The organism is Actinoplanes sp. CA-015351 (genome assembly GCF_050955685.1).
Taxonomy (GTDB): Bacteria; Actinomycetota; Actinomycetes; order Mycobacteriales; family Micromonosporaceae; genus Actinoplanes.
In genome coordinates, this window is sequence record NZ_CP192102.1 from 681954 (window position 1) to 738871 (window position 56918).

Here is a 56918-nt window from a genome sequence, read left to right on the forward strand (position 1 = left end):
AGACGACAGAGATCTCCTTGTTCTCGTCGATGCCCGGGAGGTCGGGCAGGTCGGTGGGCAGGCCCGGCAAATCGGTGGGCAGGCCCGGCAGTTCGGTCGGCAGGCCCGGCAGTTCGGTGGGGAGATCCGTCGGCAGGCCGGTCGGCGCCTGAGGCAGCGTCGGGTTGGCGATCGGCTCGACGACCTCTTTCGCCTTGTCCGTGACGCTGCGCACGATCAGCACACCTGACGTCACCACGCCACCGCAGAGCAGCAGGGAAATGGCCACGACCAGCGCGATCAGCGGCGCTTTGCTCTTACGGGGCGGGGGCGGCGGACCGTACCCAGGCATGGGCTCGCCGTAAGGCGGGTGAGGAGGCGGCGGATAGCCGCCCTGGGTGTAGTCAGGCGCGTAACCCGGCGCCGGGGCATATCCCGGCGGCGCGTAGTTGACCTGCTCGTATCCGACCGGCGGGAACGCGGACGTCGGATCGTAGGGAGGAGGAGGCTCCGGTGGCGTCGCCATGCCCGGGGCGAACTGCGGCGGCCGGGGCGGTTGGCGCGGCTCGCTTGGATCGCTCATGGGTTCCCTCCCGGTGAGGCGCTGCCGTGAACGACGGTACGCCAGCGGCGCACTCGGCGTGTCACCCACCCGTACGGGGTGTTCACCTGTCGTCCGGCAAATCGCGCTTGTGCAGTACACGGGCCCTTCGCCTATAGTTCCGATCACGTACGATGCTCGAAAGTGCCTTTCCCGAGCATGACGTTTGAGCGAAGTTCGGCTACGCTGCCCGTCATGTGTGGGATCGTGGGTTACGTAGGCAATCGTCCGGCGTTGAGCATCGTTCTCGATGGACTCCGCCGCCTGGAGTACCGCGGATATGACTCCGCCGGCATCGCCGTCATCGACGAAGACGTGGTGCAGACCGAGAAGCGGGCCGGCAAGCTCGCCAACCTGGAGAAGGCCCTCGCCGAGCGCAGCGGTGACCGGATCGCCGCCGGCACCACCGGCATCGGCCACACCCGCTGGGCCACCCACGGCGGTCCGACCGACCGCAACGCCCACCCCCACCTCTCCGCGGACGGCCGCGTCGCGGTCATCCACAACGGCATCATCGAGAACTTCGCGCGCCTCCGCGCCGAGCTCGAGGCCGACGGCATCGAGTTCCGCAGCGACACCGACACCGAGTGCGCGGCCCACCTGCTCGCCGCCGAGGTGCGCGCGCTGCGTGCGACAGGTGCCCTGGAGGGTCCGGCCCTGCTGGCCGAGGCCATGCGCCGCACGGTCCGGCGGCTCGAGGGCGCCTTCACGCTGCTCGCCGTCGACGTCGAGGTGCCTGACGCGGTGGTCGCCGCCCGGCGCAACTCGCCGCTCGTGGTCGGCCGCGGCAATGGGGAAAACTTCCTGGCCAGCGACGTCTCGGCGTTCATCGAGCACACCCGGGAGGCGATCGAGCTGGGTCAGGACCAGGTCGTCCTGATCACCCCGTCGGGTATCGAGATCACCGACTTCGACGGCGCCACGGCGACCGGGCAGGAGTTCCACGTCGACTGGGACCTGTCCGCCGCCGAAAAGGGTGGCTATGAGTACTTCATGCTCAAGGAGATCGCCGAGCAGCCGCAGGCCATCGCGGACACCCTGCTCGGCCGCCTGAGCGACCGCGGCGAGATCATCCTGGACGAGGTACGCCTCACCGACCAGGACCTGCGCGACGTCGACAAGGTCTTCATCGTGGCCTGCGGCACGTCGTACCACGCCGGCATGGTCGCGAAGTACGCCATCGAGCACTGGGTGCGCATCCCGTGCGAGGTCGAGCTGGCCAGCGAGTTCCGTTACCGCGACCCGATCCTGGACCGCTCCACCCTGGTGATCGTGATCAGCCAGTCCGGCGAGACGATGGACACGCTGATGGCGCTGCGGCACGCCAAGGAGCAGAAGGCCCGGGTGCTGGCCATCTGCAACACCAACGGCTCCACCATCCCGCGCGAGTCGGACGCCGTCCTCTACACCCACGGTGGCCCGGAGATCGCTGTTGCCTCCACCAAGGCGTTCCTTACCCAGCTGGTCGCCTGTTACCTGATCGGCCTGCACCTGGCCCAGATCCGCGGCGTGATGTACGCCGACGAGGTCGCCGCCGTGGTCGAGAAGCTCCAGGCCACCCCGGACAGCCTGCGTACGCTGCTGGCCGGCATGGAAGACGTCCGTGCACTGGCCCGTGACCTGAAGACCGCGTCGACGATCCTGTTCATCGGCCGGCACGTCGGCTTCCCGGTGGCTCTCGAAGGCGCGCTCAAGCTAAAGGAACTCGCGTACATGCACGCCGAGGGCTTCGCGGCCGGTGAGCTGAAGCACGGGCCGATCTCGCTGATCGACGAGGGAACCCCGGTCGTCTGCGTGGTGCCGTCGCCGGCCGGCCGTGGCGTGATGCGCGACAAGGTCGTCTCCAACATCCAGGAGGTGCGTGCCCGGGGCGCCCGCACCATCGTGATCGCCGAGGAGGGTGACGACAGCGTCAAGGCGTTCGCCGATCACCTGATCGTGGTTCCGCGTACGCCGACCCTGCTCGCCCCGCTGATGACCACGGTTCCGCTGCAGATCCTCGCCTGCGAGATCGCCGCTGCCCGGGGCCACGACGTCGACCAGCCGCGCAACCTGGCGAAGTCCGTCACGGTCGAGTGATCGGGTCCTGACCGAAAGTGACCGGTTTTTGACCGACGGTGATCCGGGCCAGTGCGTCGAGCGCGGGCCGGCCCGGATCCCAGTACCCGAGGTGACCGGCGTCCTCCTGACTGGCGAAGACCTGGGCGCCGAAACCCGGATCGCTCGGGTTCCGGCCGAACCAGAGATCCCGTTCGGGCACGCCGAAGGCCAGCACCGGCCCGATCCCCGGCAGCACGCCCGCGACCGGCAGGTCCTGCAGCAGGCTCTTCGGTGACACCGACGCGTACTGGATCACGTCGGTCCGCGACGTCGACGCCCACACCCGATCGGCCGGGACGCTGAACCGGTCCGCCGAGTCCACGCCTGTCCCGGGCGAGCCGACGAGCACCATGTCGTCGGCAGCGAGCGGCCCGGCAGCGGCGAGGCCAGTCACCAGCGAGCCGTAACTGTGGCCGAGCACGGTCTGATGCGCCGGCTCCCCGTCGTGGGTGGCCCGCAGATCCTCCTGGAATCGGCGCAGCTCAGCCGCACCCTCCCGGGCCTGCCGGGAGGAGTTCGCCTCGTGCAGGAAGTCCGGCGCGTCGTAATCCAGCCATAGCACCGCGCTTGTCGCCTGGTCCGGCGCCAGCTCGGCGGCTCGCTGCGCGACCCGGCCGGCCCGGGTCAGCTCACTGCCGAGCGACTCCAGATCGCTGGTCATGCCGGGAACGTGGGTGAGCACATGCGAGGCCCGATCCGGGTCACCCAGAGCGACAACGGCACGGCCGTCCCCTCCAAGATCAACGCCCATGAGGTACGCCCTGAGCCCGCTGTCGTCGTCGAGACGTGCCGTCAACTCGTCCAGTCCGTCGCGCAGCCCGCGGAGCTGATTTCGCACAGCGGCGTCGGTGGCCCGGTCGAGCCGGTGGTCCAGTGCGGCTCGGTGGTCGTCGAGGAGCAGGCGGTTGGCGACGTCCCGGTCAGCGGCGGGAATGCCACGGGTCGAAGCGAGCGCGGCCGGATCGGTGGCGAGCAGCCAGTTCCGTTCCGCCTGGGTGAGGCCGTCCCACCAGCTTTTGACCTGGATCGGGCCGGTGGTGCAGTCGGGCTGGACCGCTCGGCCGGCTTCGTTCGCGCCGGGTCCTCGGCCGGCTTCGTTCGCGCCGAGTCCTGTGGCGGCTGAGATCGCGGTCAGCCGGGATGCTGCCTGTGCGTCGGCTCGGGCTGCGATCTCCAGCGCCGCGGAAAGGTCGGCCGTGACCTCGGTCATCGTGGCATGGGCGTTGTTTCGGGGGCTGTGGACCGTACCCGAGGAATCAATCACCAAGCCGGCGCTTGTCGCACGGCCTTGCGCCCGGCGGAGTAGCTCGCGCGCTCGCGCGAGTGACGCCGCTAGCTCGCTCAATGCCTGGTCGGCGCGCCAGCAGAGCACCCGGAACAGCGCGATCCGGCGCCGGAACCCAGCGAAGGCAGCCGATGCGGCGGCGACGGCCGTCCCGGACCAGGAGGACCGCAGGCGCGTGGTCAGCGGGCCGAACTCGGCGGCGAGCGCACCGGCGAGCGCTGCCCACCGTCGCCAGGCGGAGGCGGCGGCCAGCCAGCGATCCGGATCGGTCACGCGTAGCCGGGCATAGGTGCTCGTGGGGGACGGGACGTTCCAGGTGGTCATCGGGAGAGCCGGAAGCGGGTTGCCGCGCGGGCGTCGGCCTCCTGATAGGCCGCGGCGGCCGCTGAGATCAGCCGGGCGGTCTCCGACACGTCGCCGCCGAGCTGGTGCAGCTGCAGGCGCAGGGCGTCGGCGGCCAGGGCCGTAGCGGTCGTGGTGGCCCAGCGGGGCGACGGGTGGGGGTGCGGGGCGGCGTCGGCCGTGCCGTTCAGCCGGGCCGCGATGTCGTCGGCGGCCGCGGCCTGCCGAAGCAGTTCGTCGGCGTCGACCTGGAAATCGGGGTTCATCGGCTGCCTCCAGTGAGCGGCGGAACGGGATGCGTCGACGTTAGGGCGGCCGGGCGGTTGGCGGGCCGGGCTGTGGACGAGCAGGTGGGGGAGCAGGGGGTGGTTGTCCACAGGGCTTGCGGCCGATCGGCGGGGTTGTTAGAGGGCGGCGCGTGGTGGTTGTCGTACGTGGGTACGGGGTCGGGGGCACCACTAAGGTGACCGGTGTGATCGTGTCTGTCGGCATCGACGTCGTCCTGGTGGATCGTTTCGCCCGTGCGCTGGAGCGGACACCGCTCCTCGGGGACCGTCTTTTCACCGAGCCGGAACGGCTGACCGGTACCGGGAATCCGCGGTCGGCGGAGTCGCTGGCGGCCCGGTTCGCGGCCAAGGAAGCCGTTGCCAAAGCTCTCGGCGCTCCGGCCGGACTGCGCTGGCACGACTGCGAGATCGTCACCGACCCGGACGGGCGGCCGTGGTTGACCGTTTCCGGTACGGTCGCCGCCGCGGCGTCCGAGAGGGGCATCCATCGATGGCACCTGTCGCTGTCGCACGACGGCGGCATCGCTTCCGCGATGGTGGTCGCCGAGACCGCTGAGTGACGGGAGATCGAGATGCGGCAGGCATGGCGGGTGGCGGGTGTCAGGGCGGCCGAGAAATCGCTGATGGCGACGCTGCCGGATGGCACGCTGATGCAGCGGGCCGCGGCCGGTCTGGCCCGGCGGTGCGCGCTTCTTCTAGAGAACAACGTGTATGGCGCCCGGGTCGTGCTCCTCGTCGGCAGCGGTGACAACGGCGGTGACACGCTCTATGCCGGCGCTGCTCTGGCCCGCCGGGGCGCACAGGTCCGCGCGCTGCTGCTCACCCCGGAACGCGTTCATCTGGCCGGCCTCGCCGCGCTGCGCGCCTCCGGCGGATTCACCACCTCGCACCTTCCGGACCGCGCCGACCTGGTCCTCGACGGAATCGTCGGCATCGGCGCCAGCGGAGGGCTCCGGCCGCCTGCCGCGGCCATCGTGCGCCGGCTCGGCTCACTTCGCGGGCGTACGGGTGACCGCCCGGTGATCGTCGCCGTCGACGTGCCGAGCGGAGTGGCAGTGGACACCGGGGACGTTCCCGGCGAGGCGGTCGACGCGGACGTCACTGTCACGTTCGGGTGCTTGAAACCGGCACACGTGATCGGCCCGGCGGCGGTCCGCTGCGGTGAGGTCGAGCTGATCGACATCGGTCTCGGCCCGGCGCTGATCACGAGCCCGGCGGCGCGGGTGCCCGAGCTTTCCGACATCGCCGAGTGGTGGCCCAGGGCGGGCGCGACCTCGGACAAGTACACCCGCGGTGTGGTCGGCCTGGCGACCGGCTCGGCGGGTTACCCCGGCGCGGCCCTGCTGGGATGCACCGGCGCGCTGGCCGGGCCGTCCGGAATGGTCCGGTACGCGGGCAGTGCACACGCCGAGGTGGTCCGTGCCCATCCGTCGGTGGTGGTGGCGCGCAAGGTTGCCGAGGCGGGGCGGGTGCAGGCCTGGGTCTGCGGTTCCGGGCTGGGAACGGGGGCGGATGCGCGTACCGAATTGCGCAGTGTCCTCGCCACGTCCCTGCCGGTGCTGCTCGACGCTGACGCCATCACGCTGCTGGTCGGCGGTGAGCACGCGGAAGACCTGCGCCGGGACGCTCCGGTGGTGCTGACCCCGCACGACGGTGAGTTCAAGCGGCTGGCCGGTGAGTCTCCGGGCGCCGACCGGGCCGGTGCGGCCGCCCGGCTCGCGGCGTGGACCAACGCTGTCGTGCTGCTCAAGGGTGACCGGACGATCGTGGCCACTCCGGCGGGTGAGATCTGGGTCAATCCGACAGGCAGCCCGGCGCTCGCCACGGCCGGTTCCGGCGATGTGCTGGCCGGTCTGCTCGGCTCGCTGCTGGCGGCCGGTCTTCCAGCGGCCAGGGCCGCCGTTGCCGCGGCTTTCGTGCACGGCCTGGCCGGGCGGCACGCGGCGCTGGACGGCCCGGTGACCGCGCCGGACGTGGCCGCCGCGATCCGGCCGGTGCTCGGCCGGATCCTCCAATGATCTTGCGGGGTGACCAGAACTGTCATACGCCTCAGTAGGGTTAGAGGCATGTGGCAGGCCGAAGTCCGCGTCGATCTGGACGCGATCCGGGACAACGTCGCGGCGTTGAGGGCACGCACCTCCGCCGAGGTGCTTGTCGCCGTCAAGGCGGATGGTTATGGGCACGGCATGGTTCCGGCCGGCCGGGCGGCGATCGCCGGCGGGGCGACCTGGCTCGGTGTCGCCACCCTCGACGAGGCGCTCACCCTGCGCCGGGCCGGCATCGAGTCGCGGGTGCTGGCCTGGCTGCTCAGCCCGGGTCTGCCGCTGCACGAGGGTGTGGCCGCCGGCATCGACCTGAGCGCCGCCACGCCGGAGCTGGTCGACGAGCTGGTCGCCGCGGCCAGGCAGGCCGGCCGCACCGCCCAGGTGCATCTCAAACTCGACACCGGCCTGGCCCGTGGCGGCGCGGCGCAGTCGGACTGGCCGGCGCTGTTCGAGGCCGCTGCCAAGGCGCAGGCCGGCGGCGACGTCGAGGTGGTCGGTGTGTGGAGCCACTTCGCCTGCGCCGACGACCCCGGCCACGAGTCGGTCGACCGCCAGCTGGCCGCTTTCGGAGAGGGCCTGGAGCTGGCCGGGCGTTACGGGATCAGCCCCCAATTCCGCCACATCGCGAACTCGGCGGCCACCCTGAGCCGGCCCGATTCACACTTCGACCTGGTCCGGGTCGGCATCGCGGCTTACGGTCTGTCACCGATCGCGGACCAGGCATACGGTCTGCGGCCGGCGATGACCGCCCGGGCCCGGGTGACCCTTGCGAAACGGGTTCCGGCCGGTCAGGGCGTCTCCTACGGCCTGACCTACACCACCGATCGGGAGACCACCCTCGCTGTCGTGCCGTTCGGTTACGGCGACGGCGTTCCCCGGCACGCCTCCAGCACCGGCCCGGTGCGCATCGGCGGCGCGGTGTCCCGGATCGCCGGGCGCGTCTGCATGGACCAGTTCGTGGTCGACGTCGGCGACGAGCCGGTGGTGGCCGGCGACGTGGCGACCCTTTTCGGACCGGGTGACGACGGCGAGCCCACCGCCGACGACTGGGCCGCCGCCACCGGGACGATCAATTACGAGATCGTCACCCGGTTCGGGAGCAGCCGGGTGCCAAGGCACTACGACGGGGAGGTCCAGCCGTGAAAAGGGCTGCCAGGACCGCCGGCATATTCGGGGCCGCGGTCGGTGTCGCGGCGGCCGGCCTGGCAACCGCGTTCGCCGTGGAGCGGGTGCTGGTGCGGCGGTCGGTCAACGCGCCAGGCGACCCTTACGTCGAGGAGCCGTTCGGCGACCAGCAGTTCGACTCGGAGCGGACGGTCACCGCGGCCGACGGCACCGACCTGCACGTCGAGATCGTCGAGCCGGACGAGCCGAACGACCGGCCCACAATCGTTTTTGTGCACGGCTTCGCGCTCGACATGGGCACGTTCTACTTCCAGCGCAAGGAGCTCGCCGAGCGCGGCGATTACCGGATGGTCTTCTACGACCAGCCCGGCCACGGCCGGTCCGGCAAGCTCCAGTCGGGGACGTACGACATCGCGGCGCTGGGCCGCTCGCTCGCCGCGGTGCTGGAGTCGACAGTGCCGGACGGCCACATCATTCTGGTCGGCCACTCGATGGGCGGCATGACGATAATGGCGTTCGCCGAGCAATATCCGGAGTGGTTCGGCAACCGGGTCACCGGCGTGGTCCTGATGTCCACGTCGGCCGGGCTCATCGACAAGGCCCAGCTCGGCGTGACGAACCTGGTGGCCCGGGCCAGCGCCCCTTTCTTCCCGCTGTGGGACAAGGCGGCGCACCTGGGCGGCGGCACCATCGACCGGGCCCGGGTCGCCTCTTCCGATCTGGCCTGGCTGCTCACCCGGCGTTACGGGTTCGGCGAGGCGAAACCAAGCGCCACCCTTGTCACGTTCGTGGAGAGCATGAATTCCAAGACGTCGGTGGAGACACTGACGAAATACCTGCACACGCTCTACACCCACAACCGGTTCCCGGCGCTGTCGGCGCTGCGTGGCGTGCCGGTTCTGGTGGTCGTCGGCGACCGTGACTATCTGACTCCGGTCACCCACTCCGAGGAGATCCTGAAGCATCTGCCCGAGGCCGAGCTGCTGAAGATAGAGAACAGCGGACACGTGGTGATGCTGGAGAAATCCGAGCAGGTAAACGCGGTCCTGATCCCCTTCCTGGAGAAGATCACGTGAAGTTCGCGACCGTCGAGGACACTCAGAACTTCGGCCGCCGCTTGGCGGGCATCCTCCGGGCCGGCGATCTGCTGCTGCTCACCGGCCCGCTCGGCGCCGGCAAGACCGCGCTGGTCCAGGGCATCGGCGCCGGTCTGGGCGTGCAGGGGCCGATCACCTCGCCGACCTTCGTGATCGCCCGGGTGCACAAGGGACCGCTGCCGATGGTGCACGCGGACGCGTACCGGCTGGGTGAGCGACCCGATCCGCGCGCCGAGATCGACGACCTTGACCTGGACGCCTCGGCCGACGACGCGGTGACCGTCGTCGAGTGGGGTGCCGGCCTGGTCGAGCAGCTCAACGACGAATACCTGCGGGTCCGCATCGACCGGCTGGACGACGACACCCGAGTGATCGACCTGGTGCCGCACGGCGGCGACTGGGCACACCGACTGGAGAGCCTGTGAACCTGACCGAACTGCTGCCCGCGCAGTGGCGTGCCGAGCTCACCCCGTTCCTCGACGCGGACGCCACCGCGAAACTGGGCGAGTTCGTCGCCGCCGAATACTCGAGCGAGACCGTGTACCCGCCGGTGGAGGACCTGTTCGCGGCGTACCGGCTGTGCCTGCCGGAGCAGACCCGGGTGCTGATCCTGGGCCAAGATCCCTACCACGGTCCGGGGCAGGCGCACGGCCTGAGCTTCAGCGTGCGCGAGGGTGTGCGTAAGCCTCCGTCGCTGGGCAACGTCTTCAAGGAGCTCGCCGAGGACGTCAACATCGCCAAGCCGGCGAGCGGCGATCTGACCGGCTGGGCGCGGCAGGGTGTGCTGCTGCTCAACGCGGTGCTCACGGTCCGCGCGGGCAAGGCCGGCTCGCACGGCAACAAGGGCTGGGAGGCGTTCACCGATGCCACGATCCGGGCGCTGAACGAGCGCGACGAGCGGATCGTCTTCATGCTCTGGGGCAGTTACGCCAAGAAGAAGGCAGCGCTGATCACCAACCCGGCGCACGCGGTTCTGGAGGCCGGGCACCCGAGCCCGCTCAACCGGGCAGGCTTCCTCGGCAGCCGGCCGTTCAGCGCGGCCAACAAGGCCCTCGCCGACGGCGGCCGCCCGCTGATCAACTGGGACCCGCGCTAGGCGCGGGCGGCGGGTGGCGGCTGGGCGGATCGGACCCGCGCTAGGGTCAGGTGTGCTCGTTTTAGCTCTGGACACCGCCACACCCGCCTCCACGGCGGCGCTCGTCGAGGTGACCGCGGACGGTCTTTTCGGCGTCGCGGAAAGCCGCACTGTCGACCCTCGGGCGCACGGGGAGAAACTCGCCCCGGAGATCGCCGCGGTGCTGACCGAGGCGGGTTACCGCCCGCGTGACCTGACGGCGATCGTGGCGGGTCTTGGTCCGGGGCCATACACCGGTTTGCGGGTCGGCCTTGCCACCGCGGCGAGCATGGGCCAGGCGCTGGGCATCCCGACGTACGGTGTCTGCTCGCTCGACGGTCTGGGCCGCGCCGCCGGGCCGGGACGGGTGCTGATCGCGACGGATGCCCGCCGCCGCGAGGTATATTTCGCGACATATCAGGACGGCGAGCGCCTGACCGGCCCCGATGTCGCCAAACCGGCAGACGTGGCGGTCGGCGAGGTCGACCGGGCTGCCGGCGAGGGTGCTCTGAAATACGGTGACCTTTTCGGCGTACCCGTGGAAGAGCATCTCCTCTATCCGCCGGGAGCCGCTCTCGTGGCGCTCGCCGCGGCGAAGATCCGCGGCGAAGCGCCGGGTGAGGTGCTGACGCCCCTTTATCTGCGGCGGCCCGACGCGGTGGAGCCGGCCGCGCGCAAGCCGGTGCTGACCTGATGCGGATCGAGCGTTTCCGCTGGTGGCACATCGGTCAGGTGCTGCCGGTCGAGGAGGACCTGTTCGGTCCGGAGAAGTGGTCCGCCGCGATGTTCTGGAACGAGCTGGCGCAGGGCCATCACTACCTGGTCGCGGTCGAGGACGAGAAGGTGCTCGGTTACGCCGGGCTCTCGGTCGTCGACCCGGAGGAGTCCTGGGTGCAGAACATCGCGGTACGCCGGGACGCGCAACGCCGCGGCCTCGGACGCCAGCTGCTCGAGGCGCTGCTGGCCGAGGCGGCCGCACGCGGGGTACGCAAGACCCTGCTGGAGGTCGCCGTCGACAACGCGCCGGCGCAGGCGCTGTACGCGAGTTACGACTTCGAGCCGGTCGGAATCCGGCGCGGTTACTACCAACCCAGCAACACGGACGCCCTGGTGATGATGCGCGATGCGTGACGAACCCCTGGTTCTCGGGATCGAGACCTCCTGCGACGAGACCGGCATCGGCATCGTGCGCGGGCACACCCTGCTCGCCGACGCGCTGGCATCCAGTGTGGACCAGCATGCCCGGTTCGGCGGGGTGGTGCCCGAGGTGGCCAGCCGCGCGCACCTGGAAGCGATGGTGCCGACCATGCAGCGCGCCCTCGACGAGGCCGGTGTGACCCTGGCCGACATCGACGCGATCGCGGTGACCAGCGGTCCCGGCCTGGCCGGCGCCCTGCTGGTCGGTGTGGCGGCGGCGAAAGGGTACGCGCTGGCCGCCGAGAAACCGATCTACGGCGTGAACCATCTGGCTGCGCACGTGGCGGTGGACACTTTGGAGCACGGACCGCTGCCCGAGCCGGCGATCGCGATGCTGGTCTCTGGCGGCCACTCGTCGTTGCTGCTCGTCGACGACCTGACGGCCGGTGTCACGCCGCTCGGCGCGACAATCGACGACGCGGCCGGCGAGGCGTTCGACAAGGTGGCGCGGCTGCTCGGGCTGGGTTTCCCGGGTGGGCCGATCATCGACCGGACGGCCGTCTCCGGCGATCGCCAGAAGATCGCGTTTCCGCGCGGGCTGACCGCGCCGAAGGACCAGGCCGCGCACCGATTCGACTTCAGCTTCTCCGGCTTGAAGACGGCGGTGGCCCGCTGGGTGGAGGCCCGGGAGCGTGCCGGTGAGCCGGTGCCGGTGGCCGACGTGTCGGCGAGTTTCCAGGAGGCGGTCTGCGACGTGCTGACCGCGAAAGCGATCGACGCCTGCCTTACCAACGGCGTGCAGACGCTTGTCATCGGCGGTGGGGTGGCGGCCAACTCACGGCTGCGGGTGCTCGCCGAACAGCGTGCGGCAAAACACGGGATTCTGGTACGCGTACCCAGGCCTGGCCTTTGCACCGACAACGGCGCGATGGTCGCGGCACTCGGCTCGCATCTGGTCGCGGCAGGCGTCGCCCCGAGCCGTCTTGATCTTCCGGCTGACTCGGCCATGAGTTTGACCGAGGTCAGTGTGGCGGGGTAGGAAGCGAGCATGATCGCGCGGATGTGGGAGGTGCGGGCCTCGCGCAGCGGCTTCGACGAGCTGCTGAGCTGGGTCTGTGACACGGCGGTGCCCTCGTTGGAGGTGCTGCCACAACATGTGTCGAGTGACGTCTATTCGTCCACGGATCAACGCATCGTCGTCATCACCAAATGGCGTAACACCCCGGAGAGCATGCCTACCCCGCCGGAGAAGCTGGTAGCACGCACTCCGCACGTCTGGGATTTCACACCCGTCGATCGCTGACCGGTCGCAGTCAGGGCACCCGGCATTTACCGTCGGGTCCTGATGCGAAGATTGCCTGAGCATGAACCTGGCCTGCCCGACTCCCGGTCCGCTGCCCGATATCTGTTCTGGTTGGTCCGGCGTTCCCGGCTGACGGTCGTCGTCGCGGCCATCCTCGCGATCATCTGGATGGGCTGCCAGTCGCTGGCGCCCGCGATGGTCGGTAAGGCCGTCGACGCGGCTGTCACCTATGACAGCCGGGAACTCGCCCGTTGGACGCTGCTGCTGCTCGGTGTCGGCACCGTGCAAGCGATCGCCGGCATCATGCGGCACCGGTTCGCGGTCACCAACTGGCTGGGCGCCGCGTTCCGGACCGTCCAGGTGGTGGTCCGCCAGGCGAACCGGCTCGGTGCCACGCTGCCGCGACGCCTCGACGCCGGCGAGGTGGTGGCGATCGGCACCTCGGACATCAGCCACATCGGCAGCGCGGTCGACCTGGTCTCGCGGGGGATCGGCTCGCTGCTGGCGGTCGGCATGGTCACCGTGCTGCTGCTGCGGATCTCGGTACCACTCGGGATGATCGTGCTGATCGGCGTACCGATCATGATGGTTGTGGTGGGCCTGTTGATCGGTCCGCTGCATCGCCGCCAGCGGGCGTACCGCACGCTTCAGGGCCGGCTGACCGGCCAGGCCGCCGACCTGGTGTCCGGGCTGCGGGTGCTGCGCGGCGTGGGTGGTGAGCCAATCATCGCGGCGCGCTATCGCGCCGCGTCTCAGGCGCTGCGCGCGGCGGGGGTACGCACAGCGAAGGTCGAAGCACTTCTCGAGGCGGCCCAGGTGCTGCTGCCCGGAGTCTTCCTGGTCCTGCTGACGTGGCTGGGCGCGCGATCCGCCTGGAAAGGCGAGATCACTGTCGGTCAGCTGGTGTCGTTCTACGCGTACGCGGCGTTCCTGGTGGCACCGTTGCGGCAGCTCACCGAGGCGGTCGACAAGATCACCCGAGGGCACGTGTCGAGTCGCCGGGTGGTGGCGATGCTGACCGTGGAACCGGAGCTGACCGAACCGGACGATCCGGTGCCGCTGCCGGCCGGTGAGCTTCGTGACCAGGAATCCGGAGTGTGTGTGCCGGCCGGGCTGATGACCGCGATCGTCGCGGCCCTCCCATCCGACGCGGCCCGGATCGCCGACCGCCTGGGACGGTATGCGGACGGCTCCACTCTCGGCGGCGTGCCGCTTGCCACCGGGGATCTCGCCGAGGTCCGGGAGCGGATCCTGGTGGCCGACAACGACGCGCGCCTGTTCGCCGGCCGGCTGATGTCCGATCTGGACCCGTACGCGACCGGCGCCCTCCCAGAGGCGCTGGAGGTGGCGGCCGCGACCGGCATCGTCGACGGCCTGCCGGACGGGGTGGCCAGCGTCGTCGCCGAACGCGGCCAGTCCTTCTCCGGCGGTCAGCAGCAGCGGCTGCGCCTGGCCCGCGCGCTGATCGTGAACCCCGAGGTGCTGATCCTTGTCGAGCCGACGAACGCTGTCGACGCGCACACCGAGGCGCTGATCGCCGACCGGCTGCGGGCGGCCCGGTCCGGGCGTACCACTGTCGTCTGCACGTCCAGCCCGCTGCTGCTGAGCCGCGCCGACCAGGTCTGCTACGTCGAGAATGGACAGCTGGTGGCGGCCGGCCCGCATCAGGACCTGCTCCGCTCCACACCCGGGTACGCACGGATGGTGCTGCGCGAGGATCAGCCATGACCCGCCCGCTTCCGGTGGCGAGCACGTCGCAGGCTCGCCGGTACGCCCGTGACCTGGTCCGCCTCGACCCGGGGATGTTCCGTGCCGCGGTCGGGCTGAACGTCGCCGCGGCGCTCGCAGCCCTGGCCGGCCCGCGGCTGCTCGGCGACCTGGTCGAGGCGATCGAGAAGCACGAGCCGATGGACGACCTGAACCGGCTGGTCCTCGCGCTCGCCGGATTCGTGCTGGCGCAGGCGATCCTGACCCGGTTCGCGCATCTGGCCTCGGCCCGGCTGGGCGAGCGGGTACTGGCCCGGCTCCGCGAGGAGTTCGTCGCCCGGGTCGTCACCCTGCCGCTGTCCACGGTGGAGGCCGCGGGCAGCGGTGACTTGCTGACCCGGGCCACCCGGGACGTCGACGCGCTCTCCAAGTGCGTCCGGTTCGCGGTGCCGGAGACGATGATCGCACTGATCACGCTGGTCCTGTTCGTGGTGGCACTGGTGCTGGTCAGTCCGCTGTTCGCGGTGCCGCTGCTGATCGGGGTGCCGATCCTGGTGGTCGGGACCCGGTGGTACCTGCGGCGGGCGCCGGAGGGTTATCTGGAGCAGAACGCGGCGTACTCCGACGTGACCGAGGGGCTCACCGAGACGGTGGAGGGCGCGCGGACCGTCGAGGCGCTGCGCCGGGGGCGGCAGCGGGTTGCGCGTACCGACGTGGACCTCGCGCGGGCCTGGAAGGCCGAGCGGCACACGCTCTTCCTGCGGACCGTCTGGTGGCCGATCATCGAGACGAGTTACGTCCTGCCGGTCGTGGTCACCCTGCTCACCGGCGGCTGGCTCTATCTGCGCGGCGTGGTGACGCTGGGTCAGCTGACCGCTGCGGTGATCTACGTGCAGCAGCTCGTCGACCCGCTCGACCGGCTTTCCGCCTGGCTCGACGAGCTGGAGGTCGGCGCCGCCTCGCTGGCCCGGCTGCTCGGCGTCACGGCCGAGGCGTCGCCGGCGGCCATCGGGCCGGAACCGTCCGGTAGCCGGATCGAGCTGCGTGGAGTGCGGTTCGCGTACCGGCCGGACCGGGAGGTGCTGCACGGTATCGATCTCACCCTGGAGCCGGGCGAGCGGCTTGCCGTGGTCGGTGTCTCCGGCGCCGGCAAGTCCACCCTCGGCCGTCTGCTCGCCGGCGTGCACCAGCCGACCGCCGGCAGCATCACGGTGGGTGAGGTGCCACTGGCGGCGCTGCCGCCGGAGCGGCTGCGCGCCGAGGTCGCTCTGGTCAGCCAGGAACACCACATCTTCATCGGCACGCTGCGCGAGAACGTCGCCCTGGTGCGTCCCGGCGTCGCGGACACCGAGGTACGCGGGGCGCTCTCCGCCGTGCACGCCCTGGACTGGGTGGACGACCTGCCGGACGGCCTGGCGACCGTGGTCGGCGCCGGAGGTCTGCCCCTTACTCCGGCGCAGGCTCAGCAGGTGGCTCTCGCCCGGCTGATCCTGGCCGACCCGCACACGCTGGTGCTCGACGAGGCGACCGCTCTGCTCGACCCGCGGGCGGCCCGGGACCTGGAGCAGAGCCTCGCGGCCGTGGTCCGCGGGCGCACCGTCGTGGCGATCGCCCACCGGCTCTTCTCGGCACACGACGCCGACCGGGTCGCGGTGGTGGAGGACGGCCGGATCGCCGAGATCGGGTCACATGACGAGCTGCTGGCGGCCGACGGGGCGTACGCGGCTCTGTGGCGTTCCTGGCAGGGGACCTCGGAAAAGCAGGAAGGGCGCGCCGATGGCGCGCCCTTCCATGTTCGTTGACTTCTTAGAAGCCGGGGCCGTGCTGGTGGCCGTGGCCACCGTGGCTGTGCCCGCCACCGGCGGCCGGAGCCGCCTCGGCCGGCTTCTCGACCACGAGGCTCTCGGTGGTCAGCAGCAGGGCGGCGATCGAGACGGCGTTGGAGACCGCGTTGCGGGTCACCTTCACCGGGTCGATGATGCCGGCCGCGGCCAGGTCGACGTACTCGTCGGTGGCCGCGTTGAGGCCCTGGCCCCAGCCCAGCTCGGCGACCTTGCCCACCACGACGTAACCGTCGTGGCCGGCGTTCTGCGCGATCCAGCGCAGCGGCTCCACCAGCGCCTTGCGGACGATGGCGACACCGATGGCCTCTTCGCCGGTGAGACCGAGGTTGCCCTCGAGCTCCTTGGAGACCTGCGCGAGCGCGGCGCCGCCACCGGGGACGGTGCCTTCCTCGACCGCTGCCTTGGTCGCCGCGATGGCGTCCTCGATGCGGTGCTTGCGCTCCTTCATCTCGACCTCGGTGGCCGCGCCGACCTTGATCACCGCGATGCCGCCGGAGAGCTTCGCGAGCCGCTCCTGGAGCTTCTCACGGTCCCAGTCGGAGTCGGACGCCTCGATCTCCTTGCGGATCTGCGAGACCCGGTCGGCCACGTCGGCGCTGTTGCCGCCGCCGTCGATGATCGTGGTGTTCTCCTTGTCGACGACGATCCGCCGGGCGCTGCCCAGCGACTCGATGCCGACCTGGTCGAGCTTGTAACCGAGCTCGGGGGCGATCAGCTCGCCACCGGTCGCGATCGCCAGGTCCTGGAGGATCGCCTTGCGGCGGTCACCGAAACCGGGCGCCTTCACCGCGGCGACCTTGATGGTCTTGCGGAGCGCGTTCACCACGAGGGTGGAGAGGGCCTGGCCCTCGACGTCCTCGGCGATGATCAGCAGCGGCTTGCCGCCCTGGAGCACCTTCTCCAGCAGCGGGAGGAGCTCCTCGATGCTGGAGATCTTCTGCGTGGTGATCAGGATGTAGGCGTCCTCGAGGACGACCTCCTGAGACTCCGCGTCGGTCACGAAGTTCGGCGAGATGAAGCCCTTGTCGAACTGCAGACCCTCGGTCACGTCGAGCTCGGTCAGCATGGCCGAGCCCTCCTCGACCGTGATGACACCGTCGCGGCCGACCCGGTCCATCGCCTCGGCGATCAGCTCGCCGATGGTGGCGTCCTGGGCCGAGATGGTGGCCACGTTCGCGATCGCCTTGTGGTCGGCGACCTCGACGGCCTTGGCCAGCAGAGCCTTGGAGACGGCCTCGGAGGCCAGGTCCATGCCGCGCTTGAGGCCGATCGGGTTGGCGCCCGCGGTCACGTTACGCAGGCCCTCACGGACCAGCGCCTGCGCGAGCACGGTCGCGGTGGTGGTCCCGTCACCGGCGACGTCGTTGGTCTTGGTCGCCACCTCCTTGACGAGCTGCGCGCCAAGGTTTTCGTACGGGTCGGAGAGCTCGATCTCCTTGGCGATGGTCACACCATCGTTGGTGATCGTGGGCGCACCGAACTTCTTGTCCAGGACGACGTTGCGACCGCGCGGTCCGAGGGTGACCTTGACCGTGTCGGCGAGCGTGTTGACGCCGTGCTCCAGCAGGTGCCGGGCGTCGTCAGAGAAACTGAGAATCTTCGCCATTTATGGTCCCTTCACGCACCAGCGCCCTGCCCCGAGCTATCGGAACAGGGCGCAGGCGCAATCAGTTAGGTCTTACTTCTCGATGACCGCGAGGACGTCGCGGGCGGAGAGCACCAGGTACTCCTCGCCGGCGTACTTGACCTCGGTGCCGCCGTACTTCGAATAGAGCACCACGTCGCCGACCTGAACGTCGAGCGGAACGCGGTTGCCCTTGTCGTCGATCCGGCCGGGACCGACAGCAAGGACGGTGCCCTCCTGCGGCTTCTCCTTGGCGGTGTCGGGGATCACGATGCCGGAAGCGGTCGTGGTCTCAGCCTCGTTCGCCTGGACCACGATGCGGTCCTCGAGCGGCTTGATCGCAACCTTTGTCGCGGTAGTCACGGGCATACCCTCCTGGGTACAGGTTTCGCCGGCCATGAACCAGGCCGGTCTCATGCCTCATGCCACCGGGCGGGGCCGTCGTCGCGGGTGCCGGTCCGCCTGGTGCCTGACCGCACGGGCGGGCCGCACGGCTGGCACCCTCATGTTGAGAGTGCTAATCGGAGACTATTCCGGAACTAGCACTCCGTCAACCAGAGTGCCAGCCTGTCATGCCAGGGAGAATGCCTGTCGTGACACCTGAGCTGCTCTCTGCATTACGTACCCCGGAAGGGGTCGAAGCCCTGGCCGTGGCGGCTGAGGTGGCTGACGCCGAGCCTCTCGCCGCCGCCTCGGCCGTCCGGGCCCGGGGCATCGGCGCGGAACTCGCGGCAGCCGCCTTGACCCAGGCTAGTTTGCGCGGCCGCGCGGCGATGAAGTTCGGGCCGGACGCGGCGCGGATGTTCTTCACCCGCCCGGGGCTGGAACAGGCCACCCGAGCGGGTGTCGCGGCTCGCCGGGCGGAGCGGCTCGCCGCCGCGGATGTGCGCTCGCTCACCGACCTGGGCTGTGGTCTCGGCACCGACGCCTTCGCCGCGGCCCGCCGCGGCATCCGGGTGTACGCGGTCGACGCCGACCCGCTGACCGCCGCTGTCGCAGCCGCCAACGTCGAGGCGCTCGGCCTGACCGACCTGATCACGGTGGAGTGCGCGGACGCCACCACGGTCGCGGTGGAGGCGTACGACGCGGTTTTCGCGGACCCGGCACGCCGTCAGGCCGGGCGGGGGCGGGTGTTCGACCCGAAGTCGTACTCGCCGCCGTGGGACTTCGTGGCGGCGCTGCCGCAGCGGGTACCGCGGACCGTGCTGAAACTCGCGCCCGGCATCGACCACGGCCTGCTGCCGCCGGGCGCCGAGGGTGAGTGGGTCAGCGTCGGGGGCGACCTGGTCGAGGCGGCCTTCTGGTGCGGGCCGCTCGCCCGGGATCCACGCCGGGCGTCGCTGCTGAGCGGCGCCGGGGACGCGTCGCGGGGCGTCGCGGAGCTCACCGGGTCCGGCGTCGAGGCCGCACCGGTGGGCCCGGTCGGCGCGTACCTGTACGACCCGGACCCGGCAGTGGTTCGCTCGCACCTGGTGGCCGAGTTCGCTGAGACGGTCGGCGGGCGGCTCGGCGATCCGGACATCGCGTACGTCTACACCGACGATCCGGTGGACACGCCGTTCGCCCGTCGGCTCGGTGTGACCGACGTGCTGCCGTTCTCCCTGAAGAAGCTGCGCGCCCTGCTGCGGGAGCGGGGGATCGGGCGGCTGGAGATTCGCAAGCGCGGTTCGGCCCTCGTCCCGGACCAGCTGCGCAAGGATCTGCGCCTCTCCGGTCCGAACGGCGCCGGCCTGGTGCTGACCCGGGTCGCCGGCGCGCCGGTGGCGTTGATCACTCGTGAGTCGTAGCGCGGTACCGTGCCCCGCATGGCGAAGAAAGCGGCCGGCACGCCGGCCACCGTCGTGCTGACCGCCGAGCGGGTCGCGCACACCCTTCATCCGTACGAGGTGTCGCCCGACTCGCCGAACTACGGCGCTCTGGTCGCCGAGTTCCTGGGTGTCGCGCCCGCGAGCCTCTTCAAGACGCTGATCGCCGAGGTCGACGGGAAACTGGTCGTCGGGGTCGTGCCGGTGACCGGCGACCTCGACCTGAAAGCGCTCGCGCAGGCCGCCGGAGGCAAGCGGGCCACGCTCGCGGACCGGGCCGCCGCCGAGCGCAGCAGTGGGTACGTCCGCGGCGGGATCAGCCCGCTCGGCCAGCGCCGCCGACTCCCCACGGTGATCGACGACACCGCGCCCGATCTCGACCTGATGTACGTCTCAGCGGGCCGCCGGGGTCTCCAGGTCTCGCTGGCCCCGGCCGACCTGATTCGCCTGACCAGCGCGACCGTGGCACCGATCCGCAGCTGAAGTCGCAGCATCCTAGTACGAGTCAGGAAACGTCTGTTCTTCCGGGATCTGCCAACTTCGAGGCCGAACATTACTTAGCGTTACCCCGTGTGTATCCGGGGGCGTTTTTCGTGCGGCAAGGTACCTGCTGGTAACAGAGCTGTGTTGCCGGATTGTTATCCCTCGTTACGAGATAGACCTCCATTGCGGCTTGTGTTCTCGGCCACCATGGGAATACGTTGCCGGGCACAACAAACCGGTTCCTCCTCCATCGGCGTCACAGGGGAAGCGTCCCTCTCGGGCTTCACGCGACCCCTGACAAATCCGAACCAAGGCCCCGGATTTACCCCCCGAAAGGACATAAGGAATGCGTAAGGGACTGTTCGCCCTTGCCGCGGTCGGCCTCCTGGCCACCGGAAGCATGGCTGCGTGTGGCAGTGAAAGTGGCAGTGACGGCGACAGCGGCAGCAGTGGCTCGTCGGCCGGCAAGGTCGGTGTGATCCTGCCGGACACCAAGAGTTCCGCTCGCTGGGCGACCGCCGACCTCAAGTACCTCACCGACGCCTTCAAGGCGGCCGGTGTCGAGGCCGACATCCAGAACGCGCAGGGTGACAAGACCCAGTTCCAGACGATCGCGGACGGCATGATCTCCAGCGGCGTCAAGGTTCTGGTCATCGTCAACCTGGACTCCGGCACCGGCAAGGCCGTGCTGGACAAGGCGAAGGCCGCGGGTATCGCGACCATCGACTACGACCGCCTCACCCTCAACGGTGGCGCCGACTACTACGTGTCGTTCGACAACGTCGAGGTCGGCAAGCTCCAGGGCCAGGGCCTGATCGACTGCCTCACCGAGAAGAAGGTGACCAAGCCGGTCGTCGCGTACCTGAACGGTTCGCCGACCGACAACAACGCCACCCTCTTCAAGGAGGGCTACGACTCGATCCTGAAGCCGAAGTTCGACTCGGGTGAGTACACCAAGGGTCCGGACCAGGACGTTCCGGACTGGGACAACGTTCAGGGCGGCACGCTCTTCGAGCAGATGCTGACCACGAACAAGGACATCAAGGGTGTTCTCGCCGCCAACGACGGTCTCGGCAACGCGGCCATCCAGGTGCTGAAGAAGAACAAGCTGAACGGCCAGGTCCCGGTCACCGGCCAGGACGCCACCGTTCAGGGTCTCCAGAACGTCCTCGTCGGCGACCAGTGCATGACGGTCTACAAGGCCATCAAGCAGGAGGCCGACGCTGCCGCCGAGCTGGCGATCGCCCTCGCGAAGCAGCAGGCCCCGACCTCGGCGACCGGCTCGGTCACCGACCCGGAGTCGAAGAAGGACGTCAAGGCTGTCCTGCTGAAGCCGCAGTCGATCACCAAGGCGAACGTCAAGGACGTCGTGACCGACGGCTTCGTGACCAAGGAGGAGCTCTGCACCGCGGACTTCGCCAAGGCATGCACCGACGCGGGCATCAGCTGACGCTGACGCACTCGAGCCGTAACGGCTGAGCACGGCGCCGCCCACATCCGTGTGGGCGGCGCCTGACTCGGTTGCGGCACCCCTCCCGCGGTCGGCCGGTCACGACGACGTGTCCGAGCCCCCGGCGAAACCGGTCACCGAACGAAGGAGAACCATCAGTGGCCGCGACACCCCTTCTGGAACTGCGCGGGATCGACAAGAGCTTCGGTCCCGTCCAGGTCCTGCACGACGTCGGGCTCAGCGTTTACCCGGGCGAGGTCACCGCCCTGGTCGGCGACAACGGCGCCGGTAAGTCCACGCTGGTGAAGTGCATCAGCGGCATCTACCCGATCGACGGCGGCACGGTCACCTTCGACGGCAAAGAGGTGGCGATCCACTCACCTCGTGACGCCTCCGCGCTCGGCATCGAGGTCGTCTACCAGGACCTCGCGCTCTGCGACAACCTGGACATCGTCCAGAACATGTTCCTCGGCCGGGAGAAGACCTCCGGCATCGTCCTCGACGAGGCGACCATGGAGGAGATGGCCGGCGAGACCCTGCGCAGCCTTTCGGTACGCACGGTGAAGTCGCTGCGCCAGCTCGTCGCCAGCCTCTCCGGCGGTCAGCGTCAGACCGTGGCGATCGCCAAGGCGGTCCTCTGGAACAGCCGGGTCGTCATCCTCGACGAGCCGACCGCCGCCCTCGGTGTCGCGCAGACCGCCCAGGTTCTCGAGCTGGTCCGCCGGCTCGCGGACAACGGCCTCGGCGTGGTGCTGATCTCGCACAACATGAACGACGTATTCGCGGTCTCGGACCGGATCGCGGCGCTCTACCTGGGCCGGATGGCCGCGCAGGTGAAGGCCTCTGACGTGACCCACTCCCAGATCGTCGAGCTGATCACCGGCGGGCGCAGCGGCAACCTCGGCCTTCCGGCGGAGAAGCCCTCCGAGTTCATCGACATCACGCCGGGAGAAGCCCAGTGACCACCACCACGACCACCACGGCCGGTGGCATCCAGGCCGTCAAGCCCACGGTCTCGAGCCACGTCCGTGACTACTGGGGCCGGGTCCGCGGCGGCGATCTCGGCAGCCTTCCGGCCGTTCTCGGCCTCCTCGTCCTGGCGCTGATCTTCGGTGTGGCGCGCAGCGACACGTTCCTCAGCGCGCTCAACTTCGCGAACCTGTTCACCCAGAGCGCCCAGGTCGTCTTCATCGCCATGGGCCTGGTCTTCGTGCTGCTTCTCGGTGAGATCGACCTCTCCGCCGGTTTCGCCAGTGGCGTCTGCGGCGCGGTGATGGCCATTCTGCTCACGAACGAGGGCCTGCCCTGGTACGTGGCGATCCCGGCCGCGATGCTCACCGGCATCGTGATCGGCCTGATGCTCGGCGTGCTCGTGGCAAAACTGGGCATCCCGTCGTTCGTGGTCACGCTGGCCGCGTTCCTCGGCTTCCAGGGTGTGCTTCTGACCATGCTCAAGGGCGGTCAGAACATCTCGATCACCGACGAGTTCGTGAAGTCGCTGAACAACGGCAACCTCTCGACGGCGTGGAGCTGGGGTCTCGCGATCCTCGCGGTCGTCGGGTACGCGGCTGTCCAGCTGAACCGGGTTCGCAGCCGGTCGGCGCGCAACCTGATCACCGACCCGATCGGCATCGTCCTGTTCCGCATCGGCGGGCTCGCGGTGCTGCTCCTCGCGGCCACCGCGGTGCTCACCCAGGAGCGCGCGATCAACCCGGCGATCAACTCGCTCAAGGGCGTGCCGATCGTCGTCCCGATCATCGCGATCGCCATGATCATCTGGAGCTTCGTGCTCGGCCGCACCACATACGGCCGGCACGTCTACGCGGTCGGTGGCAACACCGAGGCGGCCCGCCGCGCCGGCATCCCGGTCGACCGGATCCGCATCTCGGTCTTCGTGATCTGCTCGTTCATGGCGTCGATCGGCGGCATCCTGGTGGTCAGCCGGGCCAGCTCGGTCGACCCCAACACCGGTGGCAGCAACATCCTGCTCTACTCGGTGGGCGCCGCGGTCATCGGCGGCACCAGCCTGTTCGGTGGCAAGGGCAAGGTGATCAACGCGGTGATCGGTGGCGCGGTGATCGCGGTCATCGACAACGGCATGGGTCTGATGGGCTTCAGCTCCGGTCAGAAGTACATCTTCACCGGACTGGTCCTCCTGGCGGCGGCGAGCGTCGACGCCCTGGCCCGGCGCAGAGCATCCGCAACGGGAAGCTGATGCGTGCCGGCCCCACCCAGGAAGAGGTACGCCGGCACAACCTAGGGACGCTGCTCCGTTACGTGCATGTGCACGGAGCGACGTCCCGGGCGGAGTTGACCAACCGGCTCGGCCTCAACCGCAGCACCATCGGGGCCCTCACCGCCGAGCTGATCAGCGTCGGGCTGGTCAGCGAGGCGGTACCGCGCGAGACCGGCCGGGCCGGACGACCGTCACTTGTCGTCCGGCCCGAGTCGGGGCGGGTTTACGCGTACGCGTTGAGCATCGAGGTGGACCGGCTGCGCGCGGCTCGGGTCGGGCTCGGCGGCCGCATCCTGGAGCAGTACGAGACCGAGCGCCCGCCCGGGATGGGTGTCGACGACGCGGTCCAGCCGCTGGCCCGGTTCATCCGGCAGATGCGGTCGAGCGTTCCGGACGACGCCCGGTGTGTCGGCAGCGGCCTCGCCGTGGCCGGCATGGTCCGGCGCGAGGACGGCATGGTCCGGCTTGCCCCGACCATCGGCTGGGTCGAGGAACCGATCGGACCGGCGCTGCGTGCCGCGCTCGGCGAGTCCGGCCGGCTCAGCATCGGCAACCACGCTGACGTCTGCGCGCTCGCCGAACACGCCCGTGGCGCGGCCGTGGGCTGCGACAACGTCATCTACCTCTACGGCGACGTCGGTGTCGGCGCCGGGATCGTGGCCGGCGGGCACCGGGTCACCGGGCACGGCGGTTACAGCGGCGAGGTCGGCCACATGGTCGTCAACCCGTACGGGCGGCCGTGCTCGTGCGGCTCGCGTGGCTGCTGGGAGACCGAGATCGGCGAGCACGCTCTGCTACGCCTCGCCGGGCGTACCGGCCGGACCGGGCGCGACGAGGTGCTCGCGGTGGTCGACGCGGCGATGCGCGGCGACAGCCAGGCGCAGCACGCGCTGCGTCAGGTCGGCGACTGGCTCGGATTCGGTGTCGGGAACCTGGTCAACATCTTCAACCCGGAGGTGGTGATCTTCGGCGGCACCTTGCGTGACGTCTATCTCGGCGCCGCCGCGCAGATCCGCAGCCGGCTCAACGCGGTCGGTCTGCCGGCCTGTCGTGAGCACGTCCGGCTGCGTACGCCGGAGCTGGGCGCCGACGCGGCCCTGATCGGCGCGGCCGAGCTCGCGTTCGAGCATCTGCTGGACGATCCGTTGCTTTCTTAAGATCGGGTTCACCCACCATCCCCAGGGTCATCGCGGAAGATCTATGCTGCCCGCCATGCCCCCGCTTCGTTTGTCGTGTGCCGCCCGCCGAGGCGCGGGATGATCAAGCAGCTCGAGGTGGACGGTGTGCCGGCGGTGCTGGCGCCGGTCACCGGAGAAATGCACGCAGGCCTGGTCTTCCGGGTCGGCGTCGCGGACGAGCCGCTGGTCCGGCGGGGCATCACCCACCTCGTCGAGCACCTCGCGGTGTACGGCCTCGGTGAGATCGGTGCGCACACCCACAGCACGACCGGGGTCGAGCACACCTACTTCCACGTGCGGGGATCCGCCGCACACATCAGCACCTTCCTGAACCGTGTCTGCTCGGCGCTGCGTGACCTGCCCGCGGGCCGGATCGACGCGGAGAAGGACGTGCTGCGCGCCGAGAGCGCCGGCCGCACTCTGGAACCCCGGTCGATGTGGCGGCACGGCGCTCGCGACTACGGCATGCCCAGCTTCGGTGAGCGGGGCCTGAACGGTCTCACCAGCGAGGACCTGCACACCTGGATCGCACAGTTCTTCACCAGGGAGAACGCTGCGCTCTGGGTGGCCGGCGACGAGGTGCCGCCCGGCCTGCGGCTGAACCTGCCGGAAGGCGTACGCCAGCCCGCGCCGGTGCCGTCCTCCGCGCTGCCGGTCACCCCGGCCTGGTTCGCCGCACACAGCAGCGGCGTGGCCTGGGACACCGTGGTACGCCGGGAAGCACGCGCCGCAGCTTTCGCGAACGTGCTGGACCGCCGGCTGACCCGGGAACTGACCACGTTCCAGACCCACACCGAGTACGAGCCCCGCGCCTCCCGCAACGCCCGGATCACCGCGGTCGCCGAGGCGGCGCCGGAGCACCACGCCGCTGTGCTGGCCGGCCTGACCGGTGTGCTGGACGCGATGCGCAACGGCCGGATCGAGGTGTCCGATGTGTCCACAGTGGTCGAGGACACCTGTGCTGGGCTGCGCCACGCCGAGGTTCGCGGCCGCCGGTTGCCGGGCCAGGCGTTCAACGTGCTCGCCGGCCGTGGCGTACGCGGCGTCGACGAGGCGATCGCGGAGGTCCAGGCGATCACTGTGGACGATGTGGCCGAGGTCGCGGCGGCCGCGTACGAGTCGAGCCTGCTGATGACGCCCGCCGGAACCACGGCCGGGCCCGCCGGATATGTGGCGGCGCCCTCTGTTTCGGCTGCGGCGGTGTCCGGGCGTACCGTCCGGGCGCGCCGTGACCGGAGCTCCCGGCTGGTGCACGGCGAGGACGGGGTGAGCGTCGTCGAAGGCGACGCGATCCGCACGGTCCGGTACGACTCCTGCGCTGCCGTGCTCGCCTGGCCGGACGGTGGCCGGCGGCTGATCGGCGAGGATGCGATCGCGGTTCCGGTCGAGCCGACCCGGTACCGCGAAGGCGCCGCCGTGGTGGCCGCGATCGACGCCCGGACGCCGCCGGCGCTGCGAATCGAGATGCCCGCCCGGGACCCGGAGGCGATCCCGCAGCCGCGGCGCGGCTGGATCAACCGGCTGAACGACTGACGCCGGACGGTTGACCTTGGGATGGCCGTCGCGGACAGCGTGATCGACCTCTATGCTGCGCGCCATGTCTCAACCCTCCGACGTGGTGTTCGACCCGGCGGCCGCGTACCCGGGCATCACCGCTCTGCGGGCCGCGCTGACCGGCCGGGACTGGGCAGGCGCCCGGGCCGTGCTCGACTCGGTCACTCCGGCCGACCGGACCTCGCTGATCCGCACCTGCGGTGACGAGAAGGACCTTGAGGAGTTCCTCCGTTACGTGCTGCGCGGCGATCCCCGCGACGGCGCGGCTGCGGCGTTGCTCGGTTTCCACCTGATCTACCTGGGCTGGGAGATCCGGACCGCCGCCTGGGCCAAGGACGTCACCGAGGAGCAGTGGGCCGGGTTCCGCGAGCACCTGCGGAAAGCGGAGCTGGTGCTGATCGACGCCGCCGCGTACAACCCGGGTGACCCGGCGGTCTGGACCAGCCGGCTGCTCTCGGCCCGCGGGCTGTCGCTCGGCATCGCCGAGATCCGCCGCCGGTACGACCGGCTTTCCACCGCGGTGCCGCACCACCTGCCCGGTCAGATGGAGCTCAGCTACTCGCTGGAGCCGAAGTGGTCCGGCACCTGGGAGGAACTGCACACGTTCGCCCGGGACGCCGCCCTCGCCGCGCTGCCCGGCAGCCCGCACGGCCTGCTGGTGTCCGAGGCCTTCTTCTCCCGGTACGGCGCCGCGGACGACGACGCCGAACGCGCCCGCCTGCTGCACGACCCCCGGCTGCGTGCCGACCTCGACCAGGCCGCCCAGCACAGCGTGCTGCACCCGCGGTTCAACCGGGAGTACGGCTGGGTGCGCGCGGCGAGCAGTTACGCGGCCCTCTTCAGCCTGCTGGGCGACCAGCCCAACGCCGCGCGGATGTTCGAGCTGCTCGGCAACTTGGCCACGGTCGAACCGTGGGCCCACTCGGAGGAAGCCGCGGCGCCGAAGATCCGGCAAGCACGCGCCTGGGCGTTCGGAGGAGCGCGATGATCACTCAGCTCGAGGTGAGCGGGATACCTGTGGTGCTCTCGCCGACCACCGGCCCGATGCACGCCGGACTCGTCTTCCGGGTCGGCGTGGCGGACGAGCCGCTTGCCAAACGGGGCATCACGCACCTGCTCGAACATCTGGCGCTGCACGCTTTCGGCGTGGCCGACTATCACTACAACGGCGCGACCGGCGACGAGTTCACGTATTTCCACATGCAGGGCGCCGAGACGGACATCGTCGCGTTCCTGAACGGGGTGAGCACGGCGCTGACCGATCTACCGATGCATCGGCTCACCACCGAGAAGGAGATCCTGCGCACCGAGGCGAGCACACGTGGTGACAACCCGACCGAGGCGTTGGCGCTGTGGCGGCACGGCGCCCGGGACTATGGCGTGGGCACCTATCCGGAGTGGGGTCTCGCCGGGATCACCCCGGACGACCTGCGTGCCTGGGCAGCGCGGTACTTCACCGTCGAGAACGCCGCTCTCTGGATCGCCGGCCCGGCGGTTCCCGCCGGTCTGGACCTTCGCCTGCCACACGGCGAGCGTCGCCCGGCGCCGGCTCCGTCGTCGGCTCTTCCGGTACGCCCGGCGTACTTCCCCGGTCCGCCGAAGGGTGTTGCCTGGGACGCCGTCGTGGACCGGTCGGTGAGTGCCGGAGTCTTCGCCGGCGTGCTGAAGCGGGCACTCTTCCGGTCGTTGCGGCAGGAAGGTGGTCTTTCCTACGCGGTGCAGACCGACTACTCGCCGCGCTCCGACGGCCGTGCCGTGATCACGGCATTCGCCGACGCGTTGCCGGAGAAGCAGGGCGCCGTGCTGGGCGGGTTCATCGACGTGCTGGCCGCGCTCCGGCTCGGGTTGGTGGAGCAGGCCGACGTGACTGCTGAGGTGAACCATCGGGCCGAGGGGCTCATGCATGCCGAAGAGGACGGCAGCCGGCTGCCCGGTCTGGCATTCAACCTGCTCCTCGGCCGTCCGGTGCAGAGCGCTGACGAACTCGTCGCGGAGCTGCGTGCGGTGACCCGGGATGAGGTTGCCGCAGTCGCCGCGACGGCATTCGCCGATGGCTTGCTGATGACACCGGGACGCAACACCGCCGACTGGGCCGGATACGCGCAGGCCCCCCAGGACTCGGCGTCGATCGCGGAGGGCACGAAGTACGCCTCGCTCGAGGACTCGGAAGTGTCCTTCGTGGCCGGAGATCGCGGCGTCAGCCTTGTGCAGGAGGACTCGGCCGCCACCGTTTTCTACGACGAGTGCTCGGTGCTGCTGGTCTGGCCGGACGGTGCCCGACGGTTCATCGGCCATGATGGCATGGTGGTGCACTTCGAGCCCAGCCTGTTCCCGAACGGTCACGCCGTCGTCCCGGCGATCGACGCCCGGGTGCCCCGCAGCCTGTGGGCGGCGATGCCGGCCCGTGATCCGGAGCGGATCCCGAAACCGCGCCCGGCCGACGTCCCGCCAGCCGGTTCGTCCGGTGGTGGTGGCAAGGCCTGGCCGATCGTCGTGCTGGTCGCGCTCGCCCCGGTGCTGCTCTTCTTCGGCGGCCTGGGCCTGATCATGGGCGCTTACGCGTTCGAGGACGACATCGACGTCGCCACCGAGGTCACCATCTCGGTGGTCTTCCTGGCGTTCGCACTGCTCGCCGGCTGGGGCGTCATCTGGGCCATCCTCCGCCTCCGCCGCCGATGACCCCGAGCCCTGTCCCGCGCTGTCACTGCTGGTCCTGCTGGCCCCGAGCGGGTGCGGCAGGGCGGAACTTGGTGAGTTTGGGGTCGGCGCGCCGGCGAAACCGCACACTTTCGTCATCGCCCATCGCCCATCGCCAGTTGAAGCACCGGAGCGTGTCGATTCAGGGCGCGATGCGCACCTGAAGTCGACACGCACAGCCGATTCGCGGGTGTGCGCGTCGACATTGGGTGCGGAGCGAACCGCAAATCGACACGCTCCGGTGCTTCGCTCGGGTGGTGGGTGGAGTGGATCTTGGGGCGTAAGGACTCCACAAGATCTTTCGAGGGCTGGGGGAGGGAGGATGGTGGGGTGAGAGTTAGCGTTCGGGCCGGGTTGGCCGGTGTGGCGGCGGCGGGAGTCGCTCTGGGCGTCGCTGAGCTGGTCGCGGTCGGCACCGGGGCGGCGTCCGGTCCGCTGGTCGCGGTCGGTGGTGTGGTGGTCGACCACGTGCCGGCGCCGGTCAAGGACTTCGGCATCGCCGTCTTCGGGGTGCACGACAAGACCGCGTTGTTGTCCGGCACGGCGATTCTCTTGAGCCTTTTTGCGTACGGGGTCGGCGTGGCAGCCCTTCGGTGGTGGGCGTTTGCGGTCGTCGGGATCGGGGTCTTCGGCCTGGTCGGTGCGGTGGCCGCGGTGAGCCGGGACGACGTGGGACTCACCGGGGCGTTGCCGTCGGTGATCGGGGCGGTGGCGGCGATCTTCGTGCTGCGTCACCTGCTGCGCCTGTCCGGGCAGGCCGAACCGGGCGGGGCCGGCAGTGTTGTGGCGGGTCACGACGAGGGCGGTTACGCGTACCAGAGAAGGCGTTTTTTGAAAGATCTGGGGATCGTGGCGGCGGTGGCCGCAGGCGCCGGAGCCGGCGGCAGGTGGCTGAGCTCGCGCCGCGCGGTGAGCGTCGCCAGGCAGGAGGTCGCGCTGCCGGTGGCGCAGGGGAGCGCGCCGGTGGTGCCGAGTGGGGCGCATGCGCAGGGAGCCGTCCCTTATGTCACTGCGAACACCGATTTCTACCGGATCGACACCGCCCTGGTCACGCCGCAGGTGGATCCCGCGACGTGGCGGCTGCGTATTCATGGGATGGTTCGCAACCCCATCGAGATCACTTGGGAAGAGCTGCTGAAGCGGCCGATGGTGGAGCGGTACGTCACGCTCGCCTGCGTCTCCAACGAGGTGGGCGGCGATCTGATCGGGAACGCGCTCTGGCTCGGCACACCGATCAAGGCGTTGCTCGACGAGGCCGACCCGCTGCCCGGCGCGGACCAGGTGGTGCAGCGGTCGTCGGACGGCTGGACCTGTGGCGCGCCGACCTCGGTGCTGCGTGACGGTCGTGACGCGCTGCTCGCGGTCGGCATGAACGGCGAGCCGCTGCCGGTGGCGCACGGCTTCCCGGTACGGATGGTCGTTCCCGGACTTTACGGGTACGTCTCGGCGTGCAAGTGGATCACCGAGATCGAGTTGACGAGATTTGCTGACTTCGATGCCTACTGGGTGCCGCGAGGGTGGTCGGCGCAGGCGCCGGTGAAGACGCAGTCACGGATCGACTCACCGCGCAACGGCGCCACCCGGCCGGCCGGTCCGGTCGTCGTGGCCGGAGTGGCGTGGGCGCAGCACCGCGGGATCACCAAGGTCGAGGTGCAGGTGGACGACGGTGCCTGGGAAGAGGCGACGCTCGCTCCGGCGGTCTCGGCCGACACCTGGCGGCAGTGGAGTCACACTTGGCAGGCCCCTGCGGGTCGTCATGTGGTGCGCGTCCGGGCGACAGATATCGACGGGGTGACACAGATAGCGAACGAGGCGCCACCGGCGCCGGACGGCGCGACCGGATGGCACCAGGTCGAGGTTGGTGTCGAGTAGTCGGAAGCCGCACTTTCGGTCCGACTCGAAAACGCAAGTCGCTCATACGGTGGCTTGCATGTCCACCAATGCGGTTGGAGAACCGCTGAACCAGTCGACACGGTCCTCCGCTGAGGACCGTGTCGCCAGCCGTGTGGTGTTACCACGCGCCGGTCGGCGTCAGGCTGCCGGAGCCTGCCGTTGCACGGGAACCGCCGTTTTGTGGGGCCGGCCGAGGCGTGCCTCAAGCCGTAGCAGGTCTACCCGTCCGTGACGATCCACGAGGTCTTCCCAGCCGACCGCGAGCAGCCGCAGCCGCTCCGATTCGCTGAAGCCTCCCCATACTCCGTACGGCTCGCGAACTTCCAGGGCATGTGCGGCACACTCCGCCCTGACCGGGCACGCGCCGCACATCGTCTTGGCTTTGGCCTCACGGCGATTGCGAGACGATCCGCGCTCGCCATCGGGGTGGAAGAACTGCGTGCTGTCCCGGCCACGGCAGAGGCCGAGCCGTTGCCAGTCCCACAGGTCTGCGATGGGCCCGGGCAGTCTGCGAACGTTCGACATCAACACCCTCCTCCCGCGCGGCGCCGCGGAGCGTTCGTCATGAGGGCCTGTGCCCAGGCCTCCCGCGGGTGTACCCAAGGGGCAGCCGGCTCACACGCAACATGTCGATGTCTTCGTGAGCGGTATGGCAAAGGGGTGGCAAGTCATACCTATCTTTCCCATTTTTTCCATCTAAAGCGCGTAATGCTGCGGCCCTCGCGTGATCTCCTCTGAGAGAGAAGGAGGATCACTGTGCGTACCGTCCTCGTGTGCGTCCGAACCCCGCTGGCGGCCCAAACCGTCGCGTCCACCGCGGCCCGGCTCGGCATGACCGGTGTCGTCCGGACCGCGGTCAGCGAGACCGAGGCCATGATCCGACTGGCGGAACGGCCGGCCGAAGTGGTCCTTGCTGACACCGCCGTGACCCGGCCCGACAGCGTCGGGTTCACCCGGCGCGTGCTCGCACGCGCCCCACAGGCTCAAGTAGTGCTCTTCGGAGCAGAAGACCCGCGGGTAGCGGCGGCAGCGGTCGCCGCGGGCGCCCGGGGTGTCATTCGTGGTGTCGAGCACGACCTGGTCAGCGTCGTCGCCAAGGCGCTGCTCCTCCTGCTGTTGCCGGTACGCCCGCAGGGCATGCCGATCAACGGCGCGAACGCTCAGCCGGCCACGGTGGCCGGAGGGGTACGTAACAACAACTCCCCGGCGGTCCGTGGTGCGTACCACAACGGTCCCGGCGGTCTGGGTGTCGCCAACGCGGCTGCCGTCCCGGCCATGCTCGGCCCGAACGCCCCGATGGTTCCCGCGCAGCGAGGCGACGCGCCCATCGACCCGGCGACCGGCCGTCCGATGGCGGCGTGGCCCGGCAACGAGATGGGCGAAGCCGCGCCGACCGGCCGGCGGCTGACGCTGACCGAGCGGGAGCTGCAAGTCCTGCGAGGAATGGCGGACGGCAAGAGCAACGCCGAGATCGGCCGTGAGCTCTTCGTCTCCGAGGACACCGTCAAGACCCACGCCAGGCGGTTGTTCCGCAAGCTGGGCGCCCGCGACCGCGCCCACGCGGTGGCAGCAGGTTTCCGAGCAGGCTTGGTCGCCTGAGCTAGCTGGCTATTACGTGGGGTTCACCAGTTGGGCCCCACGACTGCAAAACGCCGCCGGTGAGGAGGCGAGTGATTTTTCGACGCCCGCCGGGTTTGCGGGTGGCGGAAAATCACCCGCCTCCTCACCGGTTAAAAGGCGTTTTGCCGCGGAGCGAAGCGGAGCCAGCTAGCTCAGTTCTGCTCTTCTTCTGAGCCCTCGGTGAGGGTGTCGTGCACGCCGTCGGCGTAGCCGCGTGCGTACTCCCAGGTCACGTAGTGGTCCGGGTCCGGGTCGTACGCGGGCTCGTGCACCCTCGGCCGCCCGCTGTCGAGCAGGTGGCGCAGGTTGCCGCGCAGCAGATCCCAGTCGAAGTAGTGCGGCTCGTGGCAATCCTCGCACTCGATGACCAACCCGCGGATGCCCGTCGGACTCAGCAGTGCCTGGTAGATCTCCAGGTCGGAGAGGTCCTCCAGGACGTCCTGCCGCTCTTCCTCGGTCAGCGGTTCGGCCTCGGCGTCCTCGTTGAGGTCGTCGAGCCCGGCGGCCGGGTCGGCGGGATCGCCGTTGAAGGGGTCGATCGGCTCTTCTTGCACCCCCATACCGTACTCACCTCGGGCCGAGGTGTGCTGGCCCGCACGTTCTGTCCGCCGCCCGGGTGCCCCTGCTGTGGTGGGTAGGATGATTGGACTCCGCCTCTTCTCTAGGGATGATTTGTGGAAACTGACAGCGCCCGCACCGTTCCGCTCGGTCTGACCTTCGACGACGTGCTGCTTCAGCCCGGTGAGTCGGATGTCGTTCCCAGCCGGGTCAACACCGTGACGCGGCTGACGCGCAACGTCGAGCTCTCCATCCCGCTGCTCTCGGCCGGCATGGACACCGTGACCGAGGCGCGGATGGCGATCGCCATGGCCCGCCAGGGCGGCATCGGCGTGCTGCACCGCAACCTTTCGGTGGAGGACCAGGCGGCCCAGGTCGACCTGGTGAAGCGCTCCGAGTCCGGCATGATCACCAACCCGATCACGTGCAGCCCGGACGACACTCTGAACCAGGTGGACGCCCTCTGCGGCCGTTACCGGATCTCCGGTGCCCCGGTGGTCGACGCACAGGGTGTGCTGGTCGGCATCGTCACCAACCGTGACATGCGCTTCGTCAGCGACCACAGCGCCAAGGTGCGTGACGTGATGACGAAAGCGCCGCTGATCACCGCTCCGGTCGGTGTCACCAAGGACCAGGCACTGGAGCTGCTCAGCAAGCACAAGGTGGAGAAGCTTCCGCTCGTCGACGAGGGCGGCCGCCTGCGCGGGCTGATCACGGTGAAGGACTTCACCAAGAGCGAGCAGTACCCGAACTCGGCGAAGGACGCGCAGGGCCGGCTCCGGGTCGCTGCCGCGGTGGGTGTCGGCGACGACTCCTACAAGCGGGCGCGGGCCCTTGTCGACGCGGGCGTCGACGTGGTCATCGTCGACACGGCGCACGGGCACCAGCGGGCCGTCCTCGAGATGGTGGCCCGGCTGAAGAAAGACGTCCCGATCGACATCATCGGCGGCAACGTCGCGACGTTCGCCGGCGCCAAGGCACTGGTCGAGGCGGGCGCTGACGCGGTGAAGGTCGGTGTCGGCCCCGGCGCGATCTGCACCACCCGGATCGTCGCGGGTGTCGGCGTACCGCAGATCACCGCGATCATGGAGGCCTCCCGGGCGTGCGCGCCCGCCGGTGTGCCGGTGATCGGTGACGGCGGCATCCAGTACAGCGGCGACATCGCCAAGGCGATCGTGGCCGGCGCGAGCACGGTCATGCTGGGCAGCCTGCTGGCGGGCTCCGAGGAGAGCCCCGGCGAGCTGATCTTCGTGAACGGCAAGCAGTACAAGTCGTACCGTGGCATGGGTTCGCTCGGTGCCATGCAGTCGCGCGGTCAGGCCAAGTCGTACTCGAAGGACCGCTATTTCCAGCAGGATGTGAACGAGGACAAGCTGGTCCCGGAGGGCGTCGAGGGTCAGGTGCCCTATCGTGGTCCTCTGTCCAGGGTGGCGCACCAGCTGATCGGCGGCCTGCGCGCGGCCATGGGCTATGTGGGCGCGGAGACCATCCCCGACCTTCAGGAGCGGGGACAGCTCATCCGGATCACTGCGGCCGGGCTCAAGGAGAGCCACCCGCACGACATCCAGATGACGGTCGAGGCTCCCAACTACCACTCCCGATAGAGGAACCAAACGCCATGCGCGACGTAGTGGAGATCGGCCTCGGAAAGACCGCTCAGCGCGGGTACCACCTGGATGACATCGCGATCGTTCCGAGCCGTCGCACCCGTGACGTGGACGACGTGTCGACCGAGTGGAAACTCGACGCGTACCCCTTCAAGATCCCCTGCGTCGCGCACCCGTCGGACGCCACTCAGAGCCCGGACTCGGTGATCGCCCTGGGCCGCCTCGGCGGCCTGGGCGTGCTCAACGCCGAGGGCCTCTGGACCCGGTACGAAGACCCCACCAAGATCCTCGAAGAGCTGGCCTCGCTCGACGAGGACGCGGACGCCACCCGGCGCCTGCAGGAGGTGTACGCGGAGCCGATCAAGCCGGACCTGATCGCCGAGCGGGTACGGCAGATCCGCGCCTCCGGTGTCACCACCGCGGTCCGGGTCTCGCCGCAGCACACCCTGGCCCTCGCGCCGGTCGTGCTCGACGCCGGCGTCGACCTGCTCGTCATCCAGGGCACGCTGGTCTCCGCGGAGCACGTGTCCACGACGGACGAGCCGCTCAACCTCAAGGAGTTCATCGCCGACCTCGACCTGCCGGTCATCGTCGGCGGCTGCACCGACTACAAGACGGCGCTGCACCTGATGCGTACCGGTGCGGCCGGTGTCATCGTCGGGGTCGGCGCCGACGAGTGGGCCACCACGGACACCGTTCTCGGCATCCGGGTGCCGATGGCCACCGCGATCGCTGACGCGGCCGCGGCCCGCCGTGACTACCTCGACGAGACCGGCGGCCGATACGTTCACCTGATCGCCGACGGCGGCATCGCCACCTCCGGCGACATCGCCAAGGCGATCGGCTGCGGCGCCGACGCGGTCATGCTCGGTGAGCCGCTGTCGCTCGCCGAGGGCGCCCCGGCCGGTGGTGCCTGGTGGCACTCGGCGGCCAGCCACCCGGCGCTGCCCCGCGGCGGTTTCTGCGTGGCCGGCGAGCCGGACGGCACCCTCGAAGAGGTGCTGTACGGCCCGGCGAACCGCCCGGACGGCCAGCTGAACCTCTTCGGTGGCCTGCGCCGGGCGATGGCCAAGTGCGGTTACCGCGACGTCAAGGAGTTCCAGAAGGTCTCCCTGGTCCTGGACAAGTGATGTGAGCCTTACGGGACCGGGGGTTTCTCGGTCCCGTAAAGCCAGTTCTGGAAGAACGTCGTCAGGTCCTTCTTGGACGCCGCCTCGGCCGCTTCGATGAACTCGTCGGTGGTGACGTTGCCGTCGCGGTGATCGGCGGTCCAGGACTTGACCAGCTTGAAGAAGGCCTCGTCGCCGATAGTCTCACGCAGGGCGTGCACGGTCATCCCACCGCGTTGATAGACGGCGGATCCGAAGATCCGGGCCGGTTTCGGGTCGCCCGGGATCTCCGCCCAGTTGAACGTGTTGTACGAGGTCTTGAACAGCTCGTCAGCGCTCGCGTCGCCGGAGTGCTCGGACCAGAGCCATTCGGCGTACGTCGCGAAGCCCTCGTTGAGCCAGATGTCCTGCCACCGGTCGAGCGCGACACTGTCGCCGAACCACTGGTGGGCGAGTTCGTGCGCGACGACACCCAGGTTTTCGCCGTTGGTGAAGAACGTCTGGCCGTACACCGGGCGGGACTGCGTCTCCAGCGCGTACTGGATCTTGTCCTCGTCGACAACCACGCCGCCGTTCGAGGTGAACGGGTACGGCCCGAACTGGGTCGCCAGATAGTCGGTGATCTCGCCGGTGCGGGCCAGCGACTTGGCCGACGGCCCGTTCGCCGGCAGCGACTCGGGGATGGCGATCACCATCGGCAGGCCGTTGTGCTCGCTCGTGGTGATCCGGTACTGACCGATCACGACGGTCGCGAGATAACTCGCCATCGGCGAGCTCTCCGACCAGTTCCAGGTGGTCCAGCCGTCCTTCGACGGACGCTCCCCGGGTACGCCGTTACTGAGCACCTCGACGCCGTCCGGAACCGTCATCGCCAGCTTCAGTGTGGCCTTGTCGGAGGGGTGGTCGTTGACCGGGAACCAGGTGCTTGCCGACTCGGGCTGACCGAGCGCGAGGGCGCCGTCCGGGGTACGGATCCACCCGCCGTTGCCGAGCGCCTTGTTCTCCAGCAGCGACGGGGTGCCCTCGTACCGGACCAGGGCGGTGAACGTCCGGCCGGAGACGATGCCGCTGCCCGGCGTGATCACCAGTTCGTTGCCCTCGGCAGTGCTGGTGGCGGCGGTCCCGTCGACGGTGACCTCGGTGGCTTTCAGATGGGCCAGGTCCAGGTTGAACCGGGAGAGGTCCTGGGTGGCGGTCGCCGTGATGCTCGCCGTCCCGGCCAGCTTGCCGGTCTTCGGGTCGTACCTCAGGGCCAGGTCGTAACCGGCCACGTCGTACCCGCCGTTGCCGTACTTCGGGAAGTACGGGTCGCCGGCGCCGTCCGCGCCCGGCTGGAAGTCCACGCTGGGCGACGGGCTCGGTTCCGGAGTGTCCGGATCCGAGCCCGTCGTGCAGCCGGCCATCAATGCCAGGACGGCCAGTGCGCCGATACCCCGTCGTCTCATGCAGACGAGGTTACGTTCTACAGCTTGTTGACCAGCTTGGGATGCTCTTTCAGGTACGCCGCCGCCTTGTTCTTGACGAGCGCCTTGAGGAAGCCGGTGCCCTCGGACTTGAGCTGCTCACCGACGTATTTGCCGCCGCTGGAGACGCCGGCGCCGGGCAGGTCGACCAGGGTGATCTTCTCGGGCGTGAGGTCCTTGAGCGCGTACGCGTACTCGAAAGGCGTACGCCCGCCCACGTAGACCAGCGAGTCGCCGATCGCCTCGATGACGTCCTTGAGCTTGGCCGGGTCCTGTACGCCCTCGGAGAACGCCTTCGTCATGATCGCGCTGACCATCTGACGCTGGTGCCGCTGCCGGTCGTAGTCGCCGTTGGGTAGCCCGTACCGCTGGCGGGCGTAGTCGGTGGCCTGCCAGCCGACCAGGTGCCGCTCGCCGACCTGGTAGATCATCTGCGGTCCGGTGTGGTCACCGCCGCCGGGCGCGATCGGCCGGTTCGTGCCGTCCGGCTTGTGGTGGCGCGACTTCACCTTCTGGTCGATGTTCATGTCGATGCCACCGAGCGCGTCGACGAGCTTCGACAGGCCGGCGAAGTTGAGAACGGCACCCGCCTGGAACGTCTTGATCCCGGTGTATGCGCTGAGCGACTTGGTCAGGAGCTCGTACCCTTGCTCGGTGCTCTTTTTGGTCTTTTCGCCGGGAATGCGGGAGCCGCGGCTCATCGCCTCGGTGAGTTTGTAACGGCCGCCGGAGAAGCCCGCTTTCTTGTAGGCGGGCATGTCGACCCGCAGATCGCGGGGCAGCGAATAGAGGTAGGCGTTCTTGAGTCCGGCGTCCACGTGCAGCAGCATCACCGTGTCGGCGTGTGGCTCCCAGCCGGGAATGCTGGTCCGGGTGTCGACGCCGACGAGCACCAGGTCGAGCGGGCCCTTGATGTCCGCGCCGGGCGACTCGGCCGGTGCTGCCGAGGCCGACGGGGCGGTCGCCGCCCACGAGGCGCCCGCGGAGCTGACCGGCGCGGCGGCCGTGTTGTTCGAGCTGCGATTCATCGCGATGGCGACGCCCACGCCGGCGAGCAGCGCCACGACCGCGCCGGCGACCACCGCCCAAGTGATCTTGCTGTTCCGCATAGCGGAACAGTAAAGGACATTGTTGCAGTGCTCAATGCCTATACATATCTCGTTCAATGAACCTGCTATTGCCTTTTTGGAGATCGCCAGTACTCTGGCCCGGCGATTCGCCGACCCCCCGGCGGTCGCAACGGGGGAGGTCTCCAAGCATGAATTCTTCCAGCCGGCGCGTTCTTGCCGGCATCGTCACCGCGAGCCTGGCAACCGGTCTCGGCCTGGCCGGCGTGTCCGGTCCGGCCCAGGCCTGGGATTCCAAGCCGATCCGGCTCGTGGTGGGACTCAAGTCCTCGGTGGATGCTGCGGCTCCGCTTTCCGCCCTCTCCGGCTGGGGATTCAAGGGCGCGGTGGAGAAGGGCGGCCCGCTGAGCTCCGCTCTCGCCGAGGTACGGGCGAAGGCGCTCGATGTGCCGGCCGACAAGTCGTCGTCGGTGATCGCGGCGCTGAGGGCCGACCCGAAGGTTTCGTACGTCGAGGTCGACCCGACCGCCAAGTCGTTCGCCGTCACGCCGAACGACCCGGTCTACGCGGGCGGTCACCAGCCCGAGCTGGCCCAGCTCAACGTGCCCGCGGCGTGGAACACCACGACCGGTGGCGCGATCAAGGTCGCGGTCGTCGACACCGGTGTCTCCGCGGTCGGTGACCTGTCCGGCAAGGTTCTGCGTGGGTACGACTTCGTCAACGGCGACAACAATGCCTCCGACGACGGCGACTTCCCGCACGGCACCGTGGTGGCGTCGCTGATCGCTGCCAAGACCGGCAACAACACCGGCCTGGCCGGCGTGTGCGCGCAGTGCCAGATCCTCCCGGTGAAGGTGCTGGACTGGGACGGTTCGGGCAGTTACGCCGCCGTCGCTGCGGGTGTCGTCTACGCGGCCAAGCAGGGCGCGAAGATCATCAACCTGTCGCTCGGTGGCGCGGACTCCTCGTCGACTCTCCAGGACGCGATCGCGTACGCGAACGGCCGTGGAGCGCTCGTCGTGGCGGCAGCCGGCAACGAGGGCACCAGCCAGCGGATGTACCCGGCGGCGTACGCCGACGTGCTCGCTGTCGGCGGCACCAACACCCGGGCCAACAATGGCAAGGACCGGGTCGACTTCTCGAGCTACGGCGCGAGCTGGGTCGACGTGGCGGCGCCCGCCATCACCGCCGGCATGCGTAACAACGGCGCGTACTGCTGGGACGGCAACACGGCCGCCTGCTGGGACTGGTACTACAACGAGTACGAGGTCCAGGGCACGTCGTTCTCCGCCCCGCTGGTCGCCGGTGTGGCCGCGCTGGTGCAGTCGAAGAACCCGTCGTGGAGCGGATGGAGCGTGCAGCGGGCGATCCGCAACACGGCCCGTCCGATCGGTGGCTGGGTCGAGAAGGGTCTGGTCAACGCGGAGGCGGCGGTCGCTTACAAGACTGTCGACACCGCGAAGCCGACCGCTGGGATCGGGATCGCCAAGAACACCCTGGTACGCGCTTCCCGCGCGATCAGCCCGACCAAGCTCGGTGACACCGGTGGCTCCGGCATCCGCAACGTCGACCTGTACGTGAACGGCAAGTGGCACAGCTGGGATTACGTCGCCCCGTTCGCGCCGAAGCTGAACACCGCGGGCAAGAACGGTCCGCTCAAGATTCAGCTGCGGATCACCGACAAGGCCGGCAACATCGGCTGGACGCCGGCCACCTGGGTGGTCGCGGACAACACGCCGCCCAAGGTCACGATCACCAAGGCCCCGAAGAACAAGGCCAAGGTGTCGGGCACGGTGACCGTCAAGGTCAAGGCGAACGACAAGTACAAGGTCGCCAAGGTCCAGTTGCTGGTCAACGGCAAGGTCGTGGCGACCGACACGAAGGCCGGGTACAGCCTGTCCTTCAAGGTGTCGAAGCAGAAGAAGACCATGAAGGTCGTTGTTCGCGCGTACGACAAGGCGGGCAACGTGAAGAAGCTGGCGACGCGTACCTACTACCGTCGCTGACCGTTTGGTGCGTCACGGCCCCGTACCGGGCCGTGACGCACCGCCGGTAAACTCGCCGGGTGAGTACACCGCGTCCCGTTCTCGTCGTCGACTTCGGCGCCCAGTACGCCCAGTTGATCGCCCGCCGGGTCCGTGAGGCCCGCGTCTACTCCGAGATCGTCCCGCACTCGATGCCGGTGGCCGAGATGCTGGCGAAAAACCCGGCCGCGATCATCCTGTCCGGCGGCCCCTCCAGCGTTTACGAGCCGGGCGCGCCCTCGCTCGACGCCGGGCTGTTCGACAGCGACGTTCCGGTCTTCGGCATCTGTTACGGATTCCAGGCGATGGCACAGGCCCTCGGCGGCACGGTGGCACACACCGGCTCCCGGGAGTACGGCCGGACGCTTCTCGCGTCGCAGGCTGAGGGCGGCACCCTCCTTCGCGATCTCCCCGCTGACCTGCCGGTCTGGATGAGCCACGGCGACAGCGTCGCGGTCGCCCCGCAGGGCTTCGCGGTCACCGCCTCGACCCCGGGCGCGCCGGTCGCTGCCTTCGAGGACCTGACCACCAAGCGCGCCGGTGTGCAGTTCCACCCCGAGGTGGCACACACCGAGCAGGGCCAGGAAATGCTCAAGCGCTTCCTGTACGACATCGCCGGCCTCGAACCGACCTGGACGCCCGGCAACATCATCGAGGACCAGGTCGCTCTGATCCGCGAGCAGGTCGGCGACAAGCAGGTCATCTGCGGCCTCTCCGGCGGCGTCGACTCGGCGGTCGCCGCGGCCCTGGTCCAGAAGGCGATCGGTGACCAGCTCACCTGCGTCTTCGTCGACCACGGCCTGCTGCGGGCCGGCGAGGCCGAGCAGGTGGAGAAGGACTACGTGGCCTCCACCGGCGTGCGGCTGGTGGTGGTGAACGCGGAGGAGCAGTTCCTCGGCCACCTCGCCGGCGTCACCGACCCGGAGCAGAAACGCAAGATCATCGGGCGTGAGTTCATCCGCTCGTTCGAGGCCGCGGCACGTGACCTGGACGCCGAGCGGCACATCGAGTTCCTGGTGCAGGGCACCCTCTACCCGGACGTGGTGGAGTCGGGCGGCGGCACCGGCACCGCGAACATCAAGTCGCACCACAACGTCGGCGGCCTCCCCGACGACCTCCAGTTCGCGTTGATCGAGCCGCTGCGCACGCTCTTCAAGGACGAGGTACGCGCGATCGGCTCGGAACTCGGCCTGCCCGACGAGATCGTCCAGCGGCACCCGTTCCCGGGTCCCGGCCTGGCGATCCGGATCATCGGCGCGGTGGACCGGGACCGGCTGGACATCCTGCGGGCGGCCGACCTGATCGCCCGCGAGGAACTGACCGCGGCCGGCCTGGACCGCGACGTCTGGCAGTTCCCGGTGGTGCTGCTCGCCGACGTGCGCAGTGTCGGCGTGCAGGGCGACGGCCGCACCTACGGCCACCCGGTGGTGCTCCGGCCGGTCTCCAGCGAGGACGCCATGACCGCCGACTGGTCGCGCCTTCCGTACGACGTGATCGCCAAGATTTCCAACCGGATCACGAACGAAGTCCGCGAGGTGAACAGGGTTGTTCTGGACGTCACGAGCAAGCCGCCGGGCACCATCGAGTGGGAGTGACGCTCAGTAGTGGATCAATAGCTCAGGGCGGGTAAAATCGCCCTGAGCTGCGATTACACACTGCTATCCCTCTGTCAGGAACTCGACAGATGTTCTTGAGAGGTAACATATTCCGGGCAGAATTGCCGCCCGTGACCCCCGCACTGGAACCGCTCCGCAGGATCGCCGCCTACGCCGTCGCTCGCGACGACGAGGGCCGCGTCCTCCTGGTCCGGGCTTCGTCCAAATCCGGCACCCCCGGAGTCTGGTCGTTGCCCGGCGGCGCCGTTGATCACGGCGAAGACCCCAATCACACAGTTGTTCGCGAGACGGCGGCGGAGACCGGGCTCTCGGTCGCCGTCACCGGGTTGCACGACGTCCTCGCCGACATGCGCTCCATGCCGCACCGAGGCGTCACCATCCACACCGACCGCCTGATCTATTCGGTGTCGGTGCGTGGCGGCAACCTGATCGACCGGGTCGGCCACCCCACCGACCTGGCGCGCTGGCACACCCTCGAAGAGGCCGGGCGGCTCAAACTCCGGCCGTTCGCCGCTGATGCGCTCGGACTGCCGGCCGCCTCCGCGGACCTGCGTCCGGACGTGCCGCCGACGTTCCCGTCGTTCTACGCGTACGAAGGGCCGGACGGGTTGCACCGGGCGCAGCGCTTCGCCGCGTACGCGATCGCGACCGACCCGTACGAGAACCTGCTTCTCACCCGGATCTCGCCCGGATACCCGGGCGCCGGCTGCTGGCACCTGCCCGGCGGCGGCACCGATTACGGCGAGCAGCCGGGCACCGCGCTCATCCGTGAGCTGGTCGAGGAGACCGGTCAGGAAGGCCGGCTCGTCGAGCTGCTCGGCGTGGCCAGCCACCGCGACGCCGCCTCGCTCGGCCCGGAGGGATACCCGATCGACTGGCACGGTGTCCGCGCCTTCTACCGGGTCGTCGTCGACCACCCCACCGAGGTGGTCATCCACGACGTGGGTGGCTCGACCGACGAGGCCAGGTGGATGCCGCTCAAGGAGGTGGCCGAGCTCGCCGCCGAGCAGCTCACCGAGGTCACCGCGGACGCGTTGCGTGCGGCACGGCTGATCTAGTCTTCTATTGGTGAAGATCAGGAGAAGGGCGGCGGCGTACGGCGTCTGCCGCGACACCGAGGGCCGGGTGCTGCTGACCCGTGGCTCGGGCGCCTCCGCGTTCCCCGGTGTCTGGTCGCTGCCCGGCGGTGGCATTGATCACGGTGAGCACCCGGACGACACCGTCGTCCGGGAGTTCGCCGAGGAGAGCGGCCTGTCGGTACGGGTCGTCGGGGTGCGTTCCGCCACCGCCGACCTGGCCCGGCTGCCCGACGACTCGATCGAGCACACCGACCGGATCATCTACGACGTCGAGGTGACCGGCGGGGAGTTGCGGCCCGAGGCGGACGGCACCAGCGACCTGGCGGCGTGGATGTCCCCCGAGGACGTGCCGTTGCTGCCGTTCACGGCGGGTGTTCTCGGCATCCGGGTTGACAGCCCGGTTCTGGAGCTGCCCGGCGTCGCAGTAGAAAGGCCTCCCGGCCCGGTACAGCGCTTCGGCGCCTACGCCCTGGCGAGTGATCCGGACGGGCGGATCCTGCTGACCCGGATCTCCGACGGGTACCCGGGCGGGGGACTGTGGCACCTGCCCGGCGGTGGCACCGACTTCGGTGAGACCCCCGAGCAGGGCTTGGCCCGCGAGCTCCTTGAGGAGACATCCCAGCGCGGGCGTGTCGTCGGTCTCCTGGGTACCTCGCATCGATACGACCCGGTCGCGCTCGGTCCGGAGGGCGTACCGATCGACTGGCATGTGATCAGAGTGTTGTACGAGGTCAGAGTGGACGAACCCAGCGCCGCCGCGGTCACCGAGGGTGCCGGCGGCTCGACCTCCGAGGCCGCCTGGTTCGCTCCGGATCTTGTCGCCGGACTGTCTCTCACCGAACTGTCACGGGATGCGCTGGCCCGGAAGGGCTAAAATCAAGGGCACGGAAGGTTGAGGGAGTGTCCTCCGGCAGTCGCGGGGGATGAAACCGTCGGCTGTCGGCGTTGTACTCCAGGATCAGTCGCCACTCGCCAAGGCCGTCCCGCTGTGCGATGGTGTAACCCGCAATTTCGCCGGTCACCGGTGGAACAACTGAACTCCATGGAGGAAGCACGTGCCGAGTACCCCTTGGCGCCGGCGTCGATCGACGGATAGTCCCCGTCCGGCCGGGCGTCGCTGGACTGGCCGGCTGCGCCGGGGCGGGTCTCTCGCGCGGCAAGCCCTGATGGTTCGGGTGGGCCGCCGCTCCGCCGATACCGGTCGCGCCGCGACCGCGACCCGCGCCGAGGTGCTCTACACCCCGGCCGAGCCGGTGCGGACCCTGGTTGTTCCGGTGCCCGTCACGGTTGCCGCCTCCGAGCCGGAGCCTGACTCGATCTCGCTGCTTCCCGGGGAGCACACGCTCTCCCGTAAGGCGAGCTTCGCGCTCGTCAACGCCTGCACCCTGTCCAGCCTGGGCCTCGGCCTTCTGGCGATCTTCCTGGCCATGGACGGCGACGTCCGGATCGCGGCTGCCTGCCTCGTCGCCTGCGTCGTGTTCGACGGTCTGGACGGCGCGCTCGCCCGCAAGCTGGGTGTCTCCAGCCCGTTCGGCGCCCAGATGGACTCGCTGGCCGACATGTGCTCGTTCGGCCTCGCCGCGCCCGTCGTGGTCTACGCCTCGCTTGCCGACTCGGTTCCGCCGGTCGCCGCCGGCATTGCCAGCGCTTTCGTGGCCGGTTGCGCCGCGATCCGCCTGGCCCGCTTCAACGTCTCGCCGAAAGACGGCCGGTTCTTCAGCGGCGTCCCCACCACGATGGCCGCCGCGGTCCTGGCGCTCACCGTGCTGATCGGGCTCGACGAGCTGCCCGGCATGGCCCTGGTCGGCGGCGTGACGCTGCTCGCCTTCGCGATGGTGTCCAGCTTCCCCTACGCGAAACTCGCCCGGATCGTGAAACTGCCGCCGTGGCTACTCCTGCTGCCGGTGGTCGGCGCGCTGATCGAGCCGCGGATGGCGTTCGTGCTGATCGTGGCGACGTACCTGGCCAGCGGCCCGGTCCTGTGGATGCGAGACAAGCGGGTCTGATCTTCTCTGCACAAAAAACCGCCTCCCCTGACACAGGGGAGGCGGTTTTCTTGGGCTTACTTCCAGCGGGCGATCACCGTCGAGCCGCCGACCACGCGCTCGTTGACGCTGACCAGCGGCTCAGCCTTGTCGGCCGGCAGGTAGATGTCGGTCCGCGAGCCGAACCGGATCAGGCCGTACCGTTCGCCCTTGGCCAGCAGCGTCCCGACAGGTGCGCGCTGCACGATGCGACGGGCGATCAGACCGGTCCGCTGCGCCACCACGACCGTGCCGTTCTCGGTGTCGAGAACCGTGTACGCGGCCACGTTGTGCTCGGCCGCGGCGGTCATCGCGTTCGCGTACCCGCCCTCCTCGACGAAGTAGTCGGCGACCCGGCCGGCCACCGGCGAGCGGTTCACGTGCACGTCGAAAACGGACAGGAAGACGGCGATGCGCAGGAACTCGCCGGGCCCGAACCGCTCGTCGTGCATCCGCTCCACCGACAGCACCTTGCCGTCGGCGGACGCGACCACGGCTGACGCGTCGGCCGGCACGTCGCGTTCCGGGTCCCGGAAGAACGCGGCGACCGGCGCGGCGGCGATCGCCGGCAGCAGCCAGAGCTTCGACTTCGGCCGGGTGCGGCGGGCGAGGACGGCCAGGCCGAGTGCGATGCCGGCGGCGGCCACACCGTTGGAGTCGATGTGCATGGTCCGGGTGACCGGCACGCTCGACGTGCGGTAAGCGGGCGCGATGGTCGCGGCGGCCGACACGTCGGCCGGCGAGAAGCGGAACTTGTGCACACGCAGCGGCGGCTGGTTACGCACCACCAGGTCGGAGCCGACACCGAAGAGGGCGCCCTGGCGGAAGAGCTCCGCGGCGGCGCCTCCGGTACGGCCCGGCGCGGCCGGCGTGGCGACCGACAGCACACCACCGTCGGCGAGGTACTTGCCGAGCCGGTCGATCAGGGTGCGGGTCTCCTCGGCGGTGCCGATGAGCGGCTCCGTGACGATGACGACATCCGCGGGCTGCGCCTCGTCCAGCGACTCGACGATCCGCACCCGTTCGGCGACCCAGCTGCCCAGGCCGGTGATGTGGCCGCGCAGCAGTTCAGCGCTGCTGTGCTCACCGGGGACGAGGGTCAGGGTGTCGCCGGGCAGGAGAGCCTCGACAGCGGCGGCCACCACCGTCGAGGCGTGGTCGGCGCCGATCAGCAGGGCGGACGCGGCCGCGTTCTGCCGGGCGAACTCGGCGGTCAGGGCACGGGCGGCCCGAGCACCCACGCCGGTTACGGGCGTGGTGGACACGGCGGGATACGGGGTCATCCAGCGAGCATATTGCCCCGCCCGCCGGTTGTTTCCCGGTGGGCGGGGCGTTGGCATGCCGATCAGTCCTGCCGGGGCCGGGCCGAGGCGTCTTCCGGGTTTTCCTGAGCGAACTTGACGGCGGGATCGTCCAGCAGTTCCTGCACGATCGAGGCGTGCATCTCCGGGGGCAGATCGCCCGGGGTGGCGATGCTGGCCTCGGCAGCCACCGGGACGAGCGCGGGCTCCTCGCGGCGGTTGGAGCGGATCGCGCCGAGCAGTCCGATCACCCCGAAGAAGATCAGGGCGCCGGCCACGATCCAGCCCACGGCGGGCAGGTGGACCGTGATGACCCGGGAGATCGCCCACCAGAAGGCGACACCCAGGAAGATCAGGCCGAAGGTCAGGGAAACGCCATCCATGCGGTGCGGCTTCATCGGGCCACCTCCAGGTTGCCGGTGTCCAGACGCAGGTCGAGCTGGAGCTTGCCGCCGCCGGGTCCCTCGGTGCCGAGGTCGGTCACGGTCTGGCGCCCCGAGTCGGAGCTGGAGCTTTCGGTGCCGAACAACACGGTACGGATTCCGCCGCCCGAGACGTCGACGGTGGCGTCGACCTCCGGCGGGAGCAGCACCCGCAGCTGCCCGAACTTCATGTTCACCCCGGTGATCTGGTCGGCGCCGGCGAAGTCGACGTCGCGCAGGTCGAGGGTGACGTTGCCGAAGGTGAAGTCGTACTGATCGGCGAGCTCGGTCAGGTTCGCCGGCCGGTAGACGCTGTCGCGGAACTCGCCGCCCCAGCGCTCGGTGCCGGTGGAGACGAACAGTCCCAGGGTGGCGATCAAGGCGAGAGCGATGAGGCCGCGAGCCCGGCCGAACCAGGCGCCGACGATCAGGCCGAGAGCGATGGTGGCCAGGGCCGCCGCGAAGTATGCCGAGACCGCCACGCTCAGGCCGGCCATGTCGAGCACGGCGATCAGGCCCATCACCACGACGACCGCGAAGAAGGTCAGGCGGCCGAGCACCGAGCGCTCTTTCGGCGGCTTCGGCGGCTTCGGGGGCTTGGGCGGGATCGGCGGCACGGGCGGGATGGTGGCTGTCGCGTACGGGCCGTGCGGCGCGAACGGAGGACGGTAACCCTCGGCCGGCGGTGCCGGCGGGCTGAACAACGGCGGCTCGTATCGCGGCGGCTGGTAACCCGGCGGGGTCTCCGGCTCGGGGGCGTTCGCCGCCGGCGTCTCCGGAACCGGCGGCGTGAACGCGAGCGTCGGTTCCTCAGCGGGTGCCGGTCCAGGCGGAGCCGGAGGAGGCGGCGGGGGTGCCTGTGCCGGTCCGGTCACCCCGCCGCGCTTGATCAGCAGGAACGCGCCGAGGATCACGGCGGCGGCGAGCATGCTGGCCCGTGCGCCGGAGTTCACGATGAAGGCGAAGGTCAGCAGCGCGGCGCTGCCGAGCAGCACCACGGAGAGCGGCGCCATCCCGGAGTGGCCCTTGCCGAGCAGCGACTCGACCGGCGAGGCGGTGTCGCCCTCGGACGGGATGACGAGCCAGCCGATCAGGTAGAGCAGCACGCCGGTGCCGCCGAGGATGCCGAGCACACCGAGCAGCACCCGCCACAGCATCGGGTCGGTGTTGGTGGCCCGGGCGAGGGCGCCGCAGACACCGGCGACGTATCGCCCGTTGCGCGGCCGCACCAGTTGCTGGCGGGCGAAGGCGGCGCCGGCGTTGGCGAGCCAGGGCGGCACGTTCGCGCCATACGGCGTCTCGGACGGCGGCGGATCAGAAGGCGGGGGAGAGGAAGGTGCCGTGGCGCCCTGTGGACCGGCGCCCGGCGTGGAAGGCCCGCGGGACTCGGCAGCTTCGTCGTTCATGCTTCGATCGTGCTCGACTCGTCACCCGAGTTGCTTCCGGAACCGACCCTGAGGCCACCCTGAGATCCGGGCGCTCCTTTTCCCAGGGTGGTAACCCGTGGCTCCCGGCGGCGGGACGTGTGACGATCGAAGGGCAGGAAGGGAGAAGTGCGATCACCACCACCGCCGTACCTCAGCCGCGCCGGTTGTACCGGCCGCGTGACCACCGCATCGTCGCGGGTGTCGCCGCCGGACTGGCGCGCCACCTCGGCCTGCCGGTGCTGGCGGTCCGCATCGCCCTCGTGGTCCTTCTGGGCTTCAACGCTCTAGGCCTTCTTCTGTACGCCGCGTACTGGGCAGTCCTTCCGCAGGAGGCCCGTGGCAGCGACGAGGAGCCGGCCCCACGTGACCTTTCCTCGCTGGCGCCGTTCGCCGCGATCGGTCTCGGTGTGGTGCTGCTGCAGGCCCTGGTCTTCGACGATCAGGTGGCCACCACAGCCGGCTGGATGATCGCGGTGATCGCGGTCGGCGCCGGCGTGATCTGGCATCAGTCGGACCCGAGCCGCCGCGGCGGCGACGCCGACTACAACATCGCCTCGACACCGTGGCTCGCGGCAATCGTGTCCGAGAATGATCGGCGCTCCTTCATCTTCCGCTTCATCGGCGGCGGCATCCTCGTCGCGGTCGGCCTGATCGGTGTGGTCGCGGTCTACGCGCCGGACAACTCGATCGCCGCGGTCTTCAACGGCGTGATCTTCGCGTTCGTCGGACTGGCCGGGGTCGGCGTGGTCGTCGCGCCGCTGCTCTGGCGTACGTTCGGCCAGTTGCGCGCCGAGCGCGAGGGCCGGATCCGGGAGCAGGAGCGCGCCGAGCTGGCCGCGATGATCCACGACCAGGTGCTGCACACGCTCGCGCTGATCCAGCGCAACTCCGCCGACATCAAAGAGGTGCAGCGGCTCGCCCGCGGCCAGGAGCGCAGCCTGCGTAACTGGCTGTACAAACCGGCCGCCTCGCCGACCGAGCGGTTCGCGGCGGCGCTCGAGCAGGCCGCGGCCGAGGTCGAGGACACCTACGCGATCACGGTGGAGACCGTGGTGGTCGGCGACACCCAGTGCGACGAACGTGTCGCGGCGCTCGTCGCGGCCGCTCGGGAGGCGCTTGTCAACGCGGCACGTCATGCTGGTGTGCAGACCGTCTCCCTCTACGCCGAGGTGGAGGAGGAAGAGCTGAGTGTCTTCGTCCGGGATCGCGGCGCCGGGTTCGAGCTGGACGGCGTGGCGGAGACACGGCACGGCGTCCGGGGGTCGATCATCGGGCGAATGCAACGCCACGGCGGGCGCGCCGAGATCCGTAGCGCGCCCGGCGACGGCACCGAAGTGCGGCTGATGCTCTCCGTTTCGAGGGAGAGCGTGAGCGCTGGTAAGGAGCAGGCACGATGACCGAGCCCGTGGTGGAGCAGGCGGCCGGCAGGCTGACCGTTTTCCTCGTCGACGACCATGCGATGTTCCGCGCCGGGGTGCGCGCCGAGCTCGGCGCGCACGTCGACGTGGTGGGTGAGGCGAGCACGGTGGCCGAGGCGATCAGCCGGATTCAGGCGATCCGCCCCGATGTGGTCCTGCTCGACGTGCACATGCCCGATGGCGGTGGCCGCGCGGTGCTGGAGACGATTCGGCGTACCCATCCGCAGGTCCGCTTCCTGGCGCTGTCGGTCTCCGACGCGGCCGAGGACGTGATCGGCCTGATCCGGGCCGGCGCGCGTGGTTACGTGACGAAGACCATCTCGCCGGACGAGCTGGCCGCCGCGGTCCGCCGGGTCGCCGACGGTGACGCGGTGTTCAGCCCGAGGCTTGCCGGTTTCGTGCTCGACGCCTTCGCCTCCCGGCCCGACGTGCCGGTCGCCGACCCCGAGCTGGACCAGCTGACCAACCGCGAGCGCGAGGTTCTGCGACTGCTCGCGCGGGGTTACGCATACAAGGAGATCGCTAAAGAGCTGTTCATCTCCATCAAGACCGTGGAGACGCATGTTTCCAACGTGCTGCGGAAGCTGCAGATGAGCAACCGCTACGAGCTGTCACGATGGGCCGCTGACCGGCGCCTGGTCTGACCTCCGCCTCCCGTCGCCGAACTTCAACCGTTTCGCCGCTCTGGGTGTCCGAGCGGACACACGCAGGCGTACGCGCAGCTCAGGCCGGTCGAATCCGGCGAAAGAACGATCTTTGGGTCTGCGTACGGACGTAAACGGCTAATATCGGCTTGATAACGGCGCTCATTGGTTTCCGTGCCTCTGTGTCACAGTGGCAGCTACTCACACAACCCCTCGTGAGCGCCCCTGAAGGAGGCACTCCCATGCTTGGGAAAAGCCCATGGAAGATGGCGGTCGGAGCGACCGCCATCGCCTTGTTGGCCGCCGGTTGCGGTAGCGGTGACTCGGACGAGTCGTCCGGTACTTCCAATACTGTGGTTATCGGTATCGCCGAGCCCCAGCACCTGATCCCGTCGAACACGACGGAGTCGAACGGTGCTGAGGTTCTGAACTCGCTGTTCTACCCGCTGGTCGACTTCGACGCCAAGAACAACCCGACCCCGGTCGCGGCCGAGTCGATCACGGCGGACAAGACCAACACGACCTGGACCGTGAAGTTGAAGCCCGGCTTCACCTTCCACAACGGCGAGCCGGTCATCGCACAGAACTACGTCGACGCCTGGAACTACGGCGCCTACGGTCCGAACGGTCAGGGCGGTTCCTACTTCTTCTCGAGCATCGCCGGCTACGCCGACCTGCAGAGCGAAGACCCGGACGGCGAAGAGGGCCCCAAGACGGCCCCCGACCCCAAGGCCAAGAAGCTCTCCGGTCTGAAGGCCGTTGACGACAGCACCCTCGAGATCAAGCTCGCGGCGCCGTTCGCCAGCTTTGCCTCGCTGCTGGGCTACACCGTCTTCTACCCGCTGCCGAAGGCCGCCTTCTCCGCTGACGGCGTCATCGCCGAGGGCTTCGAGGACGCGATCATCGGTAACGGCCCCTTCAAGATGAAGGGCAAGTGGGAGCACGACGCCCAGGTCGTCGTCGAGAAGGTCGCCGACTTCAAGGGCCAGGTTCCGAAGGTCGACGGCATCACCTGGAAGATCTACCAGGACGACGCCGCTCAGTACGCTGACCTCGTCGCGGGCAACCTCGACGTGCAGACGCAGATCCCGATCGAGAGCCTCGCGTCGGCGTCCGCCGACCTCGGCGACCGGTTCCAGAAGTCCCCGAACTCCGCCTTCCAGTTCGTCGGTTTCCCGACGTTCCAGAAGGAGTTCCAGGACGTCCGGGTGCGTCAGGCCATCTCCATGGCGATCAACCGCCAGGAGATCACGGACCAGGTCTTCCTCGGTTCGCAGACGCCGGCTACCTCGTTCGTTTCCCCGGTGGTCGCGGGTTACCGCGAGAACACCTGTGGCAAGAACTGCGAGTACAACCCGACTGAGGCCAAGACGCTCTACACCGAGGCCAAGGGCCCGGCCGAGCTGAAGATCACGTACAACGCTGACGGCCCGCACAAGGCGTGGGTTGACGCGACGTGCAACCAGATCAAGGCTTCGCTCGGCGTGAACTGCACCGGTGTCGGTGAGCCGAAGTTCGCCGACCTGCTGACCAAGGTCGAGAAGAAGGAGCCGGTTGGCCTCATTCGTCTCGGCTGGCTGATGGACTACCCGCTGATGGAGAACTACCTCGGCCCGCTGTACGCGACCGACGGTTCCTCCAACTACTACGGGTACAGCAACACCGCCTTCGACGACCTGGTCGCCGCGGGTCGCTCGGCCGCCACTCCGGAGGAGGCCATCGCGAAGTGGCAGGCAGCTGAGGATATCCTCGCGAAGGACATGCCGGTGATCCCGCTGCGCAACGGTCAGAACGTCTTCGGCTTCTCGGAGAAGGTCACGAACGTGAACGTCGACCTCTTCCAGAAGGTGAACCTGTACGAGATCGAAGTAGTCAGCTGATTTAACCGCTTGAACGGTGGTGGCGTCACGGAGCATGTGAAACCGTGGCGCCACCGCTGCGTTAGCCTGCGTTAACCCCAACCTCCTCGTCGCCGTGCTCACGAGGCCGGCGCTCTTCCGCGGAAGAGGCTAGAACCCGTATGTTCCGCTACATCGTGCGGCGCCTACTGCAGATGGTCCTGACATTCTTCGGGGCTACATTTGTGGTTTTCGCGCTGACGTTCGCCAACCAGGACGACCCCCTCCAGGCGTTGGCGGGCGAACGCCCCATCACTGAGAGTCAGCGTCTTGCGCTGACCGAGCGTTACCACCTGAACGAGAGCTTCCTCACTCAGTACTGGTACTACATGAAGGGCCTGCTCACCGGTGACCTCGGTACGTCGCTGACGGGTCAGAAGATCTCGGCCATGCTCGCCAACGCGTGGCCGGTGACGGTGAAGCTCGCGCTGCTGGCGATCGTCATCGCGGCGACCATCGCGGTGACCGCGGGCGTCTACTCCGCGATCAAGCGGGGCGGTCTCTTCGACAACGTCACGCTGATCGCGACGCTTGTGGTCCTGGCGATGCCGATCGTCGTGCTCGCGCCGCTGGCGCAGCTGATCTTCGGTATCAAACTGGGCTGGTTCCCGCCGACCGCGACACGGGACGCCTCACTCTGGGACCTGCTGCTGCCGGCCCTGGTGCTGGGCAGTCTCGTCATCGCCACCGAGCTGCGGGTCACCCGTACCTCGGTCGTCGAGAATCTTCGTGCCGACTACGTGCGTACGGCGCGGGCCAAGGGCCTGACACGCCGGCGCGTCATCTGGGTGCACGTGCTGCGCAACTCGCTGATCCCGGTCGTGACGCTGATCGGCGTCGACCTGGGTGGCCTGATGTCCGGCGCCATCGTGACCGAGAAGATCTTCAACATCCCCGGCGTCGGCTTCAACATCGCCCGCGCGATCACGACCGAGGACGGCCCGCTCGTGGTCGGCTTCGTCAGCGTGCTGGTGATCATCTTCTTGGTCGTGAACCTTCTCGTCGACCTGTTGTACGCCGCCCTCGACCCCAGGATCCGCTATGAGTGACCCCAACGCCATCACCGCCGTCGAGGTGCCCTCGCCACAACCGCAGGGCCCGCGCGGACGACGGGGCAAGTCCGACAAGCCACGAAGCCTTGCCGGGGATGCCTGGATCGACCTCCGCCGCAACAAGATCTTCTGGGTGTCGGTCGTCCTGGTGGCCGTCATTCTGCTGATGGCGGCCTGGCCGACGCTCTTCACCTCGGCTGACCCGCGTGCCTGCACGCTGGCCAACCAGCACGGCGGCGCCAGCGGTACGGCGTACTTCGGGTACGACTTCCAGGGCTGTGACGTCTTCGCGAAGACCGTCTACGGCGCCCGGAACTCGATCATCGTCGGGATCCTGTCGACGCTGCTCGCCGGCGTGATCGGCCTGTTCTTCGGGCTCGCCGCCGGTTACTTCGGCGGCTGGGTGGACGCGGTCCTGTCCCGTGGTGTCGACATCATGCTCGGTATCCCGTTCCTGCTCGGCGCGATCGTGCTGTCGAACCGTCTGGTCACCGAGAAGTCGGACGGTGTGCTGGCGGTGACGCTCACGCTCGGACTGCTCACCTGGACCTCAGCGGCCCGGGTGATGCGTTCCGCGGTGATCGCGTCGAAGAACCAGGACTACGTGGCGGCCGGCCGGATGCTCGGGGCGACCCCGTACCGGCTCATGGCGCGGCACATCCTGCCGAACTCGATCGCGTCCTTCATCGTGGTTCTCACGATCCTGCTGGGCACGAACATCGCCAGTGAGGCGACCCTGTCGTTCCTCGGCGTCGGCCTGAAGAACGACGCGATCAGCTGGGGCATCTCGATCTCGGAGGCTTCGCCGTACGCTCGAGTGGCGACCGAACCGCTGGTCTGGCCGTCGATCTTCCTCGCCGCCACCGTGCTGGCCTTCATCATGCTGGGCGACGCCATCCGCGACGCCTTCGACCCGAAGTTGCGGTGACCCTGTGACTGATATCAAGGCGCAAATGGACGTCGTACCCGGCGTCGATCCGCGCGCACCTCTCCTCGAGGTGACCGACCTGCACGTCGAGTTCCGCACCCAGTACGGCGTAGCCAAGGCCGTCAACGGCGCGAACTTCTGGCTCTCCCCGGGCGAGACCCTCGCGATCCTGGGTGAGTCAGGCTGTGGCAAGTCCGTGACCGCTCAGGCGATCATGGGCATCCTGGAGAGCCCTCCCGGATACATCACCAAGGGTTCGATCATGTACCGCGGTGTCGACCTGCTCGGCATCCCGGAGGAGCAGCGCCGCAAGGTGCGCGCCAACCGGATCGCGATGATCTTCCAGGACGCGCTCTCCGCGCTGAACCCGGTCTACACGGTCGGTTTCCAGCTTGCCGAGCTGTTCCGCATGCATCGCGGCATGTCCCGGGCGGAGGCCAAGCGGCGCTCCATCGAGCTGCTCGACCAGGTCAAGATCCCGGGTGCGAAGGACCGGATCAACGACTACCCGCACCAGTTCTCCGGTGGTATGCGTCAGCGCGTCATGATCGCCATGGCGCTGGCGCTCGATCCCGAGGTGCTGATCGCCGACGAGCCCACCACGGCGCTCGACGTCACCGTGCAGGCGCAGATCATGGGCCTGCTCGCGGACCTTCAGAAGCAGCGCAACATGGGCCTCATCCTGATCACGCACGACATGGGCGTGGTCGCCGACGTGGCCGACCGGATCTCCGTGATGTACGCGGGCAAGGTCGTCGAGGAGGCGCCGGTCTACGACATCTACGCGCGTCCGGCCCACCCGTACACCCGTGCCCTGCTCGAGTCGATTCCCCGCCTCGACATGAAGGGTCAGCAGCTCAACGTCATCCGCGGCCTGCCGCCGGCGCTGACCGACGTCCCGCGTGGATGTGCGTTCAACCCCCGCTGCCGGTACGCGAAGGACGCGTGCCGCCAGGACCCGCCGCCGCCGGCCTACTCGGTCGCGCCGCACCGTACCGCCCGCTGCCACTTCTTCCGGGAGGTCCTCGGTGAGTGACGTCGTTCTCGAGACCAAGAGTCTCGTCAAGCACTTCCCGATCACGCAGGGCATCGTCTTCAAGACGAAGGTCGGCGCGGTCCGCGCGGTCGACGGCGTCGACATCCAGCTTCGCCGCGGCGAGACCCTGGGCGTCGTCGGCGAGTCCGGCTGCGGCAAGTCCACGCTGGCGAAACTGCTGGTCGGCCTGGACAAGCCGACCTCCGGCTCGATCATGGTCCGCGGTCAGGACATGGTCCGGCTGAAGGGCAACGAGCTTCGCAGGGCTCGCCGCAACATCCAGATGGTGCTCCAGGACCCGTACACGTCGCTGAACCCGCGTATGACGGTCGGCGACATCATCGGTGAGCCGTACGAGATCCACCCCGAGGTCGTACCGAAAAAGGGCCGGCAGCGTGCCGTGCAGGACCTGCTCGACACGGTCGGTCTGAACCCGGACCACATCAACCGTTACCCGCACCAGTTCTCCGGCGGTCAGCGCCAGCGCATCGGCATCGCCCGCGCGCTTGCTCTCAAGCCCGAGATCATCGTCTGCGACGAGCCGGTCTCCGCGCTCGACGTGTCGATCCAGGCTCAGGTGATCAACCTGCTGGAGCGGCTTCAGGACGAGTTCGGCCTGTCCTACATCTTCATCGCGCACGACCTGTCGGTGGTCAGGCACATCTCCGACCGCGTCGCCGTGATGTACCTGGGACGGATCGTGGAGCACGGTTACGACCGCGAGATCTACGAGCAGCCGACCCACCCGTACACCCAGGCCCTGCTCTCCGCGGTGCCGGTCCCGGACCCGCGCCTGCGCGGCCACCGCGACCAGATCGTGCTCGAAGGCGACGTGCCCTCACCGGCCAACCCGCCGTCAGGTTGCCGCTTCCGGACCCGCTGCTGGAAGGCGCAGGACATCTGCTCCCAGCAGGACCCGGCGCTGCAGCTCCGCGACCGCTCGCCCCACCCGAGCGCCTGCCACTTCGCCGAAATCCGCGACGTGGTCCACGGTCGCTGACCGAAAACGACCACGGCGGCGGTCCAGCTTCTTGGACCGCCGCCGAGTCTTTTAAAGATCGAGTGCCGGTCGCGTCGGGGAGTGACCGCCTTCGGTCCGGTTAAAGGCGGGTGGGCGGGGGTGCAGATCGCTGCTGCCCCCTTGGGCGTGGCACCGGTCGCTGGCCGCTACGTGTCCATCCTGCGACCAGCCACCGCGCCACCGCGCCACCGGGCGACCGGGTGACCGGGTGACCGGGTGACCGGGTGACCGGGTGACCGGGTGACCGGGTGACCGGGTGACCGGGTGACCGGGTTGACCGGGCGACCTGATTAAGCGGTTGCGCCCTTTTCCTGTCAGCTCAGTTTCCAAAACCGCGCCCGTCGTGTGTCGAGTTGCGGTGCGCCTAGCGCCCCGAAGTCGGCGCACACGATTCGGGGCGCGAGTTCCGGCTTCCGTTCCGGCCGGCGCGGCGTCGGCCGAGACGGGGGCGCACGCATGCGGCCGGTAGCCGGGACAAGGGCACACGCAAGCGGCCGACGACGTAGACGAGCGCGCACGTTATCCCTGCGTGTGCGTCCATCTCGGCTATAGCGGTGATGAGGTCGCACCGAGCCACTGTGTGTGACCTCATCGCGCCCATCGCCTCGTTAGGTGCGGCCTCGTCTCGCCGATCACGGCATTTCGTGCGATCCCGTCCCCGCCGAGAGCGGCGAACGGGGGTAGGGGGCCTGGCGGTTACAGGGGTCCGCGGCCTGAG

General features: G+C 69.2%; 51 protein-coding genes (2 of these 51 cut by a window edge). 38 read left to right on the forward strand and 13 right to left on the reverse strand.

The features are described from left to right. Window positions 1–562 carry the 5' portion of an MmpS family transport accessory protein gene (locus ACQP2E_RS03130; protein WP_433828364.1) on the reverse strand. The gene continues 266 nt to the left of window position 1, outside the view, so the window shows 562 of its 828 coding nt (coding positions 1–562); it begins with the start codon at window positions 560–562; its stop codon lies off the left edge, out of view. 252 nt (window positions 563–814) lie between these two features. On the opposite strand from ACQP2E_RS03130, the gene glmS reads away from it, so the two are divergent. Then, a complete protein-coding gene (glmS, locus tag ACQP2E_RS03135; protein WP_433828365.1) occupies window positions 815–2659 on the forward strand; it encodes a glutamine--fructose-6-phosphate transaminase (isomerizing) in 1845 nt (614 codons plus the stop codon). Here the strand turns inward: glmS and ACQP2E_RS03140 are convergent. Both ACQP2E_RS03140 and ACQP2E_RS03145 read right to left on the reverse strand, forming a co-directional pair. Then, complete coding sequence (locus ACQP2E_RS03140) at window positions 2646–4289, reverse strand: alpha/beta hydrolase (RefSeq protein ID WP_433828366.1); 1644 nt, start codon at window positions 4287–4289, stop codon at window positions 2646–2648. The two genes, glmS and ACQP2E_RS03140, sit on opposite strands and share 14 nt — an antisense overlap. Next, window positions 4286–4573, reverse strand: a complete 288-nt coding sequence (locus ACQP2E_RS03145) for a hypothetical protein (RefSeq protein ID WP_433828367.1) — start codon at window positions 4571–4573, stop codon at window positions 4286–4288. Before ACQP2E_RS03145 ends, ACQP2E_RS03140 begins: the two co-directional genes overlap by 4 nt. A 206-nt stretch (window positions 4574–4779) precedes the next feature. On the opposite strand from ACQP2E_RS03145, the gene ACQP2E_RS03150 reads away from it, so the two are divergent. The 12 genes from ACQP2E_RS03150 to ACQP2E_RS03205 are packed head-to-tail and all read left to right on the forward strand — an operon-like array spanning window position 4780 to window position 15924. Then, on the forward strand, window positions 4780–5154 hold the full coding sequence (locus ACQP2E_RS03150; RefSeq protein WP_433828368.1) for a holo-ACP synthase: 375 nt from the start codon (window positions 4780–4782) through the stop codon (window positions 5152–5154). A gap of 12 nt (window positions 5155–5166) precedes the next feature. Next, the gene (locus ACQP2E_RS03155) at window positions 5167–6612 is read left to right on the forward strand and encodes an NAD(P)H-hydrate dehydratase (RefSeq protein WP_433828369.1); all 1446 of its coding nucleotides are present in this window, start codon (window positions 5167–5169) and stop codon (window positions 6610–6612) included. Between the two features lie 48 nt (window positions 6613–6660). Continuing rightward, complete coding sequence (alr, locus tag ACQP2E_RS03160) at window positions 6661–7782, forward strand: alanine racemase (protein WP_433828370.1); 1122 nt, start codon at window positions 6661–6663, stop codon at window positions 7780–7782. Beyond that, window positions 7779–8840: an alpha/beta fold hydrolase gene (locus ACQP2E_RS03165; RefSeq protein WP_433828371.1), complete on the forward strand. Its 1062-nt coding sequence runs from the start codon at window positions 7779–7781 to the stop codon at window positions 8838–8840. The genes alr and ACQP2E_RS03165 overlap by 4 nt, the downstream gene beginning before the upstream one ends. Beyond that, complete coding sequence (tsaE, locus tag ACQP2E_RS03170) at window positions 8837–9286, forward strand: tRNA (adenosine(37)-N6)-threonylcarbamoyltransferase complex ATPase subunit type 1 TsaE (RefSeq protein WP_433828372.1); 450 nt, start codon at window positions 8837–8839, stop codon at window positions 9284–9286. Before ACQP2E_RS03165 ends, tsaE begins: the two co-directional genes overlap by 4 nt. Beyond that, the gene (ung, locus tag ACQP2E_RS03175) at window positions 9283–9957 is read left to right on the forward strand and encodes a uracil-DNA glycosylase (protein WP_433828373.1); all 675 of its coding nucleotides are present in this window, start codon (window positions 9283–9285) and stop codon (window positions 9955–9957) included. Before tsaE ends, ung begins: the two co-directional genes overlap by 4 nt. A 52-nt stretch (window positions 9958–10009) precedes the next feature. Next, window positions 10010–10669 carry a tRNA (adenosine(37)-N6)-threonylcarbamoyltransferase complex dimerization subunit type 1 TsaB gene (gene tsaB / locus ACQP2E_RS03180; RefSeq protein ID WP_433828374.1) on the forward strand — a complete coding sequence of 220 codons (660 nt, stop codon included), beginning with the start codon at window positions 10010–10012 and terminating at the stop codon, window positions 10667–10669. Beyond that, window positions 10669–11106 carry a ribosomal protein S18-alanine N-acetyltransferase gene (rimI, locus tag ACQP2E_RS03185; RefSeq protein ID WP_433828375.1) on the forward strand — a complete coding sequence of 146 codons (438 nt, stop codon included), beginning with the start codon at window positions 10669–10671 and terminating at the stop codon, window positions 11104–11106. Before tsaB ends, rimI begins: the two co-directional genes overlap by 1 nt. Further along, window positions 11099–12151, forward strand: coding sequence for a tRNA (adenosine(37)-N6)-threonylcarbamoyltransferase complex transferase subunit TsaD (tsaD, locus tag ACQP2E_RS03190; protein ID WP_433828376.1), 1053 nt, complete (start codon window positions 11099–11101; stop codon window positions 12149–12151). The genes rimI and tsaD overlap by 8 nt, the downstream gene beginning before the upstream one ends. Window positions 12152–12160: 9 nt before the next feature. After that, the gene (locus ACQP2E_RS03195; RefSeq protein WP_111648450.1) at window positions 12161–12415 is read left to right on the forward strand and encodes a hypothetical protein; all 255 of its coding nucleotides are present in this window, start codon (window positions 12161–12163) and stop codon (window positions 12413–12415) included. A 42-nt stretch (window positions 12416–12457) separates the two neighbouring features. Continuing rightward, on the forward strand, window positions 12458–14143 hold the full coding sequence (locus tag ACQP2E_RS03200) for an ABC transporter ATP-binding protein (RefSeq protein WP_433828379.1): 1686 nt from the start codon (window positions 12458–12460) through the stop codon (window positions 14141–14143). After that, window positions 14140–15924: an ABC transporter ATP-binding protein gene (locus tag ACQP2E_RS03205; protein ID WP_433828380.1), complete on the forward strand. Its 1785-nt coding sequence runs from the start codon at window positions 14140–14142 to the stop codon at window positions 15922–15924. Before ACQP2E_RS03200 ends, ACQP2E_RS03205 begins: the two co-directional genes overlap by 4 nt. A gap of 4 nt (window positions 15925–15928) precedes the next feature. On the opposite strand, the gene groL is transcribed toward ACQP2E_RS03205, so the two are convergent. Together groL and groES are read right to left on the reverse strand one after the other, a co-directional pair. Further along, window positions 15929–17572, reverse strand: a complete 1644-nt coding sequence (groL, locus tag ACQP2E_RS03210; protein WP_433828381.1) for a chaperonin GroEL — start codon at window positions 17570–17572, stop codon at window positions 15929–15931. 72 nt (window positions 17573–17644) lie between these two features. Further along, window positions 17645–17959 (reverse strand): co-chaperone GroES, encoded by a 315-nt coding sequence (gene groES, locus ACQP2E_RS03215; protein WP_111648446.1) that lies wholly within the window; start codon window positions 17957–17959, stop codon window positions 17645–17647. Window positions 17960–18174: 215 nt separating this feature from the next. Between groES and ACQP2E_RS03220 the strand changes: the two genes are divergently transcribed. From ACQP2E_RS03220 to ACQP2E_RS03265, 10 genes are all read left to right on the forward strand, one after another. Further along, the gene (locus ACQP2E_RS03220; RefSeq protein WP_433828383.1) at window positions 18175–19377 is read left to right on the forward strand and encodes a class I SAM-dependent methyltransferase; all 1203 of its coding nucleotides are present in this window, start codon (window positions 18175–18177) and stop codon (window positions 19375–19377) included. A gap of 18 nt (window positions 19378–19395) precedes the next feature. Beyond that, a complete protein-coding gene (ybaK, locus tag ACQP2E_RS03225) occupies window positions 19396–19878 on the forward strand; it encodes a Cys-tRNA(Pro) deacylase (RefSeq protein ID WP_433828384.1) in 483 nt (160 codons plus the stop codon). A 346-nt stretch (window positions 19879–20224) separates the two neighbouring features. Further along, complete coding sequence (locus ACQP2E_RS03230) at window positions 20225–21328, forward strand: sugar ABC transporter substrate-binding protein (protein WP_433828385.1); 1104 nt, start codon at window positions 20225–20227, stop codon at window positions 21326–21328. A 158-nt stretch (window positions 21329–21486) separates the two neighbouring features. Continuing rightward, window positions 21487–22290: an ATP-binding cassette domain-containing protein gene (locus ACQP2E_RS03235; RefSeq protein ID WP_433828386.1), complete on the forward strand. Its 804-nt coding sequence runs from the start codon at window positions 21487–21489 to the stop codon at window positions 22288–22290. Then, window positions 22287–23543 (forward strand): sugar ABC transporter permease, encoded by a 1257-nt coding sequence (locus tag ACQP2E_RS03240; protein WP_433828387.1) that lies wholly within the window; start codon window positions 22287–22289, stop codon window positions 23541–23543. The genes ACQP2E_RS03235 and ACQP2E_RS03240 overlap by 4 nt, the downstream gene beginning before the upstream one ends. After that, window positions 23543–24721: an ROK family transcriptional regulator gene (locus ACQP2E_RS03245; protein WP_433828388.1), complete on the forward strand. Its 1179-nt coding sequence runs from the start codon at window positions 23543–23545 to the stop codon at window positions 24719–24721. Before ACQP2E_RS03240 ends, ACQP2E_RS03245 begins: the two co-directional genes overlap by 1 nt. A gap of 99 nt (window positions 24722–24820) precedes the next feature. Further along, entirely contained in the window at window positions 24821–26275 is a 1455-nt protein-coding gene (locus ACQP2E_RS03250) for an insulinase family protein (RefSeq protein WP_433828389.1), read from the forward strand. 64 nt (window positions 26276–26339) lie between these two features. After that, a complete protein-coding gene (locus tag ACQP2E_RS03255; RefSeq protein ID WP_433828390.1) occupies window positions 26340–27284 on the forward strand; it encodes a hypothetical protein in 945 nt (314 codons plus the stop codon). After that, the gene (locus ACQP2E_RS03260; RefSeq protein ID WP_433828391.1) at window positions 27281–28975 is read left to right on the forward strand and encodes a M16 family metallopeptidase; all 1695 of its coding nucleotides are present in this window, start codon (window positions 27281–27283) and stop codon (window positions 28973–28975) included. Before ACQP2E_RS03255 ends, ACQP2E_RS03260 begins: the two co-directional genes overlap by 4 nt. Window positions 28976–29323: 348 nt before the next feature. Then, on the forward strand, window positions 29324–30865 hold the full coding sequence (locus ACQP2E_RS03265; protein ID WP_433828392.1) for a molybdopterin-dependent oxidoreductase: 1542 nt from the start codon (window positions 29324–29326) through the stop codon (window positions 30863–30865). Between the two features lie 159 nt (window positions 30866–31024). Here ACQP2E_RS03265 and ACQP2E_RS03270 read toward each other — a convergent pair whose 3' ends face one another. Further along, entirely contained in the window at window positions 31025–31411 is a 387-nt protein-coding gene (locus tag ACQP2E_RS03270; RefSeq protein WP_111648686.1) for a WhiB family transcriptional regulator, read from the reverse strand. A 231-nt stretch (window positions 31412–31642) separates the two neighbouring features. Here ACQP2E_RS03270 and ACQP2E_RS03275 point away from each other — a divergent pair, with 231 nt between their 5' ends. After that, window positions 31643–32485, forward strand: a complete 843-nt coding sequence (locus tag ACQP2E_RS03275) for a response regulator transcription factor (RefSeq protein ID WP_433828393.1) — start codon at window positions 31643–31645, stop codon at window positions 32483–32485. A 173-nt stretch (window positions 32486–32658) separates the two neighbouring features. Here the strand turns inward: ACQP2E_RS03275 and ACQP2E_RS03280 are convergent, their stop codons facing one another. After that, entirely contained in the window at window positions 32659–33060 is a 402-nt protein-coding gene (locus tag ACQP2E_RS03280; protein ID WP_433833744.1) for a DUF5319 domain-containing protein, read from the reverse strand. 120 nt (window positions 33061–33180) lie between these two features. Between ACQP2E_RS03280 and guaB the strand changes: the two genes are divergently transcribed. Beyond that, window positions 33181–34668 (forward strand): IMP dehydrogenase, encoded by a 1488-nt coding sequence (guaB, locus tag ACQP2E_RS03285; protein WP_433828394.1) that lies wholly within the window; start codon window positions 33181–33183, stop codon window positions 34666–34668. Between the two features lie 14 nt (window positions 34669–34682). Next, entirely contained in the window at window positions 34683–35801 is a 1119-nt protein-coding gene (locus tag ACQP2E_RS03290; protein WP_433828395.1) for a GuaB3 family IMP dehydrogenase-related protein, read from the forward strand. Between the two features lie 8 nt (window positions 35802–35809). On the opposite strand, the gene ACQP2E_RS03295 is transcribed toward ACQP2E_RS03290, so the two are convergent. Both ACQP2E_RS03295 and ACQP2E_RS03300 read right to left on the reverse strand, forming a co-directional pair. Further along, window positions 35810–37225, reverse strand: a complete 1416-nt coding sequence (locus tag ACQP2E_RS03295; protein ID WP_433828396.1) for a M1 family aminopeptidase — start codon at window positions 37223–37225, stop codon at window positions 35810–35812. A 17-nt stretch (window positions 37226–37242) separates the two neighbouring features. Next, complete coding sequence (locus ACQP2E_RS03300) at window positions 37243–38352, reverse strand: LCP family protein (RefSeq protein ID WP_433828397.1); 1110 nt, start codon at window positions 38350–38352, stop codon at window positions 37243–37245. 149 nt (window positions 38353–38501) lie between these two features. On the opposite strand from ACQP2E_RS03300, the gene ACQP2E_RS03305 reads away from it, so the two are divergent. The 5 genes from ACQP2E_RS03305 to ACQP2E_RS03325 all read left to right on the forward strand — a co-directional run bounded on the left by ACQP2E_RS03305 (window position 38502) and on the right by ACQP2E_RS03325 (window position 45035). Then, window positions 38502–40316, forward strand: coding sequence for a S8 family serine peptidase (locus ACQP2E_RS03305; RefSeq protein WP_433828398.1), 1815 nt, complete (start codon window positions 38502–38504; stop codon window positions 40314–40316). Between the two features lie 59 nt (window positions 40317–40375). Continuing rightward, a complete protein-coding gene (guaA, locus tag ACQP2E_RS03310; RefSeq protein ID WP_433828399.1) occupies window positions 40376–41929 on the forward strand; it encodes a glutamine-hydrolyzing GMP synthase in 1554 nt (517 codons plus the stop codon). A 131-nt stretch (window positions 41930–42060) separates the two neighbouring features. Then, window positions 42061–43008 (forward strand): NUDIX hydrolase, encoded by a 948-nt coding sequence (locus tag ACQP2E_RS03315; protein WP_433828400.1) that lies wholly within the window; start codon window positions 42061–42063, stop codon window positions 43006–43008. Window positions 43009–43018: 10 nt separating this feature from the next. After that, window positions 43019–43903 carry an NUDIX hydrolase gene (locus ACQP2E_RS03320; protein ID WP_433828401.1) on the forward strand — a complete coding sequence of 295 codons (885 nt, stop codon included), beginning with the start codon at window positions 43019–43021 and terminating at the stop codon, window positions 43901–43903. A gap of 256 nt (window positions 43904–44159) precedes the next feature. Next, window positions 44160–45035, forward strand: coding sequence for a CDP-alcohol phosphatidyltransferase family protein (locus ACQP2E_RS03325; RefSeq protein WP_433833746.1), 876 nt, complete (start codon window positions 44160–44162; stop codon window positions 45033–45035). Window positions 45036–45091: 56 nt separating this feature from the next. On the opposite strand, the gene ACQP2E_RS03330 is transcribed toward ACQP2E_RS03325, so the two are convergent. From ACQP2E_RS03330 to ACQP2E_RS03340, 3 genes are all read right to left on the reverse strand, one after another. Next, window positions 45092–46336, reverse strand: a complete 1245-nt coding sequence (locus ACQP2E_RS03330) for a phosphatidylserine decarboxylase (protein ID WP_433828402.1) — start codon at window positions 46334–46336, stop codon at window positions 45092–45094. Window positions 46337–46398: 62 nt separating this feature from the next. Next, on the reverse strand, window positions 46399–46752 hold the full coding sequence (locus ACQP2E_RS03335) for a hypothetical protein (protein WP_433828403.1): 354 nt from the start codon (window positions 46750–46752) through the stop codon (window positions 46399–46401). Continuing rightward, window positions 46749–48182, reverse strand: a complete 1434-nt coding sequence (locus ACQP2E_RS03340) for a PspC domain-containing protein (protein WP_433828404.1) — start codon at window positions 48180–48182, stop codon at window positions 46749–46751. The genes ACQP2E_RS03335 and ACQP2E_RS03340 overlap by 4 nt, the downstream gene beginning before the upstream one ends. Before the next feature lie 185 nt (window positions 48183–48367). Here ACQP2E_RS03340 and ACQP2E_RS03345 point away from each other — a divergent pair, with 185 nt between their 5' ends. From ACQP2E_RS03345 to ACQP2E_RS03375, 7 genes are all read left to right on the forward strand, one after another. Beyond that, window positions 48368–49600 (forward strand): PspC domain-containing protein, encoded by a 1233-nt coding sequence (locus ACQP2E_RS03345; protein WP_433833748.1) that lies wholly within the window; start codon window positions 48368–48370, stop codon window positions 49598–49600. Further along, entirely contained in the window at window positions 49597–50265 is a 669-nt protein-coding gene (locus ACQP2E_RS03350; RefSeq protein WP_433828405.1) for a response regulator, read from the forward strand. The genes ACQP2E_RS03345 and ACQP2E_RS03350 overlap by 4 nt, the downstream gene beginning before the upstream one ends. A gap of 242 nt (window positions 50266–50507) precedes the next feature. After that, entirely contained in the window at window positions 50508–52145 is a 1638-nt protein-coding gene (locus ACQP2E_RS03355) for a peptide ABC transporter substrate-binding protein (protein ID WP_433828407.1), read from the forward strand. Window positions 52146–52285: 140 nt separating this feature from the next. Beyond that, window positions 52286–53212: an ABC transporter permease gene (locus ACQP2E_RS03360; protein ID WP_111648421.1), complete on the forward strand. Its 927-nt coding sequence runs from the start codon at window positions 52286–52288 to the stop codon at window positions 53210–53212. Continuing rightward, window positions 53205–54143: an ABC transporter permease gene (locus ACQP2E_RS03365; RefSeq protein WP_433828408.1), complete on the forward strand. Its 939-nt coding sequence runs from the start codon at window positions 53205–53207 to the stop codon at window positions 54141–54143. Before ACQP2E_RS03360 ends, ACQP2E_RS03365 begins: the two co-directional genes overlap by 8 nt. 25 nt (window positions 54144–54168) lie before the next feature. Beyond that, window positions 54169–55179 (forward strand): ABC transporter ATP-binding protein, encoded by a 1011-nt coding sequence (locus ACQP2E_RS03370; protein ID WP_433828409.1) that lies wholly within the window; start codon window positions 54169–54171, stop codon window positions 55177–55179. Then, complete coding sequence (locus ACQP2E_RS03375) at window positions 55172–56179, forward strand: ABC transporter ATP-binding protein (protein ID WP_433828410.1); 1008 nt, start codon at window positions 55172–55174, stop codon at window positions 56177–56179. The genes ACQP2E_RS03370 and ACQP2E_RS03375 overlap by 8 nt, the downstream gene beginning before the upstream one ends. Before the next feature lie 717 nt (window positions 56180–56896). Here ACQP2E_RS03375 and ACQP2E_RS03380 read toward each other — a convergent pair. Next, window positions 56897–56918: the end of a chorismate mutase gene (locus ACQP2E_RS03380; RefSeq protein ID WP_433828411.1), read on the reverse strand. It continues 341 nt past the right edge of the window; only the last 22 of its 363 coding nucleotides appear in the window; its start codon lies beyond the right edge, outside the window; the stop codon is at window positions 56897–56899.

Excerpts from the sequence above, each read along its gene's own strand:
- ACQP2E_RS03140 (WP_433828366.1), bottom strand. The coding sequence starts at position 4,289 with ATGACCACCTGGAACGTCCCGTCCCCCACGAGCACCTATGCCCGGCTA.
- ACQP2E_RS03145 (WP_433828367.1), bottom strand. The coding sequence starts at position 4,573 with ATGAACCCCGATTTCCAGGTCGACGCCGACGAACTGCTTCGGCAGGCC.
- ACQP2E_RS03155 (WP_433828369.1), top strand. The coding sequence starts at position 5,167 with ATGCGGCAGGCATGGCGGGTGGCGGGTGTCAGGGCGGCCGAGAAATCG.
- alr (WP_433828370.1), top strand. The coding sequence starts at position 6,661 with ATGTGGCAGGCCGAAGTCCGCGTCGATCTGGACGCGATCCGGGACAAC.
- rimI (WP_433828375.1), top strand. The coding sequence starts at position 10,669 with ATGCGGATCGAGCGTTTCCGCTGGTGGCACATCGGTCAGGTGCTGCCG.
- tsaD (WP_433828376.1), top strand. The coding sequence starts at position 11,099 with ATGCGTGACGAACCCCTGGTTCTCGGGATCGAGACCTCCTGCGACGAG.
- ACQP2E_RS03195 (WP_111648450.1), top strand. The coding sequence starts at position 12,161 with ATGATCGCGCGGATGTGGGAGGTGCGGGCCTCGCGCAGCGGCTTCGAC.
- ACQP2E_RS03200 (WP_433828379.1), top strand. The coding sequence starts at position 12,458 with ATGCGAAGATTGCCTGAGCATGAACCTGGCCTGCCCGACTCCCGGTCC.
- ACQP2E_RS03205 (WP_433828380.1), top strand. The coding sequence starts at position 14,140 with ATGACCCGCCCGCTTCCGGTGGCGAGCACGTCGCAGGCTCGCCGGTAC.
- groL (WP_433828381.1), bottom strand. The coding sequence starts at position 17,572 with ATGGCGAAGATTCTCAGTTTCTCTGACGACGCCCGGCACCTGCTGGAG.
- groES (WP_111648446.1), bottom strand. The coding sequence starts at position 17,959 with ATGCCCGTGACTACCGCGACAAAGGTTGCGATCAAGCCGCTCGAGGAC.
- ACQP2E_RS03220 (WP_433828383.1), top strand. The coding sequence starts at position 18,175 with ATGCCTGTCGTGACACCTGAGCTGCTCTCTGCATTACGTACCCCGGAA.
- ybaK (WP_433828384.1), top strand. The coding sequence starts at position 19,396 with ATGGCGAAGAAAGCGGCCGGCACGCCGGCCACCGTCGTGCTGACCGCC.
- ACQP2E_RS03230 (WP_433828385.1), top strand. The coding sequence starts at position 20,225 with ATGCGTAAGGGACTGTTCGCCCTTGCCGCGGTCGGCCTCCTGGCCACC.
- ACQP2E_RS03245 (WP_433828388.1), top strand. The coding sequence starts at position 23,543 with ATGCGTGCCGGCCCCACCCAGGAAGAGGTACGCCGGCACAACCTAGGG.
- ACQP2E_RS03250 (WP_433828389.1), top strand. The coding sequence starts at position 24,821 with ATGATCAAGCAGCTCGAGGTGGACGGTGTGCCGGCGGTGCTGGCGCCG.
- ACQP2E_RS03255 (WP_433828390.1), top strand. The coding sequence starts at position 26,340 with ATGTCTCAACCCTCCGACGTGGTGTTCGACCCGGCGGCCGCGTACCCG.
- ACQP2E_RS03260 (WP_433828391.1), top strand. The coding sequence starts at position 27,281 with ATGATCACTCAGCTCGAGGTGAGCGGGATACCTGTGGTGCTCTCGCCG.
- ACQP2E_RS03270 (WP_111648686.1), bottom strand. The coding sequence starts at position 31,411 with ATGTCGAACGTTCGCAGACTGCCCGGGCCCATCGCAGACCTGTGGGAC.
- ACQP2E_RS03290 (WP_433828395.1), top strand. The coding sequence starts at position 34,683 with ATGCGCGACGTAGTGGAGATCGGCCTCGGAAAGACCGCTCAGCGCGGG.
- ACQP2E_RS03295 (WP_433828396.1), bottom strand. The coding sequence starts at position 37,225 with ATGAGACGACGGGGTATCGGCGCACTGGCCGTCCTGGCATTGATGGCC.
- ACQP2E_RS03300 (WP_433828397.1), bottom strand. The coding sequence starts at position 38,352 with ATGCGGAACAGCAAGATCACTTGGGCGGTGGTCGCCGGCGCGGTCGTG.
- ACQP2E_RS03305 (WP_433828398.1), top strand. The coding sequence starts at position 38,502 with ATGAATTCTTCCAGCCGGCGCGTTCTTGCCGGCATCGTCACCGCGAGC.
- ACQP2E_RS03330 (WP_433828402.1), bottom strand. The coding sequence starts at position 46,336 with ATGACCCCGTATCCCGCCGTGTCCACCACGCCCGTAACCGGCGTGGGT.
- ACQP2E_RS03335 (WP_433828403.1), bottom strand. The coding sequence starts at position 46,752 with ATGAAGCCGCACCGCATGGATGGCGTTTCCCTGACCTTCGGCCTGATC.
- ACQP2E_RS03340 (WP_433828404.1), bottom strand. The coding sequence starts at position 48,182 with ATGAACGACGAAGCTGCCGAGTCCCGCGGGCCTTCCACGCCGGGCGCC.
- ACQP2E_RS03350 (WP_433828405.1), top strand. The coding sequence starts at position 49,597 with ATGACCGAGCCCGTGGTGGAGCAGGCGGCCGGCAGGCTGACCGTTTTC.
- ACQP2E_RS03355 (WP_433828407.1), top strand. The coding sequence starts at position 50,508 with ATGCTTGGGAAAAGCCCATGGAAGATGGCGGTCGGAGCGACCGCCATC.
- ACQP2E_RS03360 (WP_111648421.1), top strand. The coding sequence starts at position 52,286 with ATGTTCCGCTACATCGTGCGGCGCCTACTGCAGATGGTCCTGACATTC.
- ACQP2E_RS03365 (WP_433828408.1), top strand. The coding sequence starts at position 53,205 with ATGAGTGACCCCAACGCCATCACCGCCGTCGAGGTGCCCTCGCCACAA.
- ACQP2E_RS03370 (WP_433828409.1), top strand. The coding sequence starts at position 54,169 with ATGGACGTCGTACCCGGCGTCGATCCGCGCGCACCTCTCCTCGAGGTG.